Consider the following 57,218-nt stretch of genomic DNA (forward strand, 5'->3'; position numbering starts at 1 on the left):
GCGAGCAGGTCGTCCAGGACCGGGCAGAGGTTCGCCTCGATGATCTCGGGCACGTAGGTGCTGAGCACCATGTCGTAGCCCTGGTCGCCGATGGTCCACGCCATGTCGTGTTCGCCCACGCCCTCGGGCGTCAGGGTGCTGTGCAGCGCATCGACGCGCAGTGCGGGCGTGCCGGGCATGGGCGGGCGCGCGGACACCACCACGCCCGCCGCGCCGTCCGCGAACACCGAGTTCGCAATTAAGGTGTCCGGGTCGCCGGCCGAGTGCATGTGGACGGTGCACAGTTCCGCGCACACGACCAGCACCACGGCGTCCGGATCGGCTGCGCAGAACGCGCGGGCCATGCGCAGCGCCGGAAAGGCCGCGTAGCAGCCCATGAAGCCCACGTGGAAGCGCTGGGTGTGGGGACTCAGGCCCAGCGCGCGCACAATCGCGTAGTCAGGCCCGGGGGCGTAGAAGCCCGTGCACGACACCGTGATCACGTGGGTGACGTCGGCGGCGCCAAACTGCGGACTCGCCTCGAGGGCGGCGCGCGCCGCCGCGACGAACAGCGGCGTGGCGTGTTCGATGTAGTACGCGTTGCGCTGCCCGGTGGTGGGCCGCCGCATCCCGCCGGTCGCCGGGTCGTAGAACAGGCCCGCCGGCGCTCCATCTGCGAAGTCCGGCACCACCGAATGCCGAGTGTCGATGCCCGAGTGGTCGAAGATACTGGTGGTGAGCCGCTGGCCCAGCCGGTCGAGTTCCGGCTGAGCGCGGATGACGTCCCGGATGCGCGTCTGCGCGTACGCGGTCTCGGGCAGGACGCCGCGCAAGGCGTGCAGGTGGACGGGCATGGGCGCAGTCTACGGGGCCGACCTGACGCGACCCCACGGCAGCGTGAAGGCACACGGGGAATCAGGCGCGGTCCAGGTCACCCAGCACCGCCGCGCCGTAGGCCGTGAACGCCGGGTCCTCGCCCGGCGGGTGCGTCAGGCCCGCCCGCGCGTCGCGCAGCAGCTTGCCCAGTGGCAACGCGTCCGTGAGGGCTCCGCCTCCAGCGGTGCGGACGGCGCGGTCTGTGGCATCCACGGCGGCGTTCGTGGCGACCGCCTTGGCCGCGCCGATCAGCGGAATGGCCGCCGCGTCCGGGGCCAAGTCCCACGCGGCGGTGGCGTGCAGCAGCAGCGTGCGCGCGGCGAGCAGGTCGGCCGCGATGCGCCCCACGTTTTCCTGCACGCGCGGCAGCGTGGCGATGGGCGCACCCAGCGCGGTCGGCACACGCTCGCGGGCGTAGGTGCTCAGGGCGTCCAGGGCGGCCTCGCCCACGCCCAGGTAGGTTGCGGCCACCGCCGTCCAGAACCACGCGCTGCCCGCCGGGTGCGCGCCGGAGGGCGGCGCCTGGAGCGCGGCGGGCGCGCGGGTGAAGACCACGTCGTGACTGCCGCTGCCGCGCAGCGAGAGCGCGTCTCGCCACGTCGGCTCGATGCACACGCCCTCGCCGTGCAGGTCGATCCAGTACCGGCCCACCCGGCCGTCGGGCGTGGCCGCACTCACCAGCGCCCAGCGCAGTGCGCGCGCGCCGGTGCTCCACGTCTTGCGGCCGGTGACCAGCCACTGCGCGCTCTCGAAGCCCGTGCCGTCCGGCACCGCCACCGTGCGCGGCAGGCCCCCGCGCGACGGACTGCCGAGTTCCGGCTCGCTCGCCAGGGCGTTCAGCAGTTCGCCGCGCCCGCCGGCCGCCGCCACCGCGTCCAGCAGGGCCGGGGGCAGGCTGCGGCCCTGGAACGCCGATCCCGTGACGTGCCCGTGCATGGCGAGCACCAGCGCGAGGCTCGCGTCAGCGCGGCCCAGGTCCAGCTGCGCCAGGGCGAACTGCGTCAGCGTCGCGCCCAGTCCGCCCGCGTCGGCGGGCAGCGTCAGCCGGGTATACCCGCTCGCAGACAGCGCGTGCGCGGCTTCCGGGGTGACGTCCTGCGCGGCCTCGCAGGCCGGCGCGTGCTCGCGGATCGCGGCGGCCGTGCGCTCGACCACCTCGGCCTGCTCGGGCGTGAATTCGGGAGCGGACGGCGTGGCGGTCACCCCCGCAGCGTAGCGCCGCTCACGCGGGACGGACGGCCCGCCGTGCGGGTGCCGTGACGCCCAGCGCCAGCACCCCGGCCGCGACCGCGAGCACCGCCGCCGCGAGGAAGGCCGGGCCGTAGGTCCCCGCCGCGTCGCGCACCTCGCCCCCCAGCCACGACGCGAGCGCCGCGCCGACCTGATGCGCGCAGAAGATCCAGCCGTAGACCGTGCCCACGTTTGCCCGCCCGAAGGTGTCGGCGGTCAGGGCGGTGGTGGGCGGCACGGTGGCGATGTAGTCCAGACCGAACAGCACCGCGAACGCGGTCAGGGCCAGGCCCGGCGGCACCAGCGGCAGGATCGCCAGGCTCACGCCCCGGAACACGTAGTACAGCGCGAGCAGAAAGCGCGGATCGACCCGGTCTGTGAAGTACCCGCTGGCGAGCGTGCCCATGAAGTTGAACGCGCCCATCAGCGCGAGCATGCCGGCCGCGAAGCCCGCCGTGAGGCCCAGGTCGCCGCAGTACGCGATGAAGTGCGTGCCGATGATGCCGTTGCTCGTGAAGCCGCACACGAAGAAGGTGGTGGAGAGCAGCCAGAAGTCGCGGCTGCGGAGCGCCCGGCGCATCACGCCGGGGTCGGGGGTGGGCGCCGGGAGCGGCGCCGCGTTCCGGTCGCCGTCGGGTTGCAGGCTCAGGTGTTCGGGCCGGTCGCGCAGCAGGCCCCACACGACCGGCGCGAGCAGCAGCGCCACCCCCGCGATCACCAGCGTGGCGCCGCTCCAGCCCAGCCGGCCGGCCCAGCCCGTCAGCAGCGGAATGAACAGCAGTTGCCCGGCGCTGGTGGCCGCGCCGAACATCCCGACCACCAGACCGCGTTTGCGCACGAACCAGCGGGTGGCGACGGTCGCGCCCAGCACGCTGCCGACCAGCCCGGTGCCCAGGCCGCTCAGCACGCCCCACGTCAGGTGCAGCGCCAGCGCGGAGTGCGCGAGCGTGCTCAGGCCGAAACTCAGGGCGACCAGCAGCAGGCCGGCGGTCGCCACGCGCCGGGGGCCGAACACGTCCATCAGCCGGCCGGACAGCGGCGCGGCCAGCCCGAACACCAGCAGGCCCAGGCTGGCCGACAGGGACAGCGTGGCGCGGCTCAGGCCCAGCGCGTGCTCCATGGGCAGCAGGAACACGCCGGGCGCGCTGCGTGCCCCGGCGGCGATCAGCAGCGCCAGCACCGTGATGCCGACGATCACCCAGCCGTAGTACGGGCGCACGGCGGCGCGGCTCACGCGCGCTCCAGCAGCGTGGCGGGCACGGCGGGCGCGGCGCAGCTGCCGCGCACGATCAGGCGCGCGGGGAAGACCTCGTGCGTCGCGGGCGGGGGCGGCCCGCCGTCCAGCAGGGCCAGCAGCTGCCGGGCGGTGGCGGTTGCCATCACCTCGGCCGGCTGCTCCATCACCGTGATGGGTGGATCGACCAGGGCGGTCCACGGGTAGTTGTCGAAAGTGATCAGGCTGAGGTCGTGCGGGATGTGCAGGCCGCGTTCGCGGATCGCGCGGTACGCGCCGACCGCCTGCGTGCCGGTCAGGGCGATCAGGGCGCTGGGTGGGCGCGGCAGCGATAGCAGTTCGTGCGTCAGGGCGTACGCCGAATCCTCCGTGAGCAGCGTGACGCGCTGGTACTCACCGGGCACCGTCAGGCCGAGGTCGTTCATGGCCTCGGGAAAGGTGCGGCTGCGTTCCTCCGGGTGGATCACGGGGTGGTACGTGCCCAGCGCGGCGATGTCGCGGTGCCCGAGGTCGTGCAGGTACTTCACCGCCTGACGCATCGCGCCGCGGTTGTCGAGCATCACGCTGGGATATGGCGAGTGCGGGTGGACATAGTCGTATTCGACGATCGCCACGCCACGTGCCGCGAGCCGCGAGAGGTAATCGCGGCTGTGCGGGCCGTAGCCAGGGCGCAGCATCACGCCGGCGACCCGCTGGCCGTACAGACGGCGCAGTTCCTCGAGTTCGCGCTGGGCCGAGTACTCGTTCTCGGAGATGATCACGGTGTACCCGGCGCCAGCCAGCACGTGCGCGGCGGTGCGCGCGAACTGGGCGAAGAACGGTTCCAGGATCGAGCCGAGGATCAAGCCGATGGTGCTGCTCTGGCCGCCGCGCAGGCTGCCGGCGCGCAGGTCCGGCTCGTAGTGCAGCTGGGCGATGGCCTGCTGCACGCGGGCCAGGGTGTCGGCGGTGAGTTTGTCGGGTTCACGCAGGGCACGTTTGGCGGTGGTGGGAGACACGCCCGCCAGTCGCGCGACGTCCTGGATGGTGGGCATGCGTCAGTGTAGGTCATGGCGGCGCGGGGTCGTGGTGAAAATGGTCACGAGCCCACTGTACTCGGTGCAGGATTTGCCCTGGCCCACTAGACACGGCAGGACAAGTATGGTTCACTAATGGCCACGAGACCATTCAACTGAAGCGACCGGTGGAGCGGCCACCGGAGCCGCGACTGGGGCACCTGCGCTCCAGAAGCGAACGAACCGCGCCGTTCTCACGCCGCCCTTCCCAGCGGCCACCGGAGGAACACCATGAAGCGTGCCCTGCTCCTGAGCCTCGCCCTGACCGCCACCGCGTCCGTCTCCAGCAGCCTCGCAGCCAGCACCATCACCATCGCCACCGTGAACAACCCGGACATGGTGACCATGCAGAAGCTCACGCCCGAGTTCAACAAGAAGTACCCGGACATCACGGTGAAGTGGGTCACGCTGCCCGAGAACGAGCTGCGCCAGAAGATCACCCTGGACGTGGCGTCGGGCGCCGGGAGCTTCGACGTCGCCACCGTCGGTGCCTACGAGGTGCCGATCTGGGCCAAGAACGGCTGGCTCGATCCGCTGACCCCCATGTTCGCCAAGAACGCCGACATTGCCAAGTCCTACAACGTCAATGACATCCTGGCCGGCGTGCGCGGCGCGCTGACGGTGAACGGGAACCTGTACGCGGTGCCCTTCTACGCCGAGAGCAGCATGACCTTCTACAACAAGGACCTGTTCAAGGCCGCCGGCCTGACCATGCCCACCCAGCCCACGTGGACGCAGGTGCAGCAGTTCGCCGCCAAGATCCACAACCCGTCCAAGGGCGTGTACGGCATCTGCCTGCGCGGCCTGCCCGGCTGGGGCGAGAACATGGCCGTGTTCGGCACGGTCGTCAACACCTTCGGCGGCCGCTGGTTCGATCAGAACTGGCAAGCGCAGCTGAACACCCCCGCGTGGAAGAACGCCATGACCTTCTACGTGGACACCATCAAGAAGTACGGCCCTCCCGGCGCAACCGGCAACGGCTTTACCGAGAACCTCACCCTGATGAGCCAGGGCAAGTGCGGCATGTGGGTGGACGCCACCGTCGCCGCCGGCTTCCTGAGCGATCCCTCCAGCAGCAAGATCACGAAGTCGGTCGGCTTCGCCAACGCCCCGGTCGGCCCCGGCACCGCCCGCGGCAACCACTGGTACTGGAGCTGGAACCTCGCCATTCCCAAGAGCACCAAGCAGGAAGACGCGGCGTTCAAGTTCATCACCTGGGCCACCAGCCAGGAGTACATCGCGCTGGTCGCCAAGGAGAAGGGCACGTGGGCCTCGGTGCCCCCCGGCACCCGCACCAGCACGTACAACAACGCCAACTACAAGGCGGCCGCCGGCGCGTTCAGCTCGCTGGTGCTCGGCTCGATCAACTCCGCCGACGTGAACAAGGCCACCAAGGACCCGGTGCCCTACACCGGCGTGCAGTACGTCGCCATCCCCGAGTTCCAGGCGCTTGGCACCCAGGTCGGCCAGTACCTCGCCGGGGCCATCAGCGGCCAGACCACCGTGGACCAGGCGCTCAAGCAGGCCCAGGACGCCGCCCAGAAGACCGCCAAGGACGGCGGTTACCAGAAGTAAAGCGCGCGCTTTGACCGGGCGGGACGAGGGAGGCGGCCTGCTCCCCGCCCGCCCGGCTCCGTTCGTCCCCGCCGCTCCGTTCCCGCTTCCACAGGAGGTGACATATGACCGCAGTTCTCCCCACCACCGTGTCCGGCACCGCCCCGGCGCCCAAACGTGGCCTGCGCCTGACGCCCGCCGCGCTGATCTGGCCCGCCATGATCTACCTGATCGCCACCACCCAGGTGCCGTTCTTCATGACGGTGTACTACTCGTTCTTCCGCTACAACCTCGTCATTCCGGGTGCCCGGCCGTTCATCGGGCTGGAGAACTACCGCAACCTGCTCACCGATCCGCAGAACCTGCACATCCTGTGGAACACCATCGTGCTGGCGGGCGGCACCCTGATCCTGACCCTGATCATCGGCGGGGCGCTGGCCATGCTGCTCAACCGCGACTTCCCCGGCCGGACCCTGTTGCGCACCCTGCTGATCAGCTCCTTCCTGGTGATGCCGATCGTCACGGCGGTCGTGTGGAAGAACATGCTGATGAACCCGGTGTTCGGTTTCTTCTCGTGGGTGGTCACGCAGTTCGGCGGGCAGCCCGTGGACTGGCTCGCGCAGTACCCGATGGCCAGCGTGATCGCCATGATCACGTGGGAATGGACGCCCTTTGCCATGCTGATCCTGCTCACCGGCCTCCAGAGCCTGCCGGACGACCAGCTCGAGGCCGCGCGTCTCGACGGCGCCAGCCCCATTCAGGAATTCCAGCACATCGTGCTGCCCCACTGGATGCAGGCGATCCAGGTGGTCGTGCTGATGGAGACCATCGCTCTGTTGCAGGTGTACGGGGAGATCTACGGCTCGACGTCGGGCGGTCCCGGCATCGCCACCACGAACCTGCCGTACTTCATCTACCAGAAGGCCTTCGCGGAGTACAACATCGGTCTGGCGAGCGCCGCCGGCGTGCTGACCGTGATCCTCACGAACGTGCTCGCGGTGTACCTGCTGCGCCTGATCAGCCGCACCCGCAGCAGCCAGGGGGGCTGACATGACCGTTGTACCGACCCGCACCGGCACCGTGTCCGACCGCTACCGCGTCCGCAACGCCGTGCTGACCGTCATCACCTACGTCATCGCCCTCGCGTTCCTGTTCCCGCTGGTATGGATGATCCTGGCCGCCTTCAAGACCGAGGCGCAGGCCTTCCAGGTGCCGCCCGTGTTCGCCTTCACGCCCACCCTGGAGAACTTCCAGAACGCCCTGCCCACGTACTTCCACGCGCTGCGCAACTCGCTGGTCGCGGCCATCGGCAGCACGCTGTTCGCGTTCATCCTGGGGCTGCCGGCGGCCTTTGCCCTGGCCGTGTATCCCACCCAGCGCGCGCAGGGCGTGCTGACGTGGATGCTGAGCACCAAGTTCATGCCGGCGGTCGGCGTGATCGTGCCGCTGTTCCTGCTGTTCCGCAACCTGCACCTGCTGGACACGCTGCCGGGCCTGATCCTGATGTACACCACCATGAACCTGCCGCTGGTCGTGTGGATGATGCACTCGTACATGACCGAGATCCCCTACGCCATCTACGAGGCCGCCAAGGTGGACGGCGCCAGCGTGGCGCAGGAGTTCTTCGGGATCGCGCTGCCGCTGTCGATGCCGGGCGTGGCCGCGACCGCGCTGCTGTGCCTGATCTTCGCGTGGAACGAGGTGTTCTTCGCGCTGAACCTCACGAACTCCGAGGCGGCGCCCCTGAGCGTGTTCATCGGGCAGTTCAAGACCAGCGAGGGCCTGTTCTGGGCCAAGATGAGCGCCGCGGCCACCCTGACGGTGCTGCCGGTGCTGATCTTCGGCTGGGTCGCACAGCGCCAGCTCGTGCGCGGCCTGAGCTTCGGCGCGGTGAAATAGGCCACGGCCCGGTACACCGCCGGGCCGGCCCAACTCGCTTCCTGCACGGCCCTTCGCCCTCTCGCCCGTTCCCGCGCCTCCGTGTCCGGAACATCCCTGGAGTGCCCACCATGGTCAAACTCAACTCGGCGGCCCTGGCTGACCTGGCCCCCCGCGTGGAGGTGCCGCACTACGACCCGCAGACCCTCCGCACCGGCATCGTCCACTTCGGCGTCGGTGGGTTCCACCGCTCGCACGAGGCCATGTACCTCGACCGGCTGCTCGGCGCCGGACAGGGCAGCGAGTGGGGCATCTGCGGCGTGGGCGTGCTGCCCGGCGACGTCCGCATGCGCGACGCCCTGCGCGGTCAGGACCACCTCTATACCCTCCTCACCAAGTCGCCGGACGGTCACGCCGAGGCCCGCGTGATCGGCGCCATCCACGACTTCCTGTACGCTCCGGACGACCCCGAGGCCGTGCTGGACCGGCTCGCGCACCCCGACACGCGCATCGTGTCGCTGACGGTCACGGAGGGCGGCTACAGCCTGAACAACGCGACCGGCGAGTTCGATCCCAGCGGCGACGTGCTGCGCGACCTGGAGCCCGGCGTCACGCCCAGCAGCGTGTTCGGCTTCCTCACCGAGGGCCTGCGCCGCCGGCGCGAACGTGGCGTGCCGCCCTTCACGGTGATGTCCTGCGACAACATCCAGGGCAACGGCCACGTCACGCAGCGGGTGCTGACCGCCTTCGCGCGGGCCAAAGACCCGGAACTCGGCGAGTGGATCGATCAGGCCGTCTGCTTCCCGAACTCGATGGTCGACCGCATCACGCCCGTCACCAGCGACGCCGTGCGGCGTGAACTCGCGGACGAGTACGGCGTGGAGGACGCGTGGCCGGTCATGGCGGAGTCCTTCACGCAGTGGGTGCTCGAGGACCACTTTACCGCCGGGCGCCCCGCGCTGGAGACCGTGGGCGTGCAGGTCGTGGACGACGTCGAGCCCTACGAGCTGATGAAACTCCGGCTGCTGAACGCCTCACATCAGGCGATGGCGTACCTGGGGCTGCTCGCGGGCTACGCCTACGCACACGAGACGTGCCAGGACCCGGTGTTCGTGGACTTCCTGCTGGACTACATGGAGCACGAGGCCACGCCCACCCTGCGGCCGGTGCCCGGGATCGACCTGGGCGCGTACCGCCACCAGCTGATCGAGCGCTTCGCCAGCACCGCCATCCAGGACACCCTGGCCCGCCTGATCGTGGACGGCTCGGAACGCATTCCCAAATTCCTGCTGCCCGTGGTGCGTGAGCAGCTCGCGCGGGGCGGCCCGGTCGAGCACGCCGCGCTGGTGGTTGCGTCGTGGAGCGCGTACATCGCTCTCCCCGGCCGGCCCGAGCTGGTCGATCCGCGCGCGGCCGAGCTGACGGACCTCGCGCAGCGCGACCAGCACGAGCCCGGCGCGTTCCTGGACTATCCGGAGATCTTCGGTGAGCTGGCCCGCGACGAGCGCTTCCGCGCGGCCTACCTCGCCGCGCGAGCCACCCTGCAGGCCAACGGGCCGCACGGCGCGATGCAGGCCCTGCGCGGCGTGCCCACCTCCTGACCCCCGCTGTTCACCCCCCACAAAGGACGTGTCATGACCACCGCACCCGATCCCCGTCCCATCCTAGACCTGTTCCGCATAGGCGGCCGTCACGCGGTCGTGACCGGCGCCGCGCAGGGCATCGGTTTCGAGATCGCCAAGGGCCTGGCGCAGGCCGGCGCCCGCGTCACCATCGCTGACCTGAACCCGGATGTCGGGGAGGCGGCCGCGGCGTCCATCGGCGGCACCTTCGAGGTGCTCGATGTTACGGACGTCGCCGCCGTCGCGGCGCTGGCCGCCCGGCTCCCGGACGTGGAGATCCTGGTGAATAACGCCGGCATCGTCCGCAACACGCCCGCCGAGGACACGCCGGACGACGACTGGCGGGCCGTGATGACCGTGAACGTGGACGGCGTGTTCTGGTGCTGCCGCGAGTTCGGCCGCGCCATGCTCGCGCGGGGCCGGGGCAGCATCGTGTCCACGGCGTCCATGTCCGGCATGATCAGCAACCACCCGCAGCCCCAGGCGGCATACAACGCGAGCAAGGCCGCCGTGATCCACCTGACGCGCTCGCTGGCCGGCGAGTGGGCGTCCCGTGGCGTGCGCGTGAACTGCGTGTCGCCCGGCTACACCGCCACCCCGATGACCAAGCGCGGCCTGGACACCCCGGAGTGGCGCGCCACGTGGCTGGGCGAGACCCCCATGGGCCGCCTCGCGGAACCCTTCGAGATCGCGCCCGCGGTGCTGTACCTTGCCAGCGACGCCGCCAGCTTTGTGACCGGACACTCGCTGGTCGTGGACGGCGGCTACGTGTGCTGGTGAAGACCACCGGCAGGAGAGAGGACACCCCATGACCCACCAGACCTCCAGAACCTCCGTCCTGACCGGCCACCGCACGCTGGGCTGGGAAACGCGCGACGTCGGCCAGCCCGGCCCGCACGAGGTGCGCGTGAGGGTGCGGCGCATCGGCGTGTGCGGCAGCGACGTGCACTACTACACCCACGGCCGTATCGGCAAATTCGTGGTCGAGGGCCCGCTGGTGCTGGGCCACGAGGTGAGCGGCGTGGTGGACGCGGTGGGCGAGCACGTCCAGCGCGTGAAGCCCGGCGACCGCGTGGCGCTGGAGCCCGGCGTGCCGTGCCGGCGCTGCACGTACTGCAAGACCGGCGCGTACAACCTGTGCCCGGACATGACCTTCATGGCGACGCCCCCGGTGGACGGCGCCCTGAGCGAGTACGTGCTGTGGCCCGACGATTTCGTGTTCCCGGTACCGGACACCGTGTCGGATGACGCTGCCGCGCTGCTCGAACCCCTCGCGGTGGGCGTCTGGGCAGCGCGCAAGGGCGACGTGCGTCCCGGCCACTCGGTCGCGGTGCTGGGCGCGGGGCCGATCGGCTGCACGACGGTGATGGCCGCGAAGGCTGCCGGAGCGACCACCATCATCGCCGTTGATCTGGAGGACTTCCGCCTGGATCTGGCGCGGCAGGTGGGCGCGACCCACACCTTCAATGCCCGCAGCGGCGACGCCCTGGCGTTCATCCGCGAACTGTGCGCCCGGCGCGACGGCCTGCCCCTGTCGCACGGCGGGGTGGACGTCGCCTTTGAGACCGCCGGCAGCCTGCCCACCACACGCCTGACCATGGCCGCACCTAAACCTGGCGGCGTGGCCGTGCTGGTGGGCCTGCCGCCGGACCCGGAGGTCAGCCTGGACATCGTGGGCGCGGCGAGCCGCGAGGTCACGTTGCGCGGCGTGTTCCGCTACGCGAACTGCTACCCAGCCGCCGTGGAACTCGTCGCGGGCGGCTCGGTGACCCTCGACGCGCTGGTCACGCACCGCTACGCCTTCGACCACACGCCCGAGGCCTTCGAGTTCGCGGACCGCGAGAAGAAGACCAGCATGAAGGTCATGATTGATGTCAGCTGACGGCCGGAGGGGAGCGCCACCGTCACGCCGTCCGGTCGCCGGCGGCGACTTGTCCAACCCTCCCACGCCCCACACCCGGTGGTCCGCGTGGACGTGATCAGCGCCGGCATCGTGATCGCGGACTGCGTGGCGCGGCCGGTCACGCGCGCTCCGCAGCCCGGGCAGCTCGAACTCGTGGAGGAGATCGGGCTGCACGCGGGCGGCTCGGCCGTGAACACCGGCGCGGCCCTCGCCCGCCTGGGCCTGGACGTTGCGCTGGTCGGGCGCGTGGGCCGCGACGGCTTCGGAGAGTACCTGGACGGCGCGGCGCGCAGCCTGAGCCTCGACACGCGCTTCCTGGCCCGCTCGGACGCCGCGACCTCGGCCACGCTGGTGCACGTGGACGCCCGGGGTGAGCGCTCCTTCCTGCACGCGGTCGGCGCGAACGCCGCCCTGAGCGCGGCCGACGTTCCCGTGAACGCCCTGGCCGCCGAGGGCGCGCGCGCCCTGCACGTCGCCGGGTACTTCGTCCTGCCGGGCCTGGAACCGGACGTGCCGGCCCTGTTCCGGCAGGCGAGCGGCCTGGGTCTGCTGACCTCCCTCGACACCGTGTGGGACGCCACGGGCCACTGGGAGCGCGTACGGGCCGCCCTTCCTTTCACCGACGTCTTCTGTCCCGGCCTCGGCGAGGGCCAGCGGATCACCGGCCGTGACGCCCCGGCGGACGTGCTGAACGCCCTGCTGGAGCTGGGCGTGCGGCGCGTGGCCGCCGTGAAGATGGGCGAGGACGGCGCGCTCCTGGGTCAGCCCGACGGCACCCGCCTGCACGTTGCGGCGGCGAGCGTGGTCGCGGTGGACGGCACCGGGGCCGGGGACGCCTTCATCGGCGGGCTGCTCGCCGGCCTGCTCGCCGGAGACGACCTCGCGCGCGCCGGGCAGCTCGGCTGCGCCGCCGGGGCCCTGTGCGTGGGAGTGGTGGGCGCGACCGCCGGCCTGCGCGACCACGCCGCCACCCGCGCCCTGGCCGACACGCTGACCGTCACCCCCACCCAAGGAGTCCCCACATGACCGTCGAACGTGTCCTGCCCACCGACCGCGCCGCGCTGATCATCCCCATGGATCATGGCCTCACCATGGGCAACCTCACCGGCCTGCACGACCCGGCCGCCCTGCTGGAGCGCCTGATCCACGCGGGCGTGGACGGCACGCTGCTGTCGCCGGGCCTCGCCGCCCGGCTCGGCGGTCGCTGTCGCGCCGGGCACATGAGCGTCACCCTGACCCTCGACTACCAGCTGTGGGGCGACCGGCCCGGCACGCTGGAGCACATCAGCGACGTCTTCGCAGTGTGCAGCGTCGCGCGGGCGCGGGCGCTCGGCGCCGACGCCGTGAAACTGCTGATGCCCTACGGGCTGGGCCGCCGGGTCACGCGCGAGGTGCTCACGCTGGCCGCGCAGGTGGCCGACGACGCCCGCACCCACGCCCTGCCGCTGATGCTCGAACCCCTGTGGATGGGCGAGCCCCTCGCGCCGGAGGAGCACGATGACGTGATCGTGCACGGCGCACGCGTCGCGGTGGAACTCGGCGCGGACATCCTCAAGATTCCGGCAATCGGCGAGGCGGCGCTCACGCAGGTGCTCGCGTGGGGCGTGCCCACCGTGTTCCTGGGCGGCGTGAAACAGGATGACCCGGCCGCCCTGTACGGCCGGATCCGCCGCGGCATCGAACTCGGCGCACGCGGCGTGGTCGTCGGCCGCAACGTGTGGCAGAGTGCGGACATGGACGTGAGCATCGCGGCGTTGCGGGACGCGTTGGCGCACGTCACGCCTTCATAGCCGGGGATGTGGCGGATGATCAGCGACAGGCCTCATCCTGTTGCTGATCGCTGTTGTGGTTGTGAGGGTGTGACGCGGGCGGCAGCAACCACAGGAACAGCCCGGCCGAAGCCGGGCTGGATGGTGAGCGCCTGGTTGGCGGCTCAGTTCGTCCCGATGGTCTGACCTGCGGCGCTGGCCCTGCTCTTCCACAGGTTGAATTCGGTGGTCTCGGTGGAGAGGGTGGCGGTGCTGTACAGAGGCGTGTTGTTGTAGCACAGCGCCGCCGTGCAGTTGGCGAACCACGTGTTATTCAGGAAGGTCGTGCCGTCGCTGTTGTAGCGCATCCACGTGACCTGGTTGTCGTGGACGGTGTTGTTCGCCCACACGCCGCCCGAGATGGAACCCTGCTGGTCCCAGACGTACAGGCCGACGTTCTGCGCAGCGATTTTGCGCCCGTCCGGCAGCAGCCCACTGGAGACGTAGCGGTTGTTGTAGACGTTGTGGTCGTGGCCCCCTGCGATGCCCGTACCTTCGTTGGTGGTGCTGATGATGGTGTTGTTGTAGACGTCCACCCACCCGCCGGTCAGGCTCAGGGTGCTGCTGCCGTCACCCAGCAGGATGCCGCCGCCTGCGTAGCCACTGGTGTTCGCCGGGTCGGGAGCGTAGGCGCCCCAGATCAGGTTGTCGTGGATCTTGATACGGCTCGACGGCGTGCCGGTCGTTTCGTACATATTGATGTTCTCTTCCAGCGCGCTCTTGTACGGTTCGTTGATCACCTGGTTCCACGCGATCTCGGCATTGGCCACGTTGCGCACGCTGTTGAACTGCACGAACTGCACCCGGTAGAAGTCATTCTGGTACCCGCCGGCTCCGTTGCTGAAGCGGCCGTCGATGTTCTTGGCGCTGTTGCGCAGGATCTTGATGGTCTGGCCGGCGCCCGTGTTCCCGACGAAGCTGCGGACGTAGATGCCGCCGGTGCCCTCGAAGTAGTTGTTGGTGACGTTGAGGTTGATCGTGGATTCGGAGCTGATGAAGCGGCCGACGTTCCGGCCATTGACGTTGGGATTGACGCCGTAGCCCTTGGTGTTGCGCACGGTCAGATCCATGCTGAAGCCCTGGATGAGATGTCCGGGCCCTTTGAGGTTGGCACCGTCAATGACGACGGGCTCGCTGGTCCGGACAGTGATCGCCGGGACGTTGGGGTCGGTGCTCTGGTAGTTCCCGGTGTACGTCCCGCCCTTCGTGATCACCAGCGGGGCGCCGTACGTGATGGTGGTGCTCGGCGCGGGGCTGGGTGCGGGAGCGGGCGCCGTAGAGTCGATGTAGCAGGCCTTGGTGACGCCGGGCGCGGGATCGCCGCCAAAGAAGGCATTCGTGCAGGAACCGGAGTTGGTGACGGTCTTGGTGAGCCAGCGGGTGTCGGCGCCGTAGCGCACAGTCTGCGTGCCGCTGACCGTGAAGTTGCCGTACTCGTCGGCGAGTTTGGAGGCGCTCGTCGCGACCACGTAGCAGGCCTTGGTGACGCCGGGCGCGGGATCGCCGCCGAAGAAGGCATTCGTGCAGGAACCGGAGTTGGTGACGGTCTTGGTGAGCCAGCGGGTGTCGGCGCCGTAGCGCACAGTCTGCGTGCCGCTGACCGTGAAGTTGCCGTACTCGTCGGCGATCTTGGTCGTGGAGGAACTCGAGCTGCAGCTCAGGACGCGGGCGTTGGCCCAGTCCGCGTGGTCGTAGGCGTTGCCGTCGCCGGCGTCGGTGACCACCAGCTTCAGTTCGCTCTTGCCGGCGATACCGACGTTCACGGACTTGGTGGCGCTCGAACCGGTCATGGTGCCGGAGTCGTAGATCTTGACGCCGTCGGCCCACACCTGGAAGACCACGCTGCCGATGCTGCCCACTTCATCGTCGACGCCGATATCGCTGGCGAACGTGGAGCACTGTCCGCCCAGGCTGTACGTGACGGTGGAGTTGGAATGCACGCCCAGACCCGTCGAGTAGGTCGCGCCGTTCAGGGTGATGGTTCTCCCGTCGCCGCCATTGCTCTCGCCGCTGCTCGTGTTGAGTTCCACCGGACCCCAACCGCTGGTGGCAGAGGCCCAGCCGACGTTGGAGAGCTGGTTGTCGCCGCTGCTCAGGGCGAGAGCGCCGAGTTTGCCATTCTGGCCGTTGTCCTTGGCGACCCACGGAGCGCCCACGCCGTCGGCCAGCGCAGTCTTACCACCATTCGCGGCGGATGCCTTGGGGGCGCTGGGGGCCTGTGAGCAGGCGGCCAACGCCAGGGGAATCAGGAGGAGGGAGGCGGTACGGAAGCGGGCGGGGGAGCTGTGGGTCATGTAGTGTCCTCGGGTGCGGTCCGATGTGCGGCGTGCAAGGGAGAACAACCGAGACGTCCTGTCCGGTTGAGAAAATCCGCTGCTGTGAGGGGGAGATGGCGGCGCCCGAAGAGAAGTCTTACCGGGCATTCACGTGCCTCGGAATTACGTTAACGAAACCTTATGAAAGCCTCGTGTACGTCTGGCTGTGAGAAATTCAGCGTTCCACGTTCGGATTGCCGTCGGTCAAGACGATTTTCGCCGTGTAGGTCAACGTCAGCAACTCAACATAGATCGGCGCGGCTGAACAGGGCCCTTGAAAACGTTCTCATGTTGCACGGTCTCATATGGAGGCGCCTTTTCGAAAGTGCGTTGTCGTCGGCAAAAAGGATGATGGACCACCTTGATATTGTCTAGACATCAGCCATCAAACAGGATCGTCCAGCCGGCTCGACCTTGGAGGGAGAGCACCGACGTCCGGCGACCTATTTCGCCAAAAAGCATGGCTGGCACGTCGGAAACAGAGATATCTGGGGGAGCGAAGCATGTCCAGCATACGCCTGCCGCACGCCCGCGGCTTCTCATGTCCAGTCAGCCGATCAGATGGGAATCAGGGAGCTGTGATTGGTCTGGAGGCGGCTTGCCCGCCATGCGCGACGCCAAGGTAGACGACCCACTGGACACTGCGTCAGGTGCGTACACGCGAGGAGGACTCGATGGGCCACCCAGATTGGCCCCGTCGAGTCCTCTCAAAGCCGTACCCAGATCAACGGACGATTTCCTATTCGCCTGGTCCAGGGCGAGCGAGCGTCAGTGTTCCAGCCGCTCCCGCTCTGCCAGGAGGTCCTCGATGGCGTCCGCGAGGTGCTCGTCCCCGATGTGATGGTCGCCGCGTTCCACGCGTAGCTGGTGGGCGCGCATCAGGACGTCCGCGGCGCGGTGGCCCTCCGGCGTCTCGAACTTGTAGCACGCGAGTTCCACCTTCATGCCGTTCGGGTCCTGCAGGTAGATGGAATTCATGAAGCCGCGGTCACGCTCGATGAAGTCGATGCCGCGCTCCCGCAGCCGCGCGGGCACCTGCGTGAAGGTGGCGCGCGAGACGTTGAACGCCAGGTGCTCCATGCTGCCGACCTCACGCGGGGCAGGGCGACGGGCGTCCACGCGCTCCTCGTTCGTGAACACGGTCAGCAGCCGGCCGTCGCCGGGATCGAAGTACAGATGGCTCTCGTCGGCCTTGCCGAGGTTGGGCTGCTCAAAGATGAACGGCATGCCGAGCACGCCCTCCCAGAAGTCGAGGGCGCTCTGGCGGGTCGAGCCGACGATCGTGATGTGATGGACACCCTGCACCTGAATCTTTCGCACGCGGACACCTCTGCGCCGATGTTAAACGTTCTGCGCGGATCTCTCCTGCGGTCCGGTCACACCGTCCGGCGGAAGCTGATAGCCCGCTGCCAGCTCCCGGTACGCCTGCACCTGCCCGGCCTGCCACGCCGCGCCCTGCCCGAGTTCCTCCGCCAGGATCGCGGCGACGCGCGGCGCGGCCTCGGCGCTCGCGCGGGCGTTCAGCAGCAGGGCACGCAGCCGGCGGGAGAGCACGTCCTCGACCGTCCGGGCCTGCTCGGCCTGCGCGGCCCAGCGCACCTCCGCCTCGGTGTAGGGCAGCTCCGGGTGCAGGAGGGTGTCGGCGCCCGGCAGGGCCTGCACCCACTCGGCGTCCGTGCCGTAGACCTTCCAGTGGTCCGGCAGGGCCGCGGTGGTCGCGCCGTGCAGGGCCAGGCCCTCGGTCACGCTCAGGCGGGCGGGCAGGCCCGCCAGGGCGGCGGCGCGGTTCACGGTGTCCTCGCCCATGCGGCGGTACGTCGTCCACTTGCCGCCGGTCAGGGTGATCAGGCCGCCGTCCGAGATGCGGATCACGTGGTCGCGCGAGATCGCCTTGGTGTCGGTGCCCTCGGCGGCCTTCACCAGGGGGCGCAGGCCCGCGTACACGCTGCGGACGTCGGCGCGGGTGGGCGCGGGCTCCAGATACTGCGCGGCGGTGCGCAGGATGAACTCGATTTCCTCGTCCAGCGCGCGGGGCTCCGCGCTCACGGAGGGCACGGGGGTGTCGGTGGTGCCGATCACCACGTGGTCGTGCCACGGCACGGCGAACAGCACGCGGCCGTCGTCGGTGCGCGGCACCATGACCGCGCTGTCGCCCGGCAGGAAGGCGCGGTCGACCACCACGTGCACGCCCTGGCTGGGCGACAGCATGGGCTTGGCCGCCGGGTCGTCCATGCGGCGCACGTCGTCCACGAACACGCCGGTGGCGTTCACGACCACCTTCGCGCGCACGGCGTGCTCCGCGCCGGTCTCGTCGTCGCGGAAGCGGGCACCGACGACCTTCTTGCCCTCCTTGATCAGGCCCACGACGGGCGCGTGGTTCACGGCGACGCCGCCGAAGTTCTCCAGCGTCCTGAGGAGGGTCACGGCGAGCCGCGCGTCGTCGAACTGGCCGTCGAAATACAGGATGCCGCCCTTGAGGTCCTGCGTCCTGAGGGTGGGCGTGCGCTCCAGCGCCTGCCCGCGCGTGACGTAGCGGCTGGGTTTCAGGTTGAGCTTGCCGGCGAGCAGGTCGTAGACCTTCAGGCCGATGCCGTAGAAGGGCGCAGCCCACCACTTGTACGCGGCGATCACGAAGCCCAGGTCGCGCACGAGGTGCGGGGCGTTCTTCTTCAGCAGGCCGCGCTCATGCAGCGCCTCGCGCACCAGCGAGACGTTGCCCTGGGCGAGGTAGCGCACGCCGCCGTGCACGAGCTTGGTCGAGCGGCTGGACGTGCCCTTGGCGTAGTCGTGCGCCTCGAGCAGCAGGGTGGAGTACCCGCGCGTGGCGGCCTCCACGGCGGTGCCCAGCCCCGACGCGCCCCCGCCAATGACGAGGACGTCCCAGACGTCGGGCGTGGTGGCAGCGGTCAGGATCTCGACTCGGGTCATGGCAGTCCTTGAATGGAGAAGTGGGGCGGGCAGATGAACACCCGTTCAAGCCATTTGAACATACGTTCAGAGTATGGTCAACGGTCAGACGCTGAGCGCGCCCTCATGGTCGGGACGGGCCCAGTCACGGCTGCGCTCCACCGCCCGCTTCCACGTGCCCAGCCGCGCCGCGCGCTCGTCCGCGCCCAGTCGCGGCTCGAAGCGCTGATCCACCCGCCACAGCGAGCGCAGTTCCGCGTCGTCCGCCCAGAAGTCCACTGCGCGGCCTGCCAGGAACGCCGCGCCCAGCGCGGTGGTCTCGGTGACCTGTGGGCGCACCACCGGCACGCCCAGGATGTCGGCCTGGAACTGCATCATCGCGTCGTTCACGCTGCCGCCGCCGTCCACGCGCACCTCGCTGACCGCCGTGCCGCTGCGGCGCACGTCCTGCTGCATGGCCTCCAGCAGTTCCGCGCTCTGGAAGGCCACGCTCTCCAGCGCCGCGCGCGCCAGGTGCGCCGCCGTCGTGCCGCGCGTGAGGCCCACCACCGTGCCGCGCGCGTAGGGGTCCCAGTACGGTGCGCCCAGGCCCACGAAGGCCGGCACCAGGACCACGCCGCCAGTGTCCGGCACGCTGGCGGCCAGCGCCTCGACGTCCGCGCTCGACCGGATGATGCCCAGGCCGTCGCGCAGCCACTGCACGACCGCGCCGCCCACGAACACGCCGCCCTCCAGCGCGTAGGTGCGCTGCGCGTCCCGCTGCCACGCCACGGTGGTCAGCAGGCGGTGCTGTGACTCCACCGCCTCCGTGCCGGTGTTCAGCAGCATGAAACAGCCGGTGCCGTAGGTGTTCTTCGCCATGCCCACGTCCACGCACACCTGCCCGAAGGTCGCGGCCTGCTGGTCGCCCGCGATCCCCGCGATGGGCACCTGCGCGCCCAGCAGCCCCGGCGAGGTGGTGCCGTAGACCTCCGAACTGCTTCGCACCTCGGGCAGTATGGCGCGCGGCACGTCTAGGACGGCCAGCAGCTCGTCGTCCCATCCGCCCGTGTGGATGTCGTACAGCAGCGTGCGGCTGGCGTTGCTGGCGTCCGTGACGTGCAGTTGGCCGCCGGTGAGCTGGTAGACCAGCCACGAGTCCACCGTGCCGAAGCACAGCTCGCCGGCCTCGGCCCGCGCCCGCGCGCCCGGCACGTGGTCGAGCAACCAGCGCACCTTCGTGCCGGAGAAGTACGCGTCCAGCACCAGCCCGGTCTTGCGGCGGAACAGTTCGGTGTGCCCGGCGGCGGCCAGCTCGTCGCAGAACGCGGCCGTGCGGCGGTCCTGCCACACGATGGCGTGGTGGATCGGCTGCCCGGTGCGGCGATCCCACACGACCACCGTCTCGCGCTGGTTCGTGATCCCGATGGCCGCGAGATCCGACGCCCGGATGCCCGCGCTGCTCAGGGCCTCCTGCATCACGCCGCTCTGTGTGCTCCAGATCTCCAGCGCGTCGTGCTCCACCCAGCCGGGCTGCGGAAAGATCTGGCGGAACTCCTTTTGCGCCCGTGCCCGCACTTGCCCCTGCCGGTCGAACACGATGGCGCGGCTGCTGGTCGTGCCCTGATCCAGGGCCAGGATGTAGTCGGTCATAAGTTCCTGCTCATGGGCTCATGCTGCTCCTCCTGGAAAAAGTGGTCAACGAGGACGCCCACCGTGCCGCCGACTGGGCGGACGCGGCACGGTGGAGTCCTGCACTCGGTCTAGGGGCTTACTTGACCTTGCCCTCCTTCCAGTGCTGCAGCAGCGTGTTGTACGCCACCGTCTCGCCCTTCTCCTTCTCGTTGGCGAGCTTCGGGTACGGCGCGCCGGGCTGGTCGAACCAGTACTGCGCGGTCTTCTCCGGGTTCAGGATCGGGGCACAGCGTTTCATGCCGGCGCGTTGCAGGCGGGCCAGCACCTTGTCCTGCGCGGCAGCCAGCGAGTCCATGGCCTGCTGCGGCGTGACCTCGCCGGCGGCGGCGGGCGCGATCGACTGCCACCACAGCTGCGCCATTTTCGGGTAGTCCGGGATGTTCGTGCCGGTGGGGGTCCACGACACGCGGGCGGGCGAGCGGTAGAACTCGATCAGGCCGCCGTACTTGTTCGCGTTGTCCGTGAAGTACTTGCTCCGGATATCGCTGTCGCGGATGAAGGTCAGGCCCACGATGCTCTTTTTCAGGCTGACCGTCTTGCTGGTCACGAACTGCGCGTACAGCCACGCCGCCGCCGTGTTCTTGGGCGCCGTGCTCTTGATCAGCGTCCACGAGCCCACGTCCTGGTACCCCAGCTTGGTGCCTTCGCGCCAGTACGAACCGTGCGGGCTGGGGGCCATGCGCCACTTCGGCGTGCCGTCGGCGTTCACGACCGGGAGGCCCTTTTTGACCATGTCGGCGGTGAAAGCCGTATACCAGAAGATCTGCTGGGCGATGTTCCCCTGCGCCGGCACCGGCCCGGACTCGGAGAAGGTCATGCCGCCCGCTTCCGGCGGCGCGTACTTCTTCAGCCACTCGACGTACTTGGTCAGCGCATACACGCTGGCCGGGCCGTTGGTGTCGCCGCCGCGCGTGACGCTGGAGCCCACCGGGTGGCAGTCCTCCACGCGCACGCCCCACTCGTCCACCGGCAGGCCGTTGGGGATGCCCTTATCGCCGTTGCCGGCCATGCTCAGCCACGCGTCGGTGAAGCGCCAGCCCAGCGAGGGATCCTTCTTGCCGTAGTCCATATGCCCGTAGACCTTCTTGCCATCGATGGTCTTCACGTCGTTGGTGAAGAAGTTGGCGATGTCCTCGTACGCGCTCCAGTTGACCGGCACGCCCAGCTCGTAGCCGTACTTGGCCTTGAACTGTGCCTTCAGGTCGGGCCGCGCAAACCAGTCGGCGCGGAACCAGTACAGGTTGGCGAACTGCTGGTCGGGCAACTGGTAGAGCTTCTTGTCGGGCCCGGTGGTAAATGAGATCCCGATGAAATCTTTGAGGTCCAGCGTGGGCGAGGTCACAGCCTTACCGGCCCCCGCCATGTAATCGCTGAGCGGCAGCACGAAGTCGTTGCGCGAGTGCGTGCCGATCAGGTCAGAGTCGTTGATGTACGCGTCGTAGATGGTTTTGCCGGACTGGAACTGCGTCTGGAGCTTCTCGATCACGTCGCCTTCCTGGATCAGGTCATGCTTGACCTTGATCCCGGTGATTTCCGTGAAGGCCTTGGCCAGCACCTCGGACTCGTACTTGTGGGTGGTCAGCGTCTCGGAGGCCACCGTGATGGTCATGCCCCGGTAGGGCTTGGCGGCATCGATAAACCACTGCAGTTCCTTCTGCTGCTGCGCCTTGCTCAGCGTGGACGGCTGGAATTCGGAGTTGATCCACTTGGTCGCGGCGGCCGTGTTCGCGCCGCTCGACTGCCCCTGCGCCGTCACACTGAGGGTCGCGACGACGGCGGTGGCGAGTGCGCCAGTGATCAGCAGACTGTTGCGGACGAAACCTTGCTGGCGTCTGTTCATGGGGCCTCCGGGTAGTGCATTGGGCGGTCTCCGGCATGGTGGCCGGGCGTACAGGTGGACTGTCTCGGGACGAAGCGCGCCGTACCACGGACGGACAGCGTGATCCGTGGGCCATCAGGGGAAGGAGCGTGGTCAGGTCGTACGGTCGGGCCTCAGCCCCAGCGCATCGTCACCCCCAGCCAGATCAGCGAGAGGGTCAGGCCGATCAGTGGAGAGGCGTCGGTCACGCCCCACCATGTGAGGTTGATGGCAAGCAGGCCCAGCATGGCAATGTAGAAGCGGTCGCCCCGGTCGGTCGGTATCGGCAGGAAGCCCTTGCGGGTCACGGGCGGGGAACGCACGTCCATGACCGTGAGCACGGCGATGCACGACACGATAAGGATCACGAAAATGGCGGTGGGCAGTGTCCAGGCCATCCAACTCATAGGCGTCCTCCCAGTGTGCTCATCAGACCCGTCCCAGGGCGAAGCCCTTGGCGATGTAGTTGCGGACGAAGTAGATCACCAGGGCACCGGGCACGATGGTCAGCACCCCGGCGGCGGCCAGCAGGCCCCAGTCCATGCCAGACGCGCTGACGGTGCGGGTCATGACGGCCGCGATGGGCTTGGCGTCCACCGAGGTCAGCGTGCGGGCCAGCAGCAGTTCGATCCAGCTGAACATGAAGCAGAAGAACGCGGTCACGCCGATCCCGCTGCGCACCAGCGGTATGAAGACCCGGAAGAAGAAGCGCCCGAAGGAGTAGCCGTCGATGTACGCGGTCTCGTCGATCTCGCGCGGTACGCCGGACATGAAGCCCTCCAAAATCCACACCGCCAGCGGCACGTTGAACAGCAGGTGCGCCAGCGCCACGCCGATGTGCGTGTCGAACAGTCCCACCGACTGGTACAGCTGGAAGAACGGCAGCAGGAACACGGCCGGCGGGGCCATGCGGTTCGTGAGCAACCAGAAGAACAGGTGCTTGTCGCCCTGGAACGAGTAGCGCGAGAACGCGTACGCGGCGGGCAGCGCGATGGCCAGCGAGATCACCGTGTTCAGCACCACGTAGGTCAGCGAGTTCAGGTAGCCCGTGTACCACGCCGGGTTGGTGAAGATCTCGTGGTAGTGCTCGAAGGTCACGTGCTGCGGCCACAGCGAGAAACCCGCCAGGATCTCGTCGTTCGTCTTGAGGCTCATGGTGAGCATCCAGTAGATCGGCAGCATCAGCAGCACGAAGTACACGGGCAACAGGACGCTGCCGGGCCGGGTGCGGGGCCGTGAGCGGGGAGCGGTGGCCGTGACTGCGCGGGGCTGAGGGATGGCCGCCTTCATGACGGCACCGCCACGACCGGCGTGCTGTCGGGCTCGCCCGTGACCTGCGCGCCGCCGCCCGCGCTGCGCTGGATGATGGTGTACAGCACGAAACTCACGACCTGGATGATCAGGAAGTACACCAGGCTGAACGCCGCCGCCGGCCCCAGGTCGAACTGCCCCACGGCCAGTTTGGTCAGGTAGATCGACAGGAAGGTCGTGGCGTTGCCGGGGCCGCCGCCGGTCAGGACGAAGGGCTCGGTGTAGATCATGAACGAGTCCATGAAGCGCAGCAGCAGCGCGATCATCAGCACCCCGCCGAGTTTGGGCAGCTGGATGTAGCGGAACACCGCCCACGGCCTTGCGCCGTCGATGCGGGCCGCCTGGTAGTAGCCGTCGGGAATGGCGCGCAGACCGGCGTAGCACAGCAGCGCGACCAGCGGCGTCCAGTGCCACACGTCCATCAGGATCACGGTTAGCCACGCGTCCAGGGGCTTCAGGGCGTAGTTGTAGTCGATGCCCAGCGACGCCAGGAGGTGCCCGCCCAGGCCGATGTCGGCGCGGCCGAAGATCTGCCAGATGGTGCCCACCACGTTAAACGGCACCAGCAGCGGCAGCGCGATCAGCACCAGCGACAGCGACGCCTTCCAGCCCTTCGCCGGGAGCGAGAGCGCGATCAGGATGCCCAGCGGGATCTCGATGGCCAGCACCACCGCCGTGTACAGGATCTGCCGCCCGAACGCGCCGTGCAGTTCAGGGTCGCGCAGCACCTCCTTGAACCAGTCCAGGCCCACGAACACCTTCTGGGTGGGGCTGATGATGTCCTGCACCGAGTAGTTGATGACGGTCAGCAGCGGGATAATGGCGCTGAACGCCACGGACAGCACCACGGGTAGCACCAGGAACCAGGCCTTGTTGTTGCGGGTCTTTAGCATGCACGGCTCCGGGAGGCTGGGCTCATAGGGACGGGAAAGGGAGGCATCAGCGCACCAGCCGTGAATCGGCGTAGAGCTTCGTCTGGGTGGGCGGGAAGTGCAGGTAACCGGGGCCGGGCGTGAGCACGGCGTCCTCGGGGAGCTTGGCCTTCAGGGTCTGGCCGCCCAGGGTGGCGGTGGCGATCTTGAAGTTCCCCAGGTCGTCCACGCGCTCGATCACGGCGGGCACGGCGTCCGGGCCGTCCACGTGACCGGCCCCCAGGAACTCCGGGCGGATGCCGAGGGTCAGGCCCCCTGCGCCGCGTGCCCGTTCCAGCGTCGCGGCGTCCAGCGGCACCACGGCGTTCCCGACCTGCACGCCACCGGCACTGGCCGAGCACGGCAGCAGGTTCATGCCGGGCGACCCGATGAAGTACCCGACGAAGGTGTGGGCGGGTTCCTCGAACAGCTCCTGCGGGGTGCCTGCCTGCACGACCTCGCCGGCCTGCATCAGCACGACCTGATCGGCGAAGGTCAGCGCCTCGACCTGATCGTGCGTGACATAGATCAGCGACAGTTTCAGTTCGTGGTGGATCTGCTTGAGCTTGCTGCGCAGTTGCCATTTCAGGTGTGGATCGATCACAGTGAGCGGCTCGTCGAACAGGATCGCGGCCACGTCCTTCCTGACCAGCCCGCGCCCCAGCGAGATCTTCTGCTTCATGTCGGCCGACAGGCCGCTGGCGCGGTGGCGGAGATCCGGGGTGAGTTCCAGCAGCTCTGCGACCTGCGCCACGCGCTTTCTCACCTCGGGTTCCGGCACGCGGCGGTTGCGCAGCGGAAACGCCAGGTTATCGTGCACGGTCATCGTGTCGTAGATGACCGGGAACTGGAACACCTGCGCGATGTTGCGGGCCTCAGTCGGCAGATCCGTGACGTCGCGCCCATCGAACAGCACCCGCCCGTGCGAGGGCCGCAGCAGGCCCGAGATGATGTTCAGCAGTGTTGTCTTCCCGCAGCCCGACGGCCCCAGCAGCGCGTAGGCCCCGCCGTCCTGCCACGTCATGGTCATGGGCCGCAGCGCGTAGTCCTCGGGCTTCTGGGGATCGGGCCGGTATGCGTGGGCCAGTTCGACGAGTTCTATGCGGGCCATCAGGCATTCACCTCCACTAGGGTGCGTGACGGTGCGGCAGCCAGGGCTCCGGCGCTATCGAAGGCGAACATCCGGCGGGGACTGACGTGCAGCGTGACCGCCTGCCCCGGCGTGACCGGATGAATGCCCGGCAGCTGTGCGACCAGATGTGCGCCGTCGCCCGCGCCCAGCCGCGTGTGCAGGTACGTCTCCGAACCCGACAGTTCCGCGATGTTCACCACGGCCCCCATCGGCAGGTCGTCCGGGCCTTCCGGGCGCAGGCCCGCGTGGTTGGCGCGTACGCCCAGCCGGTACGCCCCGTCGAGACCGGCAAGATGCGGCGGCAGCGCAAAGCGCTCGCCCCCGGCCAGTTGCCCCTGCCCACCGCCCAGCGTGGCGTCGAGCAGGTTGATGGGCGGGTCGCTGAACACCTGCCCGACCCGCATGGTCGCGGGGTGGTGGTAGACCTCCAGCGTGTTCCCCGCCTGCAGCAGGCGGCCCTCGCTGAGCACGGCGACCTGCCCGCCCAGCGTGAGCGCCTCGAAGGGCTCGGTCGTCGAGTACACGACGACGGCGCTGCGCCGCGCGAAGATGCCCTGCATCTCGGCACGCAGTTCCTCGCGTAGCTTGTAGTCCAGGTTCACCAGCGGTTCGTCGAACAGCAGCAGGTCGGCGTCCTTGACCAGCGCCCGCGCGATGGCCACGCGCTGCTGCTGTCCGCCCGAGAGTTCCGCCGGAAGGCGCCCCAGCATGGGTTCCAGGTGCATCAGCGCGGCCACGTCGTGAACCCTCGCCCCGATGTCGGCGGCATTCACTCCCGCGATCCGCAGCGGCGAGGCGATGTTCTCGAACACCGTGAAGTTTGGGTAATTCACGAACTGCTGGTACACGAAGGCCACTGACCGTTTCTGGACGTTCACGCCGGTCACGTCCTGCCCGTCCACCAGCACCCGGCCGGCGCTGGGCTGATCGAGCCCGGCCATGATCCGCATCAGCGAGGTCTTGCCCGCCAGGGTCGGCCCGAGCAGAACGTTCAGGCCGGGATGCAGGGTCAGGGTCAGGGGGTACAGGTGCGTCTGGCCCTGGACGACCCTGGAGACGGCGTCGAGGGTCAGGGTCACGTGGGCGTCCTGGAGGGCGTGAACGTGGGCATGCGGAAACTCCTCGGGGGGCCAGGGCAGGGCAGCGCGACGGTGTAGGGCAGGTCACCGCCACAGGAGCATGACGACCAGATGAAATGTGCTGTGAACGGATGATATGGGCTGCGGAACGAATGTTCAAGTGCCGTGCCGCGAACGCTGCACTCCGTCCACCGATAGCTGCTCACCGCTGGTGGACGCCGCCCCCAGAGGCTCCGGCCCCAGCTGGGGGCAGGCTTGACACCCACTCCGCCGGACGTATCCTGACCCCACCGATGCCCGACGAGCCCGCACCGCATGCCCCAGCCCCGGCTCCCGGCCCGGACGTGCAGGCCGTGCAGGTCGCGCGGCTGTACTACATCCAGGGCCTGACCACCGACGCGATCGCGGGCGAACTGGGGCTGTCACGCCCCAAGGTCTCGCGGCTGCTGTCGCACGCGCGGCGCAGCGGTCTGGTCGAGATCCGCATCCATGACCCCGAGGGGCAGGCGGGCACGCTGGAGGCCCAGCTCCAGGCGCGCTATCCCTTCCTGAAAGCGCAGGTCGTCAGCGTGCCGCAGGGCAGCCCGGAAGACCTGTGGCAGGAGCGTGTCGCCGCCGCCGCCGCGAGCTTGCTGGGCAGCCTGATCCGGCCCGGCATGACCGTGGGCCTGGCGTGGGGGAATACCGTCAGCGCCGTCAGTCACGCCCTGACCCCCCGCCCGGTGCCCGGCGTGACCTTCGTGCAGCTCAACGGCTCCGCGAACGCCGCTGACTTCATGAGCGGCTTCGTCACCGACACCGTCCTGCGCTTCGCCCGCAGCTTCTCGGCCGGCGCGCAGCTGTTCCCGGTGCCCACCTTCTTCGACGATCCCAGCACCAAGCAGGCCATGTGGCGCGAACGCAGCGTGCGGCACGTCCTGGGCCTCCAGACCCAGGCCGACCTGCTGCTGTACTCCATCGGCAGCCACACCGCGTCCACACCCAGCCACGTGTACGCCGCCGGCTACCTGGGCGCTGCCGACCTCGACGTGCTGGCGGCCGAGGGCGCGGTGGGCGACATCGCCACGGTGTTCTACCGCGCCGACGGCAGCTTCGACGGCCTGAGCCTGAACGCCCGTGCCAGCGGCCCGGACCTGTCGCTGGTGCGGGACGCGCCGGACTCGATCTGCGTCGTCAGCGGCCTGGGCAAGGTCGCTGCCCTGCACGCCGCGCTGCGCGGCGGCCTGATGCGCCGCCTGATCGTGGACGAGATCACCGCGCAGGCCGTCCTGGACGCCGATTCCTGACCCCTACGCCTCCGGCACCGCCACCCGGGCGGCCGGAGTGGTCTCGCCGCGGTCGTCCGCGTAGCCGCTGGCCTGCAGGGTGTACAGCGCCGCGTAGCGCTCGCCCAGCGCCATCAGCTCGGCGTGCGTGCCCGACTCGGTGATCACGCCGCCGTCGAGCACCACGATCTGGTCGGCCAGCCGCACGGTGGAGAAGCGGTGCGAGATCAGCAGCGTGATCCGCTCGCCCGCGTGCTCGCGCAGCGCCTGGATCGTCTCGAACTCGGCCTTGGCGTCCAGCGCGGCGGTGGGTTCGTCGAAGACCAGCACCGAGGCCCCCCGGAAGTACAGCCGCGCCAGGGCCAGGCGCTGCCACTGCCCGCCCGACAGCTGCCGCCCGCCCTGGAACAGGCGGCCCAGCGGCGTGTCCAGGCCGTCCGGCAGCGTATCCACGAAGGCGGCGCCCGCCTGCTGGACGGCGCCCTGCACCCCGGCCACGTCCGTCAGGCGCTCGACCTCGGCCAGCCCGACGTTCTCGCGCGCGCTCATCTGGTACTGCCCAAAGTCCTGGAAGATGATGCTCATCTGCCGCTGCACGCTGCGCGGACTGAAGCGCCGCGCGTCCTGGCCGTTGAGTAGGATCACGCCGCTGCTGGGCTCGAACAGCATGGTCAGGAGCTTGACCAGGGTGGTCTTGCCCGCGCCGTTCTCTCCGACCAGGGCCAGCGCCTGCCCACGCACCACGCGGAAGGTCACGCCGCGCAGCACGTCGCGCGTGGTCAGCGGGTAGCGGAAGCCCACGTCCTGGAACTCGATGGTCTCGATCGGCCCGGTCCACGTCTCGCCGGCGTCCAGGTCGCGTGTGGGCAGCTCCAGGAAGTCGAAGAGGTTGCGCATATACAGCAGGTTCTGGTAGATGCCGCTCACGCCGTTGAGCAGCCCCGACACCGTGCCCTGCACCTGCGTGATGCCCAGGATGAACACGCTGAAGTCGCCCACACTGATCTGCCCGGCCGCCGCGCGGCGCAGGATCAGGGCGCTCGCCAGGCCGATCAGCAGCGCCGAGAGCAGCGCCGCGCCGAAGCCCCACGCCGAGCGCCGGCGGATGATGTCCACCAGCTGCCGCCGGAAGCCCAAGTAGTAGTCCCGCCAGCGCGTCAGCAGGTAGGTCTCGAAGCCGAACAGCCGCACCTCCTTGACCAGCGTGTCGGAGGTCAGGAGGCTGCCCAGGTAGTTCTGCACGCGCGCGTCGTGCGTCTGCCACCGCAGCATGCGGTAGTTCTCGACCCCGAAGCGGTTGGACACGATGACGCCCGGCAGAGCCGCCAGGATCACCAGCGGCAGCACCCACACGCCCAGCTGCGCCATCAGCGCGCCCACCGACGCCAGCGTCACGAGCGCGCCCGCCAGGCCCACGAGCTGCGTCGCCACGCCCAGCGGGCGGGTGCCCACCTCGCGGTACGCCTGTTGCAGGCGGTCGTAGGTCTCCGCGTTCTCGAAGGCCTCCACGCTCAGGTCCGACGCCTTGTCCAGAATGCGGCGCGTCACGGCGTGTTGCAGCGAGTCGCCCAGCAGCTGCTGCGCCGCGTTCCCGACCGTGCTGAGCAGGCTGCCCAGCACGACCAGGCTCACCTGCACGGCCAGCAGCGTGAGCAGCGCGGCGTACGTGACGCTGCCCTGCGCGGCCCGCGCGACCTCGTCCAGCAGCAGCTTGCCGATGTAGAGGTTCGCGGCGGGCAGCGCGCTCGACGCCAGCGTGGTCAGGGCGTACGCGACGGAGTGGCGGGGGCTGGCCCGCCACACCAGCGCCAGCGTGCGCCCCAGGTCATGCAGGCGCTCGCGCGGCGACAGCGGCTCTCCGTCCGGGAGGTTCGGCGGCGGGCGGGTGGGCACGGACATCATGAGCCGAGTGTGGCGCACCGGGCGCGACCGGACCGTGAGCTGTCACGGCTGGGCCCCGCCCGGTGCGCGTCCGGGTCAGGTGCTGGGCGTTACGCCGGGGCGGCCTGCTTCTGGCGCAGCAGCGTGCGCAGCTTCTCGGTGTCCTCGTGGAAGCCGCGGATTCCCTCGGCCAGCTTCTCGTTCGCCATGGGGTTGCTCGCCAGCGCCCAGCGGAAATCCGCTTCGCTGACCGGCGGCTCGGTCTCGGTCGCGGGCACGGGGGTCAGGGCACGCTCCAGGTGACCCTGGTCCCCTTCGAGTTCGCCCAGCAACTGCGGACTGACCGTCAGGCGGTCGCAGCCCGCCAGCGCCTTCACCTGCGCCGCCGAGCGGAACGACGCGCCCATCACGATGGTCTGGTAGCCGTGCGACTTGAAGTGGTGGTAGATCTCGCGCACGCTCTGCACGCCCGGATCGTCGTCCACGGCGTAGTCCTTGGTGCCGGTCGCCTTCTTGTACCAGTCGGTGATGCGGCCCACGAAGGGCGACAGCAGGTACGCGCCCGCCTGCGCCGCCGCGATGGCCTGCTCCTTGCTGAACACCAGCGTGAGGTTGCAGTGGATGCCCTCGGCTTCCAGGATGCGCGCAGCCTGCACGCCCTCCCACGTGGTCGCCAGCTTGATCAGGATGCGTTCCTTGCCCACGCCAGCTTTCTGGTACAGGTCGATCAGGTGCCGCGCCTTGGCGACCATGGCGTCGGTGTCGAAAGACAGCCGCGCGTCCACCTCGGTGCTGACGTACCCCGGCACGATGCGGGTCAGCTCCGTGCCGATGCGGATGGTGAGCATGTCGATGGCCGCCTCGACGTCGTCCATGTCCTGGGCGTCGCGCAGCGCCTGGGCGTAGCCGGGCAGGCTGGCTGCCTTAAGGATCAGCGACGGATTGGTGGTGCAGTCCTGCGGCTGGTACTTGCGGATGGCTTCCAGGTCGCCGGTATCGGCCACGACCACGGTCATTGTCTTGAGCTGTTCCAGGGCGTTCATGGTGTCCTCCTCGGCGCTGGACGGCGCGGCATGCGGGCCCGGCTTCCGCTCCACGATACGCCCGGTGGTGTCCGGGCAGCGCGCCCCGGGCAGACGAATTCGCCAATCACCGGCTCATGTTCGGGCGGTCACGACCCACTCAGGTGGGCGGCGGCGTAGCGGGCGGCGGCCTCGGCGTGCTCGCGCTGCTGGACAGTGGCGCCCGGCAACTCGCGCGTCAGGGCGGCGCGCAGCAGCGGACTGACCCGGAAGGCCCCGCCCGTCGCGGTGACCGGCAGCGGCCCCACCCGCGCCTGCACACGCTGCGCCAGCGTGGCGAGCTGCCCGGCCGCCTCGGTGAGCAGCGCTCCCGCCCGGACGTCCCCGGCGTCCGCGGCCTTCCCGACCGCCGGGGCGAGCCGCGCCACGCTGGCCGCCCCCGGCGTGCCGTACACGAAGGTCCGCAGCGTGTCCCAGTCCAGGCCGCCGGTGACCACGCCCACCTCGGCGGCGAGCGCCCCGGACGGCACCACGCCGCGGTCGAGGTCGTCCGTGAGGACCCGCAGCGCCGCCCGGCCCAGGCTGAACCCGCCCCCGTCGTCTCCGATGCGGTAGCCGTAGCCGCCCGCGCGCGTGACCGCGCCGCCGGCCGAGACGTGGTACGCCACCGAACCCGTGCCGGCGTACAGCAGCACGCCCTCGCCGCCGCCCAGGTGCGCGCGGTACGCGAGGTCGAGGTCGCCCTCCACACTGACCCGCTCCGGCTCCAGGCCCAGCACGCCCGCCAGTTCCCGCGCGACGGCCGCCGCACGCGGCGAGCCAGCGCTCAGGCCGGCCACGCCCGCGTGCACGGCCTCCGGCCGGCCGGGCAGACCGGCGGCCAACGCGGTCAGCGCCTGTGCGCCCGCCGGCGTGTCCAACAGCGCGGCCGTGAACGGCAGCGTCACGCCGCTCGCCACCGTCTGGCCGTCGCGCGCCAGCGCCCACTTCGTGCCGCTTCCCCCAGCGTCCAGCCCCAGCAGCAGGGCAGGACGGCTCAACGCTTCACCATACACAGCTCGGTCATCCGCCCGATTCTGACAGTCCTGTTGGTAAGAACGCTGACCATGTGCAGGCGGCGCACATGGTCAGGTCGGCAGCAGTCGGATCAGCGGTTCTGCGGGAAGCCCAGGTCGATCGTGCTGGTGGCCGGGTCAGGCCAGCGGCTGGTCACGACCTTGCCGCGCGTGTAGAACTGCACGCCTTCCGGGCCGTACATGTGCGTGTCACCGAACAGCGACGCCTTCCACCCGCCGAAGGAGTAGTACGACACCGGCACCGGGATCGGCACGTTCACGCCCACCATGCCGACCTCCACGTCGAACTGGAACTGCCGCGCCACGCCGCCGTCGCGCGTGAAGATGGCCGTGCCGTTGCCGTAGGTGTTGTCGTTGATCAGCGTCAGGCCTTCCTCGTAGCTCTGGACGCGCGCCACACCCAGCACCGGCCCGAAGATCTCGTCGTCGTAGCACTTCATGCCGGGCTTCACGCCGTCCAGCAGCGACACGCCCGTGAAGAAGCCCTGCTCGCCCAGCGCGTGGCCCCTGCCGTCCACGACCACGGTCGCGCCCTCGGCGGCGGCGCCGGCCACGTAGCCCTCGACGCGGTCACGCGCCTCTTTCGTGATCAGCGGCCCCATCTCGGCCCCGCTGTCCGACGCGGGCCCGACCTTCACATTCGGCATGCGCTTCTGGATGGCCGCCAGCAGCGGATCGGCCACGTCGCCCACCGCCACCACGACCGAGACGGCCATGCAGCGCTCGCCGGCACTGCCGAACGCGGCGCTCACCGCGGCGTCGGCGGCCATATCCAGGTCGGCGTCCGGCAGCACCAGCATGTGGTTCTTCGCGCCGCCCAGCGCCTGCACGCGCTTGCCGGCCTTCGTGCCGGTCTCGTACACGTACTTCGCGATCGGGGTGCTGCCCACGAAGGACACCGCCTTGACGTCCGGGTGGGTCAGCAGGCCGTCCACCGCCAGCTTGTCGCCGTGCAGCACCGTGAACACGCCGTCCGGCAGGCCCGCGCGCTGCAGCAGCTCCGCCAGGAACAGCGACACGCTGGGATCACGCTCGCTGGGCTTCAGGATGAAGGTGTTGCCGCACGCGATGGCGTTGGCGAACATCCACATCGGCACCATCGCCGGGAAGTTGAACGGCGTGATGCCTGCCACGACGCCCAGCGGCTGCCGGATCGAGTACACGTCCACGCCGCGCGCCGCCTGCTCGGAGAAGCCGCCCTTGAGGAGCTGCGGAATGCCGCACGCGAACTCCACGTTCTCCAGGCCGCGCGCCAGCTCGCCCAGCGCGTCGCTGTGCACCTTGCCGTGCTCGGCCGAGATCATGGACGCGATCTTGTCGCGGTTGTCATCGATCAGCGCGCGGAAGCGGAACAGGATCTCGGCCCGGCGGCCCAGACCCGTCGCGCGCCACGCGGGGAAGGCCGCCTTGGCGATCCGCACGGCCTCGTTGATTTCGTTGTCGTCGGCCAGCCCGAGTGTGCCCGTGACCTGCCCGGTCGCGGGGTTGTACACCGGGGACGTGCGCCCGGACTGGCTGTGCGTGACCTTGCCGGAGAACCAGTGGCCGATCGGGGCGGGCATGGCGGTGTCGGTGCTGTCTTTCTGGATGGTGCTGGTCATGGGGTCTCCTTTGGGATGAACTAACCACCAATGGTCAAGTGGATGAACTGACAGGTCTGCCGTATTCCGTGTCCTTAAGTAGAGCGTTGAGTTCTACGACATACTCGGATTTCAGGAATGTGAATGGGCCAAATCCCGCGTATGGATCGTCAATCCCCTTGACATCATGGTCGTCGAACTCCAAAGCCAGTTCGGTTCTAACGGGATTTTCAAAGCTGTGCCAAATTACCAAGTCATCGGTCACGCTGATCTCGCAGGTAAAAGGCCAGCAGTCCACAACGCCGCAGCGTCTATTGCCGCATTCCAGCAAGGAAACCTTATCGCCATAGATACCGCTGCCGTAATGGTCATCTACGCTTGCCACCGGTCGAAACCCGAACCATGCATCTGCGTAATATTCATGCTGAGCGAAAAGATATTCGGGAACTCCCTTATACTCATTACGGCTCTTGACTGAAAGCTTTATGCGGCTTTCCCACTCCGTCACTAGATCAACCAGATTGCGCTCATCAATCATGATCTTCACCCAGCGATAAGCTGGATTGACTTCGGATGCGATCCACCGGAGCTGGATGTGGTTGATGGACGCGTCTGCCATTCAGTCCGCAGCGACGCCCGCCCCGAGCAGCGCGTCCACCTTCGCCAGCCCCTCCTCGTACACGTCCAGGCCGGCGTCCAGTTCTTCCTTCGTGATCACCAGGGGCGGGCATACCCACAGGAAGTTGAAGCGGCTGTACGCATACACCTGCTTGCTCTTGATGTGCCCGGCCAGCGCGTTCATCTCGGGGCTGGTGCCGTTGAAGGGCGCGAGCGGCTCCTTGGTGGCCTTGTCCTTCACGAGTTCCAGCACCGAGAACAGACCTTTGTAGCGCACGTCGCCCACGCACGCGTACTTCGCCTTCATGGCTTCCAGGCGCGCGGCCAGGTGCGCGCCCAGGTCGTCCACCCGCGCGAAGATGTCCTCTTCCTCGTAGATGGCGAGGTTCTCCACGCCGGCCGCGCAGCTCACGGGATGCCCGGAGTACGTCAGGCCGCCCCACAGCATGTGTGTCTCGAAGTAGTCCGCGACCCGGCCGTTCACGATCACGGCGCCCAGCGGCATGTATCCGCTGGTCAGGCCCTTGGCGCAGGTGATGATGTCGGGCTTGATGCCCCAGTGCTGCGTGGCGACCCACTTCCCGGTGCGGCCGAAGCCGCTCATCACCTCATCCGTGATCAGCAGGATGCCGTACTTGTCGCACAGGGCGCGCAGTTTGGGGTAGTAGTCATCGGGCGGCACGATCAGGCCGTTGCTGCCGGTGATGCCCTCCACGAGGATCGCCGCGATGGACTCCGGGCCTTCCATCTGGATGACTTCCTCGATGTGAGACACGCACTCCCGGCCGCACGAGTCCGGCGTCTTGCCGAAGGGGCAGCGGTAGCAGTACGGATCGAACACGCGCACCACACCGGGCACGCCGGGTTCCACCGGCCAGCGGCGCGGATCGCCGGACGCGCTCATGGAGCCCATGGTCGCGCCGTGGTACGAGCGGTAGCGGGTGATGATCTTGTCGCGCCCGGTCACCAGCCGCGCCATCTTGATCGCGTTCTCGTTCGCCTCGCTGCCGCCCAGCGTGAAGAAGGCCTTGGCGAGCCCCGTGACCTCCGCGAGCTTCTTGCCGAGCAGGCCGCGCGGCTCGGTGGCGAAGCTGGGGCCGGCGAAGCACAGCTGATCCACCTGCTTCTTGATGGCCTCCAGCATGCGCGGGTGCTGGTGCCCCACGTTCAGGTTGATGAGCTGGCTGGAGAAATCCAGCCACGACTGACCGGCGCCGTCGTAGAAGTGGCTGCCCTTCCCGCCGGTCATCACCATGGGCGTGGACGCGCCCTGCACGCTCCACGAGAACATGGTGTAGTCGCGGTTCATCTGGGCGATGTCGTGGGCCGACGCGACGCCGGGCCGTTCCTGGGTGCTGGTCATGGGCACAACCTCCTGAAGAGCGGAACTGAGGTGTCCATTGTCCGCCCCGGCCCGCCCCGGCTCAAGAGACAGGGTGTCCAAAAGCCCGGCCGGGGGTCCCCAGCGGCCGGGCGCCCGTCAGCGGCCCGAGGGCTGGACCGCGCGTGCTTGGCGCAGGCTGGCCTTGCGGCGTTTGTGCTCGTACATCATCCGGTCGGCCTCCGCGACCGCGTCCAGCGCTGAGCGCCCGTTCGCGCGCGTCACGCCGGTGCTCGCCCCGATGTGCGAGAAACTCGCCGCGCGGGTCGCCACGACCGCCTGGTCCACCCGCTCCAGGACCTCGTCGGCCGACAGCCCGTCCGGTGGATCGCGCAGCAGGATCGCGAACTCGTCGCCGCCCAGCCGGTACACCCCGTCGGACGAGCGGAACTGTGCGCGCAGCGCCTGCGCGAAGACCTGCAGCAGCGTGTCGCCACGGTCGTGGCCTTCCTCGTCGTTCACGGCCTTCATGCCGTCCAGGTCGACCAGGGCCACGGTGAAGTCGAGACCGGCGCTGTCCTGCCGGCGCAGGGCCTCGTCGAGCGCGCGGCGGTTGGGCAGGCCCGTCAGGGCGTCGAGCGCCGCGGCCGCCTGGGCGGAGCGGAGCTGGGCGTGGCGTTCCAGCGCGCCTCGGACGCTGCGTGCCGCCGCTTCCAGCAGCGCGCGGTCGCTGCGGCGCCACGGCCGCACCTCGTCCAGGCGGGCGCTGGCGAGCAGGTACCGCCCGCCGTCGATCTCGCCCAGTGCCAGGGCCGCCACGGACGTCACGCCCAGGTTGAGCAGCTCCGGCACGGCCCGCGGATGGGCGCTGTAATCGTCCACGAAGGCACTCAGCTGCGAGCGCGCCGCGAAGCCCGTCACGCTGCCCGTGATCGCCTGCGGGTCCAGGCTGCCGAGGAGATCCCGCGGTTGCCGGTCCCACGCCGCCAGCAGGTCCAGCTGGCCGTCCTGCGCGCGGAACAGGCCGCACCAGTCCACGCTGGCGGCGCTGCTCACGAGTTCCGCCGTCGCCAGCGTCGCCTCGACCGGGTCAAGGCCGCTGTCGAAGAGGGCCGTGATCGCGGCCAGGGTCTCGGCGTCGGCGGCCACACGCCGCAGTTCACGCAGCTGGGCGGCGCTGGCCTCGGTGTCCAGCGTCAGCTGGCGTTCCCGCTGCCGGGCGTCCAGGGCGTCCATCACCAGCGCCGCGAAGCCGCGCAGCAGCCGCAGTTCGCGCTCCCCGAAGGGCCGGGCCACGAAGTCCAGGACGCACAGCGTGCCGATGTGGTAGCCATCGGCGGTCGTGAGCGGCACGCCCGCGTACAGCACGGCTCCCGGCCCGCCGACCACCAGCGGGTTATCGGCGAAGCGCTCGTCGGCGCGCAGGTCCGGCACGACCAGGCCGCCGTCGTGCCCGATGGCGGCCAGCTCGATGGTGTGGGCGCAGAACGAATACGCCCGCGGCACCTCGCCGCCCGGCACGCCCACGCAGGACTTGCTCCAGTGCCGCGCGTGGTCCACGAAGTTGACGAGCGCGACCGGCACGTCCAGCACGTCCGCGACCAGCGCGGTCAGCCGGTCGAAGCGTTCCTCGGGCGCCGTATCGAGCACGTCGTAGCGGGCGAGGGCCACCAACCGCTGAACCTCGTGCCCGGACCCCTCACCAATGACCATGCCTGCACGCTATCAGGCATGGAGGACACCGGTCTGACTGTTGAGCTTGGCGGTGCCCGGCGGCCGCGTTCACCAGTGCGGGTGGACGTGCGCGCGGAGCAGCTCGTCGTACACGGCCTGCACGGCGGTCATCTGCTCGGGCGTGAGCGGCGCGAGGTCGGCGGCCGCCGCGTTCGATTCGACCTGCTGCGGGTTGCGCGCTCCGGGGATGGCGCAGGTCACCTCGGGGAACATCAGGATCCAGCGCAGCGCGAACTGCGCGAGCGTGATGCCGTCCGGCACCAGTGGACGCAGCCGCTCCACCGCCGCGAGCCCCGCCGCGTAGTCCACGCCGCTGAAGGTCTCTCCACGGTCGAAGGCCTCACCGTGGCGGTTGAAGGCGCGGTGGTCGTCGGACTCGAAGGGCGTGTCGGCGCGCAGCTTGCCGGTCAGCAGGCCGCTGGCGAGCGGCACCCGCGCCAGGATGCCCACGTTCGCCGCGCGGGCCGCCGTGAAGAACTGTTCGGCGGGCTTTATGCGGAAGGCGTTGAAGATGATCTGCACGGTCGCGACATTCGGGTGCGTGATGGCCTCCAGCGCCTCGTCCACCCGTTCCACGCTCACGCCGTAGTGGCGCAGCAGGCCCTCCTGTACAAAGCCGTCCAGCACCTCGAAGACCTCCGGCTGGCCGTACAGCACGGTGGGCGGGCAGTGCAGCTGGAGCAGGTCCAGGGCTTCGACCTCCAGGTTGCTCAGCGAGCGCTCGATGAAGCCGCGCAGGTTCGCCTCGGTGTACCCGCCCGCCACGTGAGGATCGAGCCGCCGGCCGGCCTTCGTCGCCACGAGGAAGGGCTCCGGGCGCTCGCGCCGCAGTCGGGCGATCAGGCGCTCGCTGTGGCCGTCGCCGTACACGTCGGCGGTGTCGAAGAAGTTGATGCCCAGATCCAGCGCGCGGTGCAGCGCCGCGACGCTCTGCGCGTCGTCCACCTGCCCCCACGTGCCGCCGATGGCCCACGCGCCGAAGGAGATGGTGGACACGTCGTAACCGGTCTTGCCGAGTGTGCGGTACTGCATTCCTGCCTCCTGTGACGCCCCGAATGCTACCGGAAGTTCCGCCCTCTCCGGCGGCTGTCAGCGGCCGTGGTCGCGCGTCAGGTCGAGGGCCAGTTGCAGGGCCAGCCGCCGGCGCGGATCGTCGAGGTCTCCCAGCAGGGCGCGCAACTGCTCCAGGCGGTAGTACACCGTCTGGCGGCGCACGCCCAGTGTCCGCGCCACCTGTGCGATGTTGAACTGCCCGGCCATCAGGGCGTCCAGGGTGCCGAGCAGCGTGCCGCGTGCCCGCTCCGGCAGGCCCAGCAGCGGCCCCAGCTGCGCCTCGCGGAACGCGCCTGCCCGGCCGGTCTCGCGCAGCGCCATCAGTACGCTGTCCAGGCCGCCCGCGACGTCCGGCACGCCACGCGCCAGGATGCGCTCCAGCGCCGCGCGCGTCAGGTCGGCAAAACGGACCTCGTGCCGGAACACGACCAGCGGGAATGCCAGGCGCCGCGCCTCGGCCACCACGTCTTCTGGCACCTCCCGCAGCGGCCCGACGAGTTCCAGCGCCAGGCCGTGAGCTCCGCCCTCGGCCAGCGAACGCAGGTACGCCACGCCCGCATCCGGCGTGATGCGCGACAGTTCCAGGCCCGTGCTCAGGAGCAGTTCACCGCCGGACAGGAAGCGCGCGGCGTCCAGCACCTCCGACACGTGGACCCACGCCACGGCACGCTCGAGCCCGCTGCGGCTGAGGACGTCCGCTCCGGCGAAGGCCGGCAGCGCCAGCACCTCACGCAGGGTGGGCAGGGCCTGCCGCGTCACGGCATACCGAACCGTCGGCGGACAGGGCACCCGGAGCGCATAGCCCCATGCTAAGCCTCCGCTGCTCGCCACGGACGGGACCCGCCCAGACCGCCCGTCGTGGCTCTCGACGCCTAGACAGGCCAACAGCCCGGCCGGCCGGCGTGATGGGGGCCATGTGGTTCATACCAATGGTCGTATGGGCACGAGTCCAGTGCACAGAATCGTGCCTCGACAGTGCTGGAGACGCACCTTCAAATGACCCAACCTCTTGAAGTGGTCTACACACCCGACGTGAGATCGATTGCTGCAATTCATGATTAAAGTTAAGTTTCATTCATTTACCTTCGGCGTTGTAAGACTGGTGTCTGCCTCGATTGCAAAGGCGTAAACGCTCGGGCAAACTGTGGTCTAGAAGCGCAACCTGCCCCGTGCAGGGCGTGATTCTGATCCCGGTCGAGCACCGCGCCCACACCACGCTGCCTTCATCTTCGACCGCGCCGCTCCCGAAACCATCACGAAATCCTCACGAAGGAGCCCACCATGCCTGCGAAGTCTCACCTCCTCCTCACTGCGTCGGTCCTGTCCCTCACGGCCCTGCTCGCCAGCTGTGGACGCACCGCGGCGCCCGCTGCCAGCACGGCGGCCGACTCGGTCCTGACCGTCCTGCAGCCCGGCAACGCCACCGATGCCCAGCTCGAAGCGCAGTACCACGGCCACCTGATCACGCGCACGCCCACCTTCGCCGTGCTGACCGTCAGCACTGACGGCGCCCGCCTCGCCCCGCTGAGCACCAAGGTGAAGGTCGAGAAGAACCACAAGGTCTACCGGGTCAACAGGGGGAAGGGCCAGAGCAGCCAGACGGCATCAGGCAGTGGATCGGTGAACGTCTGGGGCAATGGATCGGTCAACGTGTGGGGAAACGGTTCTGTCAACGTGTGGGGCAGTGGATCGGTGAATGTCTGGGGCAACGGTTCGGTCAACGTGTGGGGCAACGGTCGGTACGAGACGATTCCCCAGAATACCAACGTTTGGCGGCAGGTTTCGCTGGATGACGTCCAGGCTCCTGAGCGCGTCGGCGGCACAAACACGACTGTTGCGATCATCGATACCGGCGTCGATCTGGATCATCCTGCCTTCGCTGGAAGCTTTACAAATTCATCCACCTGGCACGATTTCGTGGACGGTGACTCGTCTCCGCAAGACGAAGGTGACCTGGGCTCAGGCCTCACTGGCCACGGCACCGAGGCGGCGGGTATCGTCGCCCAGGTGGCCCCGCTGGCCCGCCTGATGCCGTTGCGTGTCCTGGGCGTGGACGGCACGGGTGACGTCGCCTCGGTGGCGGCGGCCATTGTGTGGGCCACAGATCACGGCGCCAATGTCATCAACCTCAGCCTGGGTTCGGACGAACCGGTGACAGCTGTCTCGCAGGCGATTGCCTACGCGAACAGTCATGGCGTAGCGGTCGTTGGTGCCGCCGGTAATGCTGGGACAGAAGGTCTGGACTATCCCGCTGCTGAGTTCGCAGGTCAGCCCATGAATATTTCGGTAGGCAGCGTTAGCAGTGCCGACGCCAAGAGTGCGTTCTCGCAGTACGGTGCAGCGCTCGAACTGCTGGCCCCCGGAGAGAGCGTGTACGGGCCGGCTCCCCAGCAGCGTCTCGCTTCGTGGAGCGGTACAAGTATGAGTGCGCCGGTCGTTGCGGGGGGAGTGGCCCTGGGGATGAGCGTGGGGGCCACCGCGTCACAGGCAGCCGCTGCACTGATCACGACGGCGGACAACGTGAATTCCGTAGCCGGCAATTCCGCGTACGCGGGCAAACTCGGCAGCGGTCGCCTGAACTTGAGTGCCGCGATGACCTCTTTAGGGCACTGACACTCCATCCCTGAGCCTGGCGCCGCCCGACCGCCACTTGTGAAAGCGGGGGTCGGGCGGCGTGTCAGGTTGCTGATAGGGCCGTGTCACTAGGATGCTGGCGTGTTGAGCGAGCACCAGTATTCACCCGCCGGTGCGGGCACACTGGATTCCGCCGCCTTACTGGGCGACGCGAACCTGCTCCTTGCGACCGATCCAGCGCTGGCGATGATGTACTGCGCTCAGGTGCTTGACGCCCTTGGCATGGACCCCGAGAGCGACTCGCTCCGTGCCCGGGCCGAGATTCAGGCTGCTGACGCGGCTCTGAAGCTTGGCCAGGTGACGATTGCCACGGCGCATCTGTCATCCTCAGAGTCGTATCTGTCCGATCCATCACTCAAGATACGTGCTCGCCGAATCCACGGCCAGATTCTCCTGCTCAGCGGTCAGACCGATACGGCCTACGCAGAGCTGACTGGCGTGGTCGGCAGCGCGGCCCAGCTCGGGCTCACCGAGGTGCAGGCAGAAGCTCTCAACCTGTGCGCACAGATCGAGCACATGCGTGGGAACAGCGTCCGCGCCCTTTCAGCGCTCGAGCAGGTGCAGACGCTCCGTGCGGCCATCTCCGATGTGGCTGGAGAGATTCGCGCAGCGTGCAACCGGTCTCTGATCTTGATTGATCTGGGCCGGACGAACGATGCGATGGATCTGCTGCACTGGGCGCTGGACCATCTTGCGTCCAGTGCCTCTCCACTGGCCAGCGAGCTTCACGTTCACAGCAATCTCGGGCAGCTGCTGGAAGTCCTAAACCGGCCCGAAGAAGCGGGCAGCCATTACATGAGAGCGAGAAATGCGGCACTGGCAGCAAATGACCACGCTGCCGTCGCGGCCATGTCCCTCAACGCGGGCGAGATCGCCCGGAAGCTCGGCCGGGACGATGCCTTTGACCTGCTTGAAGCGGCCCGGTTGGAGGCCTTCGCCCTGAACCTTCCGCGCCTCAAGAGCGCCGCGCTCCACAGCCTGGGCTTGCTGCAGTCTGAGCGAGGTGACATCGCAGCTGCCGAGCAGTGCCTAGCCCTCGCCGAGGAAATTGCGCAGGGCATCGGTGATCTCGACAACCAGCTCGATGCCATGCTGGGCCGCGCGAAGAACTGGCTGGCCACGCAGGAGTGGACGCTGGCGATGCCGAAGCTCGAGGACGCCCTGGTGATCGCGGGGGAGCACGACCGCCCGCAGGCGGCGTTCGACGCGCACATGCTGCTGGCCGGTGCGTACGAGCAGGACGACCCCCGCGCAAGCCTGTACCACCTCCGTCAGGCCACCGGTCTGGAACGCGAGTTGCGTGACCTGGCGCTCGCCAAGCAGGCGCAGCACCTGGCAAACGACACGCTGCTGAACAGCGCCCGGCTGGAGGCCGAACACGAGCGGCAGCTCAGGAACCTCAGCGACCGCGCGCGGCAGGAGGCCGAGGCGCAGGTACAGGCGCAGCTGCAGGAACTGGAGCGTGGCCGCCTGCACGACGGCGTGACGGGCCTGCCCAACCGCCTGCTGCTGCGCGCCCTGATGAGCCAGGAGATCCGCGAGGAGACGGCGTTCTCGCTGCTGGTGGTGGACTTCGACCGCTTCCGGGGGATGCTCGACGTGCTCGGCCTGATGGGCGGCGACGACCTGCTGCGGCAGGTGGCGCAGCGCCTGGAGGGCCTGACAGCGGCCGGCGACACGCTCGCGAGGCTCAGCAGCGACGTGTTCGCGCTGGTCGTGCGCGGTGACCAGGACCCCGCTGTGATCCGCCGCCGGGCCGGACAGCTGCTCGGGGCCTTCTCCGCCGAGTTCAGCGTGGGCGGAGCCGAGGTGGTCATCGGGGCGACGGTGGGGGTGGCGCGGTTCCCGGAGCAGGGCACCGATCCCGACGACCTGCTGCGCGCGGCGTCGCAGGCGGCCAGCGAGGCCAAGGACGGAGCGGGCGTGGTGGTGGCCGCGGCGCCCGCCGTGGGCGGTGCCGGGCGCAGCGTGACCCTGAGCCTGGAGAGCGGCCTGGCGCGCGCGCTGGAGCGCAACGAGTTCGAGCTGCACATCCAGCCGCTGGTGGACGCCGTGAGCGGCCGCCCGGTGTCGGGCGAGGCGCTGCTGCGCTGGAACAGTGCGGCGCTGGGCCGCCGCTCGCCGGCGGAGTTCATTCCGCTGCTGGAACGCAGCGGCCTGATTGTCCCGGTGGGCGACTGGGTGCTGCGCGAGGCGTGCCGGCAGGCCGCGGGCTGGGGGGACGTGCGGGTCGCGGTGAACCTGTCCGCCCGGCAGTTCATGGGCGGCGACCTGGTCGAGACGGTGCAGCGCGCCCTGCGCGGGAGCCGTCTGGAGCCGGAGCGGCTGGAACTGGAGATCACCGAGAGCCTGATGATGCAGTCGCCGGAGCGGGCGGTGCGTCTCCTGACCGACCTCAAGCGGACCGGCGTGCGTGTGATGCTGGACGACTTCGGGACCGGGTTCTCGAACCTGAGTTATCTGCACGCCTTCCCGCTGGACGGCCTGAAGATCGACCGCAGTTTCGTGGTGGCGCTGGAGCACGGCGAGCGCGCCGGGGGCATCATCGAGGCGATCGTGCAGATGGGCCACAAACTGGGCCTGGAGATCGTCGCGGAGGGCATCGAGACGAGCGAGCAGCACCTCACGTTGCAGAAGCTGGGCGTGCCCATCCTGCAGGGCTACCTGTTCGGCCGGCCGCAGGCCAACTGGCAGCCCTGAACCGCCCGAGCGCCCTATGCTGGGCGGCATGCGGATCCTCGTGACGGGCGCCACCGGTTTTCTGGGCGGCGTGGTCGCCCGGGAGCTGGCCGCCGCTGGGCACGACGTCACGGGCACCGGCCGGGACGCCGGGCGGGGGCGGGCGTTGCAAGAGAGTGGCGTGAACTTCGTTCCCCTGGATCTGCGACGGGCCGACGGCTGGGCGGCCCAGGTGGGAGCGGTGGACGCGGTGGTGCACGCCGCGGCCCGGTCCACCTTGTGGGCACGCTGGGCCGACCTGTACGCCGAGAATGTGGAGGCCAGCGAGCGCATCGCGCGGCTGTGCGCCGGGCGGCAGGTGCCGCTGGTGCACGTCAGCTCGCCCAGCGTGTACAACGCCACGGGCCGGCGCGAGCGGGTGCCCGAGGACACGCCCTTCGGGCCGCGATTCGACTCGCCGTACGCGCGCAGCAAGGCCCTGGCGGAGGTGGCCGTGCAGCGGCATCACCCGGCGGCGACGCTGCTGCGCCCGCGCGGCCTGTACGGGCCGGGCGATCCGGGCATCGTGCCGCGCGTGGTGCGGGCGCTGCGTGCCGGCCGCCTGCCCCGCCTGAAGCGGACGGAAGTGCACACCGAGCTGACCCACGTCCGCAACGCCGCGCACGCCGTGCACCTCGCCCTACGGCAACCGGTGGCGGGGCCGGTAAACATCAGCGACGGCGAGACCGTACCGATCTGGGCCACCATCGAGCAGATTGCGCGGGCCATCGGCGCGCCGCCGCCCCGGCGCTTTGTGCCCGGTGCACTGGTCGAGCGCGTCGCCACCGTGCTGGACATGGCCGCGCGGCTGCGGCCGGGCGCCCCGGAGCCGGTCGTGACCGCCAGCGCCGTCCGGCTCCTGATCCGCCCGATGACGCTTGACCTCACGCGGGCGCGGCGGGAGCTGGGGTACACGCCGCCGGTGTCCCCGCAGGAGGGGCTGGCGGAGGTGCTCGCGGCGCTGGAGGCCGGCGCGTGACCGGCGGTGTGGGCGTGACGCCGCTGGTGGCCGGGCACTGCATGAACGTCGGGGCGCATACGGAACGCGGCGGGGCGTGGCGCGTGCGGAGGTATCCGGCCGGCTTCGCCCTGCTGCACCACCCCGAGCGCGGCCCGGTGCTCTTCGACACTGGCTACAGCGAGCGCGTGCGGGCGCTGATGCGGCGCTGGCCGGGCGTGCTGTACGGCGCGGTGACGCCGGTGCGCCTCGCGCCGGGCGAGGCCGCCGCCGATCAGCTGCGGGCGCTGGGCATCAAGCCCGCCGAAGTGCAGCACGTGATCGTCTCGCACCTGCACGCGGACCACGTGGGCGGCCTGCGCGATTTCCCCCGGGCGAGGATTCACCTCGACGGCGCGGGCCTGCGGGCGCTGGCGCCGCTGCGTGGCGTGCGGGCCGTGCGGCGGGCCTTCCTGCCGGACCTGCTGCCGGACGACCTCGCCCAGCGGGCGGAGGCGCTGGCGTTCCGGACGGCCCCGCCGGGTCTTGACCCCTTCGAGACTTCCGCCGACGTGTTCGGGGACGGCACGGTGCACGCGCTGCCGGTGCCGGGGCACGCGCCGGGCATGGTGGCGCTGGTGGTGCGCAGGGCGCCGGACGCGGCCCTGACCGGCGACGGCGCCGGGCTGGTGCTGCTCGCCGCGGACGCCGCGTGGAGCGTCCGGGCGCTGCGGCGCGGGCTGGACGTCCCGGCGCTGGCGCGGCTGGCGTTCTGGAACCCGGCGCAGGAACGCGCGAGTGCCGGCCGACTGCGCGCGTGGATCACGGCCCATCCCCGGGTGCGCGTGATCGTGAGCCACGACGACCCGGAGGTGGACCGTGCGTGACCTGAACGCCGTGGCCGTGCTGGGTGCCGCGCTGGCCGAGGGTCGCCTGGCCTTCCGCGACCGTGCGCGGCTGGAGGCGCATCAGGAACGGCTGGCCCGCGCGCACCTGCGCTGGGTGCTCGCGCACAGCCCCGCGACCGCCGCGCGCTTCCGCGACGCCGGTCTGGACGCCGGGCGCTGGCGCGAGCTGCCGCCGGTGGACAAGCGCTGGACGCTGGAGCACTTCGACACGCTGAACACTGAAGGCCTGACGCTGGCGCAGGTGCGGGAGGTGGGCCGCGCCGCCGAGGCCTCGCGCGACTTCCGCCCCACGCTGCGCGGCCGAACCGGCGAGGTCGTCGTGGGCCTGTCCACCGGCACCAGCGGCATGCAGGGCGTGTTCGTGGTGTCGCGCGCCGAACGGCAGCGCTGGGCAGGCACGGTGCTGCGCCACCTGCTGCCCGGGTGGCCGTGGGCCCTGCGGCGGCCGCAGCGGGTGGCGTTCGTCCTGCGCGCTGAGGGCGGGCTGTACCGCAGCGTGCAGGGCCGCGCGGTCGACCTGCGCTACTTCGACCTGCTGCGCCCGCTGGACGCCCTGGCCGCCGAACTGAGCGCGTACCGGCCCACCGTGCTGGTCGGGCCGCCCAGCGTATTGCGTGCCCTGCACGCGGCCGGCGCCCGCGCCCGGCCCGCGCGGGTGGTCAGCGTCGCCGAGGTGCTCGAGGACGACGATCGGGCCGCGCTGGGTGCCGCGTTCGGGCCGGTCGTGCAGGTGTACCAGGCGACCGAGGGCCTGCTCGGCCTGCCGTGCGCGCATGGGCACCTGCACCTGAACGAGGCGCACGTGCATATCGACCTGGAGCCGCTGGGCGGGGACCGCTCCCGCCCGGTGGTCACGGACCTGCGCCGGCGGGCCCAGCCGGTGATCCGTCACCGCCTCGACGACGTGCTGCACGTTGATCCGCAGCCGTGTCCGTGCGGGCTCGCGTCCCGCCGGGTGCTGCACATCGCGGGGCGGCAGGACGACGCGCTGCGGCTGCCCGGCCCGGACGGCCAGCCGGTGACGGTATGGCCGGACTTCCTGCGGGGCGCGCTGGCTGCCCTGCCCGGCGTCCACGAGTACGGCGTCGCGCAGGTGGACGCCGCGACCGTGACCGTGGGCCTCGTGCCGCTCACGCCGGACACCGCCGGGGCCGCGTGCGCGGCGATCCGGCACGCCCTGCGCCGGGCGGGCGTCGATGAGGCCCGCGTCACCCTCGTTCCCGAGCTGCTGGGTTCCCCCCCGCCCGGCCGCAAACGCCGCCGCGTCACGCGGGTGTGGACCCCGCCCCTGGAGGCTCCATGATCCTGAACATGCGCGTGCTCGCCACCGCCCAGGCCCTGCCGCAGCGCGTCGTGACCACCGCCGAGGTCGCGCAGCGCTGCGGCGTCGATCCCGGTCTGGCCGAGGCGGGCACCGGCGTGCGCGAACGCCGCTGGCTGTCCGGCGACGAGACCGCCCTGAGTCTGGGCGTGCGCGCGGCCCACGACGCGCTGGAGCGCGCGGGCGTGCCGCTGGACGACGTCGATGTGCTGCTCAACGCCAGCGGCAGTCAGCTCCAGCCCATCCCGGACGGCGCGGCCCTGTACGCGCGCGGACTCGGCGTGAGCGGCGCGGCGTGTTACAGCGTGCACGCCACCTGCCTGAGCTTCCTGTCGGCGCTGCACCACGCGGCGCTGCTGGTACACACCGGGCAGGCCCGGCACGTGCTGATCGTGAGCAGCGAGTCGTCCAGCCTGGGCCTGAACTTTGGACAGCCCGAGAGCGCCCTGCTGCTCGGAGACGGTGCCGCCGCCGCAGTGATCGGCCCGGCCACGGACCCGGCACAGGGGGTCGAGGCGACGCGCTTCGAGACCTACCCGGCGGGCGCGGACCATACCCGCATGCGCGCCGGGGGTTCACTCCTGAGCCCCCTGACGCCGGGCCTGACGCCCGCCGACTTCCAGTTCGACATGCAGGGACTACAGGTACTGAAGCTGGCGTCGCGGGTGGTGCCGGCGTTCCTGGAGCGGCTGCGGCCGGGCCTCAGCCGCGGCCTGCCGGGCATTGACCGGGTGATTCCCCACCAGGCCAGCGCGGCCGGGCTGGCCCTGCTTGAGCGCTACGGCTGGCCCGCGGACCGGGTCGAGGTGACGCTGCCGCACCTGGGCAACGTGGTCGCGGCCAGCCTGCCCCTCACGCTGAACCACGCGCTCGAAGGTGGCCGGGCCGGGCCGGGAGACACGCTGCTGCTCGCCGGTACCGGCGCGGGCCTGAGCACCGGCGGCCTGATCCTGCGGCTGTGAGGGCCGTTCGGGCGGCGCTGGCCTTCCTGGCGGTCAAGGGCGTGATCCTGGGCATCAATGCGCTGTGCTTTCCCCGGTTGCGGCCACGTCCCCTGGCGCCGCGCCCGCGCGTGTCGCTGCTGGTGCCCGCCCGTGACGAGGCGCAGACCCTGCCGGTCACGCTGCCCGGCGTGCTGGCGCAGGGCGCGGCCGAGGTCATCGTGCTGGACGACCACAGCGCCGACGGCACCGGGGACGTGGCGCGGTCGCTCGGCGCGCGTGTCCTGCCGGGGCAGCCCCTCCCGCCGGGCTGGGTGGGGAAGTCCTGGGCGTGCCAGCAACTCGCGCAGGCCGCGACCGGCGACGTCCTGATCTTCACGGATGCCGACGTCCGCTGGCATCCCGGCGCGCTGGACGCCGTGGTGCACGACCTGAACACCTCAGGCGCGGACCTGCTGACGGTGCTGCCGCGCGCGGAGGGCCTGCGCGGCGGCGCGCGGCTGCTGACCCCGCTGGTGGATGTGGTCGTGCTCACGTGGCTGCCGTATCCGCTGCTCCAGCTGCCGTTCCGGCTCGCCACCACCGCCCACGGCGCGGTCATGGCGTTCCGCGCCCCTGCGTACCGGGCACTCGGCGGGCACGCGGCCGTACGGACCGAGCTGCTGGAGGACACCCAGCTCGCCCGGCACCTCAAGGCGGCGGGCGGCCGGGTGGCGCAGGCGCTCGGGCAGGAGCTGATCGGCATCCGCATGTACGGCGACTACGCGCAGTCCGTCGCGGGTTTCAGCAAGAACGCGCGCGGCGTTCACCTGGACTCGCGGGCGCTGATGCTGCTGCTGGCGGCGGTGCACCTGGGTGTGTATACCCTGCCGTGGCTGCTGCCCGCCCGCACGCGCGGCCACCGGCTGCTGCGGGCGCTGGGCCTGCTGGAACGCACGGCCGTGAACGTCATCGTGGGTCGCCGCTCGCCCGCGGACCTCGCCGAGGGCCTGCTCTCGCCGCTGACGCCGCTGGCCGCGCTGCCCGCGTACCGCCGCGCCCTGCGCCGCACCGTGGAGTGGAAGGGGCGGCGCTACCCGTCCTGACGCTCACGTGTCAGTCCCAGAAACCCACGTGCACGGCGGCGGCCTCGTCCTCCAGCGCGGGGCCGAGCACCTCGACGGCCCGCTGCCCGCGGGCGAACACCTCGCGGCAGGGGAGGGCCAGGGTGGGGTTCTCGGGGTGGCTGCCGGTCAGGGTCAGCAATCGGGCCTCCGACAGGGCGTACACCACCCGGCCCACGCCGCACCAGTACGCGGCCCCGGCGCACATCGCGCAGGGTTCGGCGCTGGAGTACAGCGTGCAGCGGCGCAGCTGCGCCGGGTCCAGCCGCCGGGCGGCCTGCGCCACCGCGACAAGTTCGGCGTGCCGAGTCGGATCGCCCTCCGGCGGGCGCGAGCCGTTCACGGCCTCGGCCACCACCTCGCCCCGGTCGTCCACGACCAGCGCCGCGAAGGGATGGTGGCCCTGCGCGCGGGCCTGCCCGCTCAGGGCGATGACCTGCCGCAGGAAGTGCAGGTCGGTCTCGGTGGGCGTGCTGGTCACCTGCCCAGCTTACCCGGCCGTGCGCTGCAGACGACAAGCAGCGCTCCATGGCAATGACCGTCCGCGTGGAGCGCTCGCAGGTCCTGGTCTACTTCTTGGGTTCGTCCGCGACCTGGCCGACCACGCCGGGCACCACCCACGACAGCGTGTTCAGGTCGGCCACGCTGACGGTCTTGCCGGCGGGCACGCGCAACACGCCGTTGCGGTCCTTGATCGGCCCGGTGAAGGGATCGAAGGTGGGCGTGGGCTTGCTCATGTCGGCCAGCACCTGCGTCACGCGGTCGTACACGCTCATCTTCTTGCCGTTCACGGTCATGGTCGCGGCCTTGAGCTGCGCCGTCCACTTGGGGTTCACGACCATGCCGTAGTCCGCGCCGACCTCGACTGCGCCCTTGTTCAGCAGCCACCAGTAGTCCACGTTCTGGAGGTTTTTGGTGGTGTACGTGCCGCTGTGCACCTTGGTCAGGAAGTCGATGTAGATCTTGTCCCAGTGCACCAGCTGCCCCGAGACCGTGTAGTCCGGCGCGTACTTGATCATGGAGTTGTAGTGGCTGAAGCCCGGCAGCTTCTTGCTGGCGATGGTCTGGAGGCCGGTGGCGCTGTCCTCGCTGCTGGTCAGGACGTCTGCGCCGCCCGAGATCAGGGCCTCGGCGGCCTCGCGGGCCTTGGTCGGATCGAACCACGAGTTGATCCACGTGACGTTCACGTTCGCCTTCGGGTTCGCGGCGCGCACGCCCAGCGCGAAGCCGTCGAGGTGGCGTTTGAGTTCCGGAATGGGGAAGGTGCCCAGGAAGCCCACCTTGCCGGTCTTGGTCAGCGCCCCGGCGATCAGGCCGTTCACGTAGAACACCTGATAGAAGTCCGCCATGTACGTCGCCATGTTCGGCGCGCGCTTGTATCCGGCGTTGTGCGCGAAGATCACGTTCGGGTACTTCTTCGCGGCGGCCAGCGTGTCGTCCATATAGCCGTAACTCGTCGTGAAGATCACCTGGCACCCCCGCGCCACGAGTTTGTCCAGCACCGGCATCGCCTGGCCCTCGGGGACGCTCTCGACGGTGCTGCTGTCCAGCCACGGCAGGGCCTTCTGCGTGATCAGGCGGCCCTGCTCGTGCGCGTATGTCCACCCGCCGTCCCCGACCGGGCCGGTGTACACGAAGCAGGCCTTGAGTTTCCCGCCCGCCTGGGCCTGGGCGGTGGGGGCGAGGGTCATGGTGGTGCTCAGCAGGGTCAGGGTGGCGAGCAGGGGTCGTTTCATGGCAGTCCTCCGCGTGGTGATGGGAGCGTTGCGGTGATTCGTGAACTATGTCCAAAATTCTAATAACGAATTGCGGAATGTATAGCCGGAGTTCCCTGCAAACGGCATGAAATGTGCATCCCTTTGCACAATTGGTGGACACTCTGCTGGCCACGCCGCCCCTGCCGAGCCGTTCACGCCGGCGTGCGACACTGGGGCACGACTTCTGGAGGGACGCCATGACCCAGCCCGACCTGCCCGCCGACGGCGTGTATTTCCGCGCCTGCAATCTCTGCGAGGCCATCTGCGGCCTGCGCCTCACGGTCGAGGGTGGCCGCGTGACCGACGTGCGCGGCGACCCCGACGACCCCCTCAGCCGCGGCCACATCTGCCCCAAGGGCACGGCGCTGCCGGACCTGCACGCCGACCCCGACCGCCTGAAACGCCCGCTGCGCCGCGTGGGCGACGCCTGGGAGGAACTGGAGTGGGACGCCGCGCTGGACTTCGTGGCCGCGCGCCTGAGCGCCGTCCGGGACGCGCATGGCCCGGACGCCGTGGCGAGCTTCCAGGGCAACCCCAGTGTGCACAACAGTGGCACGCTGCTGTCGGCCAGCGCGTTCCTGAAGGCTATCGGCAGCCGCAACCGCTTCACCGCGACCAGCACCGATCAGTTGCCGCACCACTTCGCGGGCGCGGAGATGTTCGGCCACCCGCTGCTGCTGCCCATCCCGGACATCGACCGCACGGACTTCTTCCTGATGCTGGGGGCGAATCCGGCCGCGAGCAACGGCAGCATCCTGACCGCGCCGGGCATGCGCGGGCGCCTGAAGGCCATCCGCGAGCGCGGCGGGCGCGTGGTGCTCTTCGACCCGCGCCGCACCGAGAGCGCCGCCCTTGCCACCGAGTACCACCCCATCCGGCCCGGCACCGACGCGCTGCTGCTGCTGGGGCTGCTGAACGTGATCTTCGTGGAGTTCCTGGAACGCCTGGGGCACCTGGAGACCTTCACGGACGGCTTGGAGGCGCTGCGGCAGGCGGCGGCCCCCTACACGCCGGTAGCAGTCGCGCCCGCCACGGGCGTGCCGGCGGACGTGATCCGCGGCCTGGCGCGCGACTTCGCGCGGGCGGAGCGGGCGGTCGCCTACGGCCGTATCGGGCTGAGCGTGCAGAGCTTCGGGGGCTTGTCGCAGTGGCTGGTGAACGCGCTCAATATCGTCACCGGACACCTCGACACGCCGGGCAGCGCGATGTTCCCCCGCCCCGCCTTCGACCTGCTGCTGCGCGCCAGGGCCGGCGAGGTGCACCACGGGCGCTACACGTCGCGGGTGCGGGGCCTGCCGGAATTCGACCATGAACTCCCGAACGTCACGATGGCCGAGGAGATGCTCACGCCGGGCGACGGGCAGGTGCGCGCACTGGTCACCATCGCCGGCAATCCGGTGCTGTCCACGCCGGACGGCGCGCGCCTCGACCGGGCGCTGGCGGGCCTGGACTTCATGGTCAGCATCGACCCCTACCTGAACGAGACAACCCGCCACGCGCACGTGATCCTGCCGCCCGCCACCGGTCTGGAGGTCGGGCACTACGACGTGATCTTCCACCACTTCGCGGTGCGCAACACCGCCCGCTATTCCGATCCGGTGTTTCCCATCGGGCCGGACCAGCGCTATGACCACCAGATCTTCGCGGGCCTCACGGAGCGCCTCACCGGCAAGGCGGGCACGTCGCCCGAGGCCCGCCTGAATCTGGGCCTGAAGCACGGCCCGTACGCCACCAGCGTCGAGGACCTGCGCGCCCACCCGCACGGCATCGACTACGGCCCGCTGACGCCGTGCCTGCCGGAGCGCCTGCTGACCGCAGGCGGCCGCGTGCACCTCGCGCCCGCCGCGATGCTGGCCGACCTGCCGCGCCTGCACGCCACGCTGCGCGCCCCAGTGCCGCCCCTGGTGCTGATCGGCCGCCGCGATCTGCGCAGCAACAACTCCTGGATGCACAACACGCCCCGCCTGATGCGCGGCCCCGCGCGCTGCACCGTGCAGCTCCACCCGCACGACGCCCGCGGCCTTCAGGACGGCCAGGACGTGACCGTGCAGTCGCGCGTGGGCGCCGTGACCGTGCCGCTGGAGATCACGGAGGACGTGATGCCGGGCGTCGCGTGCCTGCCGCACGGCTTCGGCCACGGGCGGGTCGGCGTACGCCTCGCGGTCGCGCAGGCCCACGCGGGGGCCAGCGTGAACGACCTGACCGACCCGGAGCGCGTGGACGCCCTGACCGGAAACGCCGCCCTGAACGGCGTGCCGGTCACGGTGCGCGCCGCCGTGACCGAGGCGATGTCCGCCGACTGACCGCTGCGTTCAGTGGCTCGCGGCCTGCTCCAGCGCGAGGCGGATGAACGCCCGCGTGAGGTCGAGGTCGCCCGGCACGGCCGGGGTGCCCACGCGCCCGAACTGACCGGGGTGCTGCGCCCACGCGCGTTCCAGCAGCGCGGCCCAGCCGGGCCAGCGGGCCTGCGCCCACGTCACGGCGGCGCGCTTGGAGTGCACCTCGCCCGTCTCCAGGGTGTGCAGCATCCGCGCCACGCTCAGCGCGACGTACGGCTGGCGCCAGCCGTCGTCCAGCGCACTGGGATTGGACAGCAACTCGGTGCACCACGCCCGCAGCGTCGCGTCCACCTCGGCACGCAGGGCGTCCGGCGTGACCGGATCGATCAGGTCGCGGGGTCCCGGCCCGGCCAGGGCGAGGCCGTGCTCGCGGGCGATCCAGCGCACCACCAGGGTGTTGTCGTGCGCGGAGTGCTCCAGCACCACGCTGCCGTTGTCGAAGTACGGCACCGGAGTGCCCGCCGCGTCGGGGCTCTGCAGCACGTCCAGCGGCATGTACGAGCCCTCCAGATGCCGCGCCCACGGCGTGCTGAGGTCATGCAGGTGCCGGTGCAGGGCCTGGACCGCCCGCTCGCGCGCCGGCGTCAGGGGCGAGCGCACCACCACCATGAAATCCACGTCGCTGCCGTCGTCCGCGTCGCCCAGCGCGAAGGACCCGTGCAGGAAGGCCGCCACGAACTCCGGACCCAGGATCAGCCGCGCGCCGCGGGCCAGCTGCTCGAGCAGGGCATCCAGGTCCGCGATGCCCGTGGGAATCGAGTCGGTCATGCGCCGGGCTGCGCCAGGACCCACGCGATGGCGCGGTCCGTCAGGCGGTCCAGCGCCTCCACGCTCTGTACGAGGTGCTCTTCCAGCGTGTCCTCGATCCTGTTGTGGCTGATGCCGCGCAGCGACTGCACAAACAGCATCACGGTCGGCACGCCAGAGCGGGCGACCTCGGCCGCGTCGTGCAGCGGTCCGCTCGGCAGGCGGTGGGCCGTGCCCGAGACCTCGCGCACGCTCGCCTCGGCCGCGTCGATCAGCTCCGGGTGGAAGGGGATCGGCTCGATGTACCACAGGTCACCGAAACTCGCGGTGCAGCCGCCCTCTTCGGCGAAGCGCCGGGCTGCGTCCTGCGCGTCCTGCCACATCGCGGCCAGCTTCCCGGCGTCGAGGTGGCGCTGGTCCAGCGTGAGTTCGCAGGTCTCGACCACGCTGGTCACGATGCCCGGCAGGGTCGTGCAGCGGCCGATGGTGCACACGCCCCCGTGGCGCTCCGCGATGGTGTAGATCTCCTGCGCGAGCTGCCCCGCCGCACGGAACGCGTCCCGCCTCAAGTTCATGGGCGTGGAGCCCGAGTGCGCCGCCTGGCCGTGGAACGTGACGGTGTGCCGCTCGACCCCCACCGTGCCCAGCACCGCGCCCAGCGGCAGGCCCAGCCCTTCCAGCACCGGCCCCTGTTCGATGTGCAGTTCCAGGTACGCGGCGGCGCCCTCCAGCTCCTTCCTCGCCTGCGGGGCGTCCGCCAGCGTCACGCCCACCCGCGCCAGCGCGTCCTCCAGGCCCACGCCGTCCTTGTCGCGCAGCTTGCGCATCTCGGCGATGTCGATGTTGCCGCCTGCCGCGCTCGATCCGTACAGCGACCGCCCGAAGCGCGCGCCCTCCTCGTCGGCCCAGTCCACCAGCTTCAGCGTCACGGGGGGTCGCCCGCCGTACTGCTCGCTTATGCGCCGCAGCACCTCCACGCCCGCCAGGACATTCAGGCAGCCGTCCAGCCACCCGCCGTTGGGCACGCTGTCCAGGTGCCCGCCGATGACCAGCACGCGCTCGGAGTCGCCGGGCATGGTCGCCCACCAGTTCCCGGCGGCGTCCTGGCGCTGCTCCACCGGCAGCGCGTCCAGGCGCTCTTTCAGGAACGCGCGCGCGGCCAGCCACGTGTCGGTGAAGGCCACCCGCTGCGCCCCCTGCTCGTCACCGGTCAGCTCGCGCAGGGCCTTGAGGTCGTCGATGGTCCGCTGGGGATGCAGGGGCATGATCCACCTTAACGGACGGGCTCCGGCCGTGGAAAGAGCCGGCCTGGGCACGCCGCGTCGCGTCCCCGGCCGGGCTCCGATGCGGGCGGACGCCCGGGTCGCCAAGACGCCCGCGTCACATCCCGAACAGTTCCTTCAGGCCCGTGTGGAGCGTCGCCGGAGCGCGTCCCAGGAGCTGGGCGAGGTCCGGGCTGACCTCGTCCTCCTGGCCGTTGGCGATGTCGGTCATGAATCCCACGGTCCGCCGGGCGACCACCTCCGGGACCCCCCGCTCGACCATCTGTGCCGCGAAGGCGCCAGCTTCGGTGGGGCGGTAGGTCACCTGGCGCCCCGACAGCCGGGTCAGTTCGGCCGCCACGTCATCAAAGGAAGCCGCCACGCCGCCGGTGAGGTGGTACAGCTCCCGCGGCCACACGTCGGCCGCCAGGGCGTTCGCCATCGCCTCGCCCATTTCCCGGCGCAGGGCGAACGCGACGCGGCCCTCACCGGCGGGCAGCGCGATGGTGCCGGTCTCGAACACCCGCTCGCCCACGAAGCGCGGAAGGGTGTCCATGTACAGGACGTTGCGGAAGATGGTGAACGGCAGGCCGCTGGCCCGGACGAGTTCCTCGGTCCGGAAGTGCCCGTCCATGAGGACGTTCGCCATGGTGGAGGGATCTTTCAGCGTCCGGCCGGTGTAGGCGACGCCCTGCACGCCAGCTGCTCTGGCGGCGTCCACCACCTGCTGGTGCTGCTGGACACGCCGCTCCTCGTCGGTCCCGGCGATCAGCAGCACGCGCTCGACGCCGTGCATGGCCCTCTCAAGCGACGAGCGGTCGTCATACTCCCCGATCCGGACGTCCACGCCCCGGTCCCGCAGGTCCGCGGCCCGGCCCTCATCCCGCGCCAGGGCGGCCACCCCGCCGGCCGGGCCGATCTTCAGGAGCTGGTCGATGACGCTGCGGCCCAGGTGGCCGGTGGCTCCGGTGACGAGAATCATGGTGGTCTCCTTGTCGAGCGAAGAGGGGCGGGGAAGGGTGGGGCCAGATCAAACGTTGCCCTGGAGCTGCCAGCGGTAACGGTATTCTGATTCCAGTGATATGTCAAGGTGATAGCGATAGGGTGTTATCATCGATATATGATGTCGTCCCCGGTGCCCTCGCCACAGGAGCGCATCCTGCACGCTGCCCTGACGCTGCTGGAGACCGGCGGGATCGACGCGGTCTCCACCCGTGCGGTCAGCGTGGCGGCCAACGTCCAGCCCCCCACCATCTACCGCCATTACGGCGACATGCGCGGCCTGCTGGACGCCGTCGCCAGCGCCGGCTTCCACACGTACCTGCGGGCCAACGCGTCCCGTGCCCGGCGCGCCGATCCGGTGCAGGAACTCCGCGAGGGCTGGCACCTGCACGTGGACTTCGGCCTCAAGCACCCGCACCTGTATGCCTTGATGTACGCCGCGCCAGAATCCGGCACCCTGTCCCCCGCCGCCCGCGAGGGCTTCGCGGCGCTCCACGCCCTGATAGAACGCATCGCCGCGACCGGACGGCTCACCACGGGCGTCGAACGCGCGGCCGCCATGGTTCACCGCGCCGGCCTGGGCTACACGCTGGGACAGCTCAGTGACCCCATCCCCGACCCCAGCGTGTCGGACGCCATGCTGGACGCCGTCCTGAGCGTCATTCTCACGCCCGAACCCGCCGACGCCACGCCCCCCGGGCCGAGTGCCGCCGCCCACGCCGTCGCGCTGGCCGCCGTGCTCAAGGCCGAGCCGAGCCCCTTCAGCGAGGCCGAGCGGTATCTGCTGACGGAGTGGCTGCGCCGGCTGATGTGAGGTCCGTGGAGCGACCCGCGTTCTGCGCTGAGCGGCACGAGAGCGGCGGATACGGCACGGTGTGCGGTATCCGCCGTCTTCCGTCCCCCGAGCCTCCTGTGGTCGGCCCGGAGCTGGTCCTGACTTACTTCGCCTTCTTGCCCGTCGCCATTTCCCACACGCTGTAGTTCACGGCCCCGGCGCTGGGCATGCTCTTGAGGATGCCCAGGTCCATCAGCAGCTTCACGTTGGCCTGGTACGTGGCGGGATCGAGGTACCCGGCCATGCCCTTCAGGGTCGGGCCGGCCTTGTACAGCTTGGCGATCTCGGCCATCTGCCACGTCTGGTGCCCGGCGGCGCTGGCGCGCGTGCCCGAGCCCTTGCAGGTGTTGCCGCAGTTGACCAGCACGATCTGCACGGCTTCCTTCTGGTTGGCGACCGCGTAGTTCCAGCCCTTCAGGGTGGCGCGCACGAGCTTCGCGGCGATTTCCTGGCCGCTCATGCCGCTGCCCTTGAAGTTCTTGGTGTCGAGCACCTTCTGCGTGGTGAACATCAGGTCCTCGAGCAGGTTCACGCCGTTGTCGGCGGCGCTCATGATGTTCAGCTTGTCCAGCGGGTAACCCAGGCCCACGATCTGGTCGACCTCGTTGTAGGTCATGGCCGAGACCGCATCGACCTTGTCCGGGAACACCAGGCTGGGGTCGAAGGGATACGTCACGGCCTGCACGCTGGGGTTCGCCACACTGCTGTCCAGGCTGCTGGTCATGTTGTTCTTCTTGAGCAGCGCCACGGCCGGGTACTCGTTGCCGCTGGGCCACACGCCGATCTTCTTGCCCATCAGGTCGGCCGGTTTCATGATGTCCTTGGTCTTCAGGCTGAC

At 69.9% G+C, this 57,218-nt stretch carries 47 protein-coding genes (2 of these 47 cut by a window edge); 18 read left to right on the forward strand and 29 right to left on the reverse strand.

Features of this window, described 5'->3' with window-relative positions; all coding sequences use genetic code 11:
- The 4 genes from HNQ07_RS06445 to HNQ07_RS06460 form a co-directional block, all read right to left on the reverse strand.
- On the reverse strand, positions 1-833 hold the 5' portion of the coding sequence (locus HNQ07_RS06445; RefSeq protein ID WP_184110108.1) for a type III polyketide synthase. Its footprint begins 292 nt before the window's first position; the window shows 833 of its 1,125 coding nt (coding positions 1-833); its start codon is at positions 831-833; its stop codon lies off the left edge, out of view.
- A 61-nt stretch (positions 834-894) separates the two neighbouring features.
- A complete protein-coding gene (locus HNQ07_RS06450) occupies positions 895-2,058 on the reverse strand; it encodes an acyl-CoA dehydrogenase family protein (protein WP_184110109.1) in 1,164 nt (387 codons plus the stop codon).
- A gap of 19 nt (positions 2,059-2,077) precedes the next feature.
- Complete coding sequence (locus tag HNQ07_RS06455; protein ID WP_184110110.1) at positions 2,078-3,319, reverse strand: MFS transporter; 1,242 nt, start codon at positions 3,317-3,319, stop codon at positions 2,078-2,080.
- Positions 3,316-4,353: a LacI family DNA-binding transcriptional regulator gene (locus HNQ07_RS06460; protein ID WP_184110111.1), complete on the reverse strand. Its 1,038-nt coding sequence runs from the start codon at positions 4,351-4,353 to the stop codon at positions 3,316-3,318. Before HNQ07_RS06460 ends, HNQ07_RS06455 begins: the two co-directional genes overlap by 4 nt.
- Before the next feature lie 252 nt (positions 4,354-4,605).
- Between HNQ07_RS06460 and HNQ07_RS06465 the strand changes: the two genes are divergently transcribed.
- The 8 genes from HNQ07_RS06465 (at position 4,606) to HNQ07_RS06500 (ending at position 13,121) form a co-directional block, all read left to right on the forward strand.
- Positions 4,606-5,949, forward strand: a complete 1,344-nt coding sequence (locus tag HNQ07_RS06465; RefSeq protein ID WP_184110112.1) for an ABC transporter substrate-binding protein — start codon at positions 4,606-4,608, stop codon at positions 5,947-5,949.
- Positions 5,950-6,053: 104 nt separating this feature from the next.
- On the forward strand, positions 6,054-6,977 hold the full coding sequence (locus HNQ07_RS06470; protein ID WP_184110113.1) for a carbohydrate ABC transporter permease: 924 nt from the start codon (positions 6,054-6,056) through the stop codon (positions 6,975-6,977).
- Position 6,978: 1 nt separating this feature from the next.
- A complete protein-coding gene (locus HNQ07_RS06475; RefSeq protein ID WP_184110114.1) occupies positions 6,979-7,827 on the forward strand; it encodes a carbohydrate ABC transporter permease in 849 nt (282 codons plus the stop codon).
- A gap of 110 nt (positions 7,828-7,937) precedes the next feature.
- The gene (locus HNQ07_RS06480; RefSeq protein ID WP_184110115.1) at positions 7,938-9,407 is read left to right on the forward strand and encodes a mannitol dehydrogenase family protein; all 1,470 of its coding nucleotides are present in this window, start codon (positions 7,938-7,940) and stop codon (positions 9,405-9,407) included.
- A 33-nt stretch (positions 9,408-9,440) separates the two neighbouring features.
- Positions 9,441-10,208 carry an SDR family NAD(P)-dependent oxidoreductase gene (locus HNQ07_RS06485; protein WP_184110116.1) on the forward strand — a complete coding sequence of 256 codons (768 nt, stop codon included), beginning with the start codon at positions 9,441-9,443 and terminating at the stop codon, positions 10,206-10,208.
- 28 nt (positions 10,209-10,236) lie between these two features.
- The gene (locus HNQ07_RS06490) at positions 10,237-11,310 is read left to right on the forward strand and encodes an NAD(P)-dependent alcohol dehydrogenase (RefSeq protein ID WP_184110117.1); all 1,074 of its coding nucleotides are present in this window, start codon (positions 10,237-10,239) and stop codon (positions 11,308-11,310) included.
- Positions 11,311-11,397: 87 nt separating this feature from the next.
- A complete protein-coding gene (locus tag HNQ07_RS06495) occupies positions 11,398-12,357 on the forward strand; it encodes a carbohydrate kinase family protein (RefSeq protein WP_184110118.1) in 960 nt (319 codons plus the stop codon).
- The gene (locus HNQ07_RS06500) at positions 12,354-13,121 is read left to right on the forward strand and encodes a class I fructose-bisphosphate aldolase (RefSeq protein WP_184110119.1); all 768 of its coding nucleotides are present in this window, start codon (positions 12,354-12,356) and stop codon (positions 13,119-13,121) included. The genes HNQ07_RS06495 and HNQ07_RS06500 overlap by 4 nt, the downstream gene beginning before the upstream one ends.
- A gap of 143 nt (positions 13,122-13,264) precedes the next feature.
- Here the strand turns inward: HNQ07_RS06500 and HNQ07_RS23990 are convergent, their stop codons facing one another.
- The 10 genes from HNQ07_RS23990 to HNQ07_RS06550 form a co-directional block, all read right to left on the reverse strand.
- Positions 13,265-15,433 carry an NPCBM/NEW2 domain-containing protein gene (locus tag HNQ07_RS23990; RefSeq protein ID WP_184110120.1) on the reverse strand — a complete coding sequence of 723 codons (2,169 nt, stop codon included), beginning with the start codon at positions 15,431-15,433 and terminating at the stop codon, positions 13,265-13,267.
- A 789-nt stretch (positions 15,434-16,222) separates the two neighbouring features.
- Positions 16,223-16,774, reverse strand: coding sequence for a VOC family protein (locus HNQ07_RS06510; protein WP_184110121.1), 552 nt, complete (start codon positions 16,772-16,774; stop codon positions 16,223-16,225).
- Between the two features lie 21 nt (positions 16,775-16,795).
- Positions 16,796-18,382: a glycerol-3-phosphate dehydrogenase/oxidase gene (locus tag HNQ07_RS06515; RefSeq protein ID WP_184110122.1), complete on the reverse strand. Its 1,587-nt coding sequence runs from the start codon at positions 18,380-18,382 to the stop codon at positions 16,796-16,798.
- 84 nt (positions 18,383-18,466) lie between these two features.
- Positions 18,467-19,993, reverse strand: a complete 1,527-nt coding sequence (gene glpK, locus HNQ07_RS06520) for a glycerol kinase GlpK (protein ID WP_184110123.1) — start codon at positions 19,991-19,993, stop codon at positions 18,467-18,469.
- A 118-nt stretch (positions 19,994-20,111) separates the two neighbouring features.
- The gene (locus HNQ07_RS06525) at positions 20,112-21,875 is read right to left on the reverse strand and encodes an ABC transporter substrate-binding protein (RefSeq protein ID WP_184110124.1); all 1,764 of its coding nucleotides are present in this window, start codon (positions 21,873-21,875) and stop codon (positions 20,112-20,114) included.
- Positions 21,876-22,027: 152 nt separating this feature from the next.
- Positions 22,028-22,300, reverse strand: a complete 273-nt coding sequence (locus HNQ07_RS06530) for a DUF2160 domain-containing protein (RefSeq protein ID WP_184110125.1) — start codon at positions 22,298-22,300, stop codon at positions 22,028-22,030.
- A gap of 22 nt (positions 22,301-22,322) precedes the next feature.
- Positions 22,323-23,183, reverse strand: a complete 861-nt coding sequence (locus tag HNQ07_RS06535) for a carbohydrate ABC transporter permease (RefSeq protein ID WP_184110126.1) — start codon at positions 23,181-23,183, stop codon at positions 22,323-22,325.
- Positions 23,180-24,097 (reverse strand): carbohydrate ABC transporter permease, encoded by a 918-nt coding sequence (locus HNQ07_RS06540; RefSeq protein ID WP_184110127.1) that lies wholly within the window; start codon positions 24,095-24,097, stop codon positions 23,180-23,182. Before HNQ07_RS06540 ends, HNQ07_RS06535 begins: the two co-directional genes overlap by 4 nt.
- A gap of 46 nt (positions 24,098-24,143) precedes the next feature.
- A complete protein-coding gene (locus HNQ07_RS06545; protein ID WP_184110128.1) occupies positions 24,144-25,226 on the reverse strand; it encodes an ABC transporter ATP-binding protein in 1,083 nt (360 codons plus the stop codon).
- Positions 25,226-26,326: an ABC transporter ATP-binding protein gene (locus tag HNQ07_RS06550; protein WP_184110129.1), complete on the reverse strand. Its 1,101-nt coding sequence runs from the start codon at positions 26,324-26,326 to the stop codon at positions 25,226-25,228. Before HNQ07_RS06550 ends, HNQ07_RS06545 begins: the two co-directional genes overlap by 1 nt.
- A 293-nt stretch (positions 26,327-26,619) precedes the next feature.
- Here HNQ07_RS06550 and HNQ07_RS06555 point away from each other — a divergent pair, with 293 nt between their 5' ends.
- On the forward strand, positions 26,620-27,612 hold the full coding sequence (locus tag HNQ07_RS06555) for a sugar-binding transcriptional regulator (protein WP_184110130.1): 993 nt from the start codon (positions 26,620-26,622) through the stop codon (positions 27,610-27,612).
- A 3-nt stretch (positions 27,613-27,615) separates the two neighbouring features.
- Here HNQ07_RS06555 and HNQ07_RS06560 read toward each other — a convergent pair whose 3' ends face one another.
- From HNQ07_RS06560 to HNQ07_RS06600, 9 genes are all read right to left on the reverse strand, one after another.
- Positions 27,616-29,493 carry an ABC transporter ATP-binding protein gene (locus tag HNQ07_RS06560; protein ID WP_229831843.1) on the reverse strand — a complete coding sequence of 626 codons (1,878 nt, stop codon included), beginning with the start codon at positions 29,491-29,493 and terminating at the stop codon, positions 27,616-27,618.
- A gap of 89 nt (positions 29,494-29,582) precedes the next feature.
- Positions 29,583-30,515, reverse strand: coding sequence for a transaldolase (gene tal / locus HNQ07_RS06565; protein WP_184110131.1), 933 nt, complete (start codon positions 30,513-30,515; stop codon positions 29,583-29,585).
- A 128-nt stretch (positions 30,516-30,643) separates the two neighbouring features.
- Entirely contained in the window at positions 30,644-31,534 is an 891-nt protein-coding gene (locus HNQ07_RS06570) for an N-acetylglucosamine kinase (RefSeq protein ID WP_184110132.1), read from the reverse strand.
- A 107-nt stretch (positions 31,535-31,641) separates the two neighbouring features.
- Positions 31,642-33,171 (reverse strand): CoA-acylating methylmalonate-semialdehyde dehydrogenase, encoded by a 1,530-nt coding sequence (locus HNQ07_RS06575; protein ID WP_229831842.1) that lies wholly within the window; start codon positions 33,169-33,171, stop codon positions 31,642-31,644.
- A gap of 34 nt (positions 33,172-33,205) precedes the next feature.
- Positions 33,206-33,769 (reverse strand): hypothetical protein, encoded by a 564-nt coding sequence (locus tag HNQ07_RS06580; protein ID WP_184110133.1) that lies wholly within the window; start codon positions 33,767-33,769, stop codon positions 33,206-33,208.
- Positions 33,770-35,131, reverse strand: coding sequence for an aminotransferase class III-fold pyridoxal phosphate-dependent enzyme (locus HNQ07_RS06585; RefSeq protein ID WP_184110134.1), 1,362 nt, complete (start codon positions 35,129-35,131; stop codon positions 33,770-33,772).
- Positions 35,132-35,248: 117 nt separating this feature from the next.
- A complete protein-coding gene (locus HNQ07_RS06590) occupies positions 35,249-36,802 on the reverse strand; it encodes a sensor domain-containing diguanylate cyclase (protein ID WP_184110135.1) in 1,554 nt (517 codons plus the stop codon).
- Between the two features lie 69 nt (positions 36,803-36,871).
- Positions 36,872-37,855: an aldo/keto reductase gene (locus HNQ07_RS06595; protein WP_184110136.1), complete on the reverse strand. Its 984-nt coding sequence runs from the start codon at positions 37,853-37,855 to the stop codon at positions 36,872-36,874.
- Between the two features lie 57 nt (positions 37,856-37,912).
- Entirely contained in the window at positions 37,913-38,635 is a 723-nt protein-coding gene (locus HNQ07_RS06600; protein WP_184110137.1) for a PucR family transcriptional regulator, read from the reverse strand.
- A 522-nt stretch (positions 38,636-39,157) separates the two neighbouring features.
- On the opposite strand from HNQ07_RS06600, the gene HNQ07_RS06605 reads away from it, so the two are divergent.
- From HNQ07_RS06605 to HNQ07_RS06635, 7 genes are all read left to right on the forward strand, one after another.
- On the forward strand, positions 39,158-40,489 hold the full coding sequence (locus HNQ07_RS06605) for a S8 family serine peptidase (protein ID WP_184110138.1): 1,332 nt from the start codon (positions 39,158-39,160) through the stop codon (positions 40,487-40,489).
- An 870-nt stretch (positions 40,490-41,359) separates the two neighbouring features.
- Positions 41,360-43,210, forward strand: a complete 1,851-nt coding sequence (locus HNQ07_RS06610; RefSeq protein ID WP_184110139.1) for a putative bifunctional diguanylate cyclase/phosphodiesterase — start codon at positions 41,360-41,362, stop codon at positions 43,208-43,210.
- Positions 43,211-43,238: 28 nt separating this feature from the next.
- Entirely contained in the window at positions 43,239-44,207 is a 969-nt protein-coding gene (locus HNQ07_RS06615; RefSeq protein WP_184110140.1) for an NAD-dependent epimerase/dehydratase family protein, read from the forward strand.
- On the forward strand, positions 44,204-45,052 hold the full coding sequence (locus HNQ07_RS06620) for an MBL fold metallo-hydrolase (RefSeq protein ID WP_229831840.1): 849 nt from the start codon (positions 44,204-44,206) through the stop codon (positions 45,050-45,052). The genes HNQ07_RS06615 and HNQ07_RS06620 overlap by 4 nt, the downstream gene beginning before the upstream one ends.
- Entirely contained in the window at positions 45,045-46,376 is a 1,332-nt protein-coding gene (locus HNQ07_RS06625) for a F390 synthetase-related protein (protein ID WP_229831839.1), read from the forward strand. The genes HNQ07_RS06620 and HNQ07_RS06625 overlap by 8 nt, the downstream gene beginning before the upstream one ends.
- On the forward strand, positions 46,373-47,356 hold the full coding sequence (locus tag HNQ07_RS06630) for a 3-oxoacyl-ACP synthase III family protein (protein WP_184110141.1): 984 nt from the start codon (positions 46,373-46,375) through the stop codon (positions 47,354-47,356). Before HNQ07_RS06625 ends, HNQ07_RS06630 begins: the two co-directional genes overlap by 4 nt.
- Entirely contained in the window at positions 47,353-48,420 is a 1,068-nt protein-coding gene (locus HNQ07_RS06635) for a glycosyltransferase family 2 protein (RefSeq protein WP_184110142.1), read from the forward strand. The genes HNQ07_RS06630 and HNQ07_RS06635 overlap by 4 nt, the downstream gene beginning before the upstream one ends.
- 10 nt (positions 48,421-48,430) lie before the next feature.
- On the opposite strand, the gene HNQ07_RS06640 is transcribed toward HNQ07_RS06635, so the two are convergent.
- The gene (locus tag HNQ07_RS06640) at positions 48,431-48,919 is read right to left on the reverse strand and encodes a nucleoside deaminase (RefSeq protein ID WP_184110143.1); all 489 of its coding nucleotides are present in this window, start codon (positions 48,917-48,919) and stop codon (positions 48,431-48,433) included.
- A gap of 88 nt (positions 48,920-49,007) precedes the next feature.
- Entirely contained in the window at positions 49,008-50,174 is a 1,167-nt protein-coding gene (locus HNQ07_RS06645; RefSeq protein ID WP_184110144.1) for a BMP family ABC transporter substrate-binding protein, read from the reverse strand.
- 218 nt (positions 50,175-50,392) lie between these two features.
- Between HNQ07_RS06645 and HNQ07_RS06650 the strand changes: the two genes are divergently transcribed.
- Positions 50,393-52,498, forward strand: coding sequence for a molybdopterin-dependent oxidoreductase (locus tag HNQ07_RS06650; protein WP_184110145.1), 2,106 nt, complete (start codon positions 50,393-50,395; stop codon positions 52,496-52,498).
- A gap of 9 nt (positions 52,499-52,507) precedes the next feature.
- Here HNQ07_RS06650 and HNQ07_RS06655 read toward each other — a convergent pair whose 3' ends face one another.
- The 3 genes from HNQ07_RS06655 to HNQ07_RS06665 form a co-directional block, all read right to left on the reverse strand.
- The gene (locus HNQ07_RS06655; protein ID WP_184110146.1) at positions 52,508-53,302 is read right to left on the reverse strand and encodes an aminoglycoside adenylyltransferase domain-containing protein; all 795 of its coding nucleotides are present in this window, start codon (positions 53,300-53,302) and stop codon (positions 52,508-52,510) included.
- Positions 53,299-54,546, reverse strand: a complete 1,248-nt coding sequence (locus HNQ07_RS06660; RefSeq protein ID WP_184110147.1) for a Zn-dependent hydrolase — start codon at positions 54,544-54,546, stop codon at positions 53,299-53,301. Before HNQ07_RS06660 ends, HNQ07_RS06655 begins: the two co-directional genes overlap by 4 nt.
- A gap of 115 nt (positions 54,547-54,661) precedes the next feature.
- Positions 54,662-55,525 (reverse strand): SDR family oxidoreductase, encoded by an 864-nt coding sequence (locus tag HNQ07_RS06665; RefSeq protein ID WP_184110148.1) that lies wholly within the window; start codon positions 55,523-55,525, stop codon positions 54,662-54,664.
- A 138-nt stretch (positions 55,526-55,663) separates the two neighbouring features.
- Here HNQ07_RS06665 and HNQ07_RS06670 point away from each other — a divergent pair, with 138 nt between their 5' ends.
- On the forward strand, positions 55,664-56,359 hold the full coding sequence (locus HNQ07_RS06670) for a TetR/AcrR family transcriptional regulator (protein ID WP_184110149.1): 696 nt from the start codon (positions 55,664-55,666) through the stop codon (positions 56,357-56,359).
- Between the two features lie 124 nt (positions 56,360-56,483).
- Here the strand turns inward: HNQ07_RS06670 and HNQ07_RS06675 are convergent, their stop codons facing one another.
- Positions 56,484-57,218 carry the 3' portion of an ABC transporter substrate-binding protein gene (locus HNQ07_RS06675; RefSeq protein WP_184110150.1) on the reverse strand. It continues 324 nt past the right edge of the window, so 735 of the gene's 1,059 nt are visible here — the last part of the coding sequence; its start codon lies off the right edge, out of view; the stop codon is at positions 56,484-56,486.

The sequence above is a fragment of the Deinococcus metalli genome, from assembly GCF_014201805.1.
Classification (GTDB): Bacteria; Deinococcota; Deinococci; order Deinococcales; family Deinococcaceae; genus Deinococcus; species Deinococcus metalli.

What these genes read in the sequence shown, in the direction of transcription:
- HNQ07_RS06460 (WP_184110111.1), bottom strand. Translation starts at nt 4,353, where the DNA reads ATGCCCACCATCCAGGACGTCGCGCGACTGGCGGGCGTGTCTCCCACC.
- HNQ07_RS06465 (WP_184110112.1), top strand. Translation starts at nt 4,606, where the DNA reads ATGAAGCGTGCCCTGCTCCTGAGCCTCGCCCTGACCGCCACCGCGTCC.
- HNQ07_RS06470 (WP_184110113.1), top strand. Translation starts at nt 6,054, where the DNA reads ATGACCGCAGTTCTCCCCACCACCGTGTCCGGCACCGCCCCGGCGCCC.
- HNQ07_RS06475 (WP_184110114.1), top strand. Translation starts at nt 6,979, where the DNA reads ATGACCGTTGTACCGACCCGCACCGGCACCGTGTCCGACCGCTACCGC.
- HNQ07_RS06480 (WP_184110115.1), top strand. Translation starts at nt 7,938, where the DNA reads ATGGTCAAACTCAACTCGGCGGCCCTGGCTGACCTGGCCCCCCGCGTG.
- HNQ07_RS06485 (WP_184110116.1), top strand. Translation starts at nt 9,441, where the DNA reads ATGACCACCGCACCCGATCCCCGTCCCATCCTAGACCTGTTCCGCATA.
- HNQ07_RS06490 (WP_184110117.1), top strand. Translation starts at nt 10,237, where the DNA reads ATGACCCACCAGACCTCCAGAACCTCCGTCCTGACCGGCCACCGCACG.
- HNQ07_RS06500 (WP_184110119.1), top strand. Translation starts at nt 12,354, where the DNA reads ATGACCGTCGAACGTGTCCTGCCCACCGACCGCGCCGCGCTGATCATC.
- HNQ07_RS23990 (WP_184110120.1), bottom strand. Translation starts at nt 15,433, where the DNA reads ATGACCCACAGCTCCCCCGCCCGCTTCCGTACCGCCTCCCTCCTCCTG.
- HNQ07_RS06515 (WP_184110122.1), bottom strand. Translation starts at nt 18,382, where the DNA reads ATGACCCGAGTCGAGATCCTGACCGCTGCCACCACGCCCGACGTCTGG.
- glpK (WP_184110123.1), bottom strand. Translation starts at nt 19,993, where the DNA reads ATGACCGACTACATCCTGGCCCTGGATCAGGGCACGACCAGCAGCCGC.
- HNQ07_RS06525 (WP_184110124.1), bottom strand. Translation starts at nt 21,875, where the DNA reads ATGAACAGACGCCAGCAAGGTTTCGTCCGCAACAGTCTGCTGATCACT.
- HNQ07_RS06530 (WP_184110125.1), bottom strand. Translation starts at nt 22,300, where the DNA reads ATGAGTTGGATGGCCTGGACACTGCCCACCGCCATTTTCGTGATCCTT.
- HNQ07_RS06535 (WP_184110126.1), bottom strand. Translation starts at nt 23,183, where the DNA reads ATGAAGGCGGCCATCCCTCAGCCCCGCGCAGTCACGGCCACCGCTCCC.
- HNQ07_RS06540 (WP_184110127.1), bottom strand. Translation starts at nt 24,097, where the DNA reads ATGCTAAAGACCCGCAACAACAAGGCCTGGTTCCTGGTGCTACCCGTG.
- HNQ07_RS06545 (WP_184110128.1), bottom strand. Translation starts at nt 25,226, where the DNA reads ATGGCCCGCATAGAACTCGTCGAACTGGCCCACGCATACCGGCCCGAT.
- HNQ07_RS06555 (WP_184110130.1), top strand. Translation starts at nt 26,620, where the DNA reads ATGCCCGACGAGCCCGCACCGCATGCCCCAGCCCCGGCTCCCGGCCCG.
- HNQ07_RS06560 (WP_229831843.1), bottom strand. Translation starts at nt 29,493, where the DNA reads ATGATGTCCGTGCCCACCCGCCCGCCGCCGAACCTCCCGGACGGAGAG.
- tal (WP_184110131.1), bottom strand. Translation starts at nt 30,515, where the DNA reads ATGAACGCCCTGGAACAGCTCAAGACAATGACCGTGGTCGTGGCCGAT.
- HNQ07_RS06575 (WP_229831842.1), bottom strand. Translation starts at nt 33,171, where the DNA reads ATGACCAGCACCATCCAGAAAGACAGCACCGACACCGCCATGCCCGCC.
- HNQ07_RS06580 (WP_184110133.1), bottom strand. Translation starts at nt 33,769, where the DNA reads ATGGCAGACGCGTCCATCAACCACATCCAGCTCCGGTGGATCGCATCC.
- HNQ07_RS06585 (WP_184110134.1), bottom strand. Translation starts at nt 35,131, where the DNA reads ATGACCAGCACCCAGGAACGGCCCGGCGTCGCGTCGGCCCACGACATC.
- HNQ07_RS06590 (WP_184110135.1), bottom strand. Translation starts at nt 36,802, where the DNA reads ATGGTCATTGGTGAGGGGTCCGGGCACGAGGTTCAGCGGTTGGTGGCC.
- HNQ07_RS06595 (WP_184110136.1), bottom strand. Translation starts at nt 37,855, where the DNA reads ATGCAGTACCGCACACTCGGCAAGACCGGTTACGACGTGTCCACCATC.
- HNQ07_RS06605 (WP_184110138.1), top strand. Translation starts at nt 39,158, where the DNA reads ATGCCTGCGAAGTCTCACCTCCTCCTCACTGCGTCGGTCCTGTCCCTC.
- HNQ07_RS06610 (WP_184110139.1), top strand. Translation starts at nt 41,360, where the DNA reads ATGTCCCTCAACGCGGGCGAGATCGCCCGGAAGCTCGGCCGGGACGAT.
- HNQ07_RS06615 (WP_184110140.1), top strand. Translation starts at nt 43,239, where the DNA reads ATGCGGATCCTCGTGACGGGCGCCACCGGTTTTCTGGGCGGCGTGGTC.
- HNQ07_RS06630 (WP_184110141.1), top strand. Translation starts at nt 46,373, where the DNA reads ATGATCCTGAACATGCGCGTGCTCGCCACCGCCCAGGCCCTGCCGCAG.
- HNQ07_RS06645 (WP_184110144.1), bottom strand. Translation starts at nt 50,174, where the DNA reads ATGAAACGACCCCTGCTCGCCACCCTGACCCTGCTGAGCACCACCATG.
- HNQ07_RS06650 (WP_184110145.1), top strand. Translation starts at nt 50,393, where the DNA reads ATGACCCAGCCCGACCTGCCCGCCGACGGCGTGTATTTCCGCGCCTGC.
- HNQ07_RS06655 (WP_184110146.1), bottom strand. Translation starts at nt 53,302, where the DNA reads ATGACCGACTCGATTCCCACGGGCATCGCGGACCTGGATGCCCTGCTC.
- HNQ07_RS06660 (WP_184110147.1), bottom strand. Translation starts at nt 54,546, where the DNA reads ATGCCCCTGCATCCCCAGCGGACCATCGACGACCTCAAGGCCCTGCGC.
- HNQ07_RS06665 (WP_184110148.1), bottom strand. Translation starts at nt 55,525, where the DNA reads ATGATTCTCGTCACCGGAGCCACCGGCCACCTGGGCCGCAGCGTCATC.
- HNQ07_RS06670 (WP_184110149.1), top strand. Translation starts at nt 55,664, where the DNA reads ATGATGTCGTCCCCGGTGCCCTCGCCACAGGAGCGCATCCTGCACGCT.